The sequence below is a fragment of the Streptomyces sp. NPDC017202 genome (genome assembly GCF_044331705.1).
Classification (GTDB): Bacteria; Actinomycetota; Actinomycetes; order Streptomycetales; family Streptomycetaceae; genus Streptomyces.
Genome location: NZ_JBIRNP010000001.1, coordinates 284,485 through 342,155, shown reverse-complemented (window position 1 = coordinate 342,155; position 57,671 = coordinate 284,485). Strand labels below are relative to the sequence as shown.

Below are 57,671 nucleotides of genomic sequence, written 5' to 3'. Positions count from 1 at the left end.
CGGACGTCGTCCCCGACGCCGACGCCGCATCCGATCGCGAAAGCAGGGCCACGTGCTGACCGTCGACTTCTCCCGGTTCCCGCTCGCCCCGGGCGACCGTGTCCTGGACCTCGGCTGCGGGGCGGGACGCCACGCCTTCGAGTGCTACCGGCGCGGTGCCCAGGTCGTCGCGCTGGACCAGAACGGCGAGGAGATCCGCGAGGTCGCCAAGTGGTTCGCGGCGATGAAGGAGGCGGGCGAGGCCCCCGAGGGCGCCACCGCCACCGCGATGGAGGGCGACGCCCTCGCGCTGCCCTTCCCCGACGAGTCCTTCGACGTCGTCATCATCTCCGAGGTGATGGAGCACATCCCCGACGACAAGGGCGTCCTCGCCGAGATGGTGCGGGTCCTGCGGCCCGGCGGCCGCATCGCGATCACCGTTCCGCGCTACGGCCCCGAGAAGGTCTGCTGGACCCTGTCCGACGCCTACCACGAGGTCGAGGGCGGCCACATCCGCATCTACAAGGCGGACGAACTGCTCGCCAAGATCCGTGAGGCCGGCCTGCGGCCCTACGGCAGCCACCACGCCCACGCGCTGCACTCGCCGTACTGGTGGCTGAAGTGCGCGTTCGGCGTCGACAACGACAAGGCGCTGCCGGTGCGGGCGTACCACAAGCTGCTGGTCTGGGACATCATGAAGAAGCCGCTGGCCACCCGGGTCGCCGAACAGGCGCTGAACCCGCTGATCGGCAAGAGCTTCGTGGCGTACGCGACCAAGCCGCACCTGCCCCGGGTGGACGCCAAGTGACGACTCCCCGGACGGAACACCTCGTCCTGCCCGGCGTCCTCACCGCCGAGCAGGCCGTCGAGACCGTCCGCGGCATCCTGGCCGAACAGCGGGAGGACGGCGCGATCCCGTGGTTCCGCGGGCACCACCTCGACCCGTGGGACCACACCGAGGCCGCGATGGCGCTGGACGCGGCGGGCGAGCACGAGGCCGCCGAGCGGGCGTACGAGTGGCTCGCCCGGCACCAGAACGAGGACGGCTCCTGGTACGCGGCCTACGCCGACGGCGACTTCGCCGACGTCACCGACCGCGGCCGGGAGACGAACTTCGTCGCCTACGTCGCCGTCGGCGTCTGGCACCACTACCTGTCCACCGGCGACGACACCTTCCTGGACCGCATGTGGCCGGTCGTCCACGCGGCGGTCGAGTACGTGCTGCGGCTCCAGCAGAGCGGCGGGCAGATCGGCTGGCGCCGCGACGACGACGGCACGCCCACCGCGGACGCGCTGCTGACCGGCTCCTCCTCCGTCCACCACGCGCTGCGCTGCGCCCTGGCCATCGCCGAGCAGCGCGAAGAACCGCAGCCGGACTGGGAGTTGGCGGCGGGCGCGCTGCGGCACGCCATCCGCCGGCACCCCGAGCGGTTCCTGGACAAGACCCGCTACTCCATGGACTGGTACTACCCGGTCCTCGGCGGCGCGCTCACCGGCACGGAGGCCAAGGTCCGCATCGAGGAGATGTGGGACCGGTTCGTCGTGCCGGGGCTCGGCGTGCGCTGCGTCGTACCCAACCCGTGGGTGACCGGCGGGGAGTCGGCCGAACTCGCCCTGGCGCTCTGGGCGGTGGGCGAGTCCGACCGCGCGCTGGAGATCCTCCAGTGGATCCAGCGGCTGCGCGACCCGGAGTCCGGGCTGTACTGGACGGGGTACGTCTTCGAGGACGCGGCCCTGTGGCCGCAGGAGTTGACGACGTGGACCGCCGGATCGCTGCTGCTCGCGGTCGCCGCGCTGGGCGGGCACGAGGCCACCTGCGCGGTGTTCGGCGGCGACCGCCTGCCGACGGGACTGGATCCCGACTGCTGCGGCTGAGACGGTCGCCGACGACGTCTGCCGGAGGTCAGTGGCGGACCCGGTTGGCGATCGCGTGCCCGACGAACAGGTACACGACCGCCGCCAGGCCGTAGCCCGCCACGACCCTCGCCCACGCCTCGTCGAACGTGAACAGGTCGTACGACCAGCCCGCCAGCCACCGGGCCACGTCGTGCACGAACTGCACCAGTTCGTTGCCGCGGTTGGCGTCCAGCAGATACATGACGATCCAGAGGCCCAGGATGAAGGCCATCACGTCGGCGACGACGGCGATGACCGTGCCTGCCGAATGCGCACCGTTACGGTATCGAGGGGACATGCAGTCCGGCTTGCCGCTCGTGACGGGATGAAACACCGCCTGTTCGCGGCTTCCCCGTTCTCCGTTCCGCGCGGGCAGGCATCTTGACGGAGTGTCAGGTGGGCGCAGGGGCGGCCGCACGGCAACGGCCCCCCGCCCGCGAGGGCGAGGGGCCGCAGGACACGGAGTGCGGACGCGGGGTGCGGACCCGGTCAGCCGCGCTGGATGCCGGAGGTGTCCCGCAGCACGCCGCGACGGCCGTCCTGGGTCTGCGCCACCAGCCCCTGGGCGCCCTGCTCGACGGCCAGGTACCAGGTGCCGGGAGCCAGTTCGGCGATCGGCATGGGCGCGCCGTCCTCCGCGTACAGCGGACGCGGCACCGGCACCGCGAACCAGAACGGCGAGAAGTCGGCGGCCGGCGGCTGCGCCGGAGCCGGCTGACCGCCCGCGAACGGCGGCTGGCCCGGCTGCTGACCCTGCTGCGGCTGCCCGCCGAACGGCGACGGCTGCTGCTGCGCACCCGGGTAGCCGTAGCCGCCGGGCGGCTGCGCGCCGTAGGGCAGCGGCGCCGGCGGCTTCGGGGCCGGGACCAGCGCACCCTGGAGGGCCGGGACGAGGGGGGTGGCGACGGCGGCGCCGGCCAGCACGAGCGCCGCGATGAAGCCGAGGATGAGACCGGCCCCCCGCTCCACGTCCGCGCTGCCGAAGGTGTCGCTGAACGCGCCCAGCGGGTCGATGATCGACCAGAACGCCGTCCACGCGGCGAACACCGTCAGCGCGACCCCGAGCTGCCCGAGGTCCAGGCCGACGATCTTGCGCGGCTGGGGCAGCGCGCGGGCGAGGACGATCAGGGCCGCACCGATGATGCCGCCGACGTACATGCTCATCAGCAGACCGAGGTTGTCCCAGGCGGTGGGAATGTCGCCGCCGGAGCCGTCGAACGTGTCCAGGAACGACGCGATGAACAGCAATACCGCTGCTCCGATCACCACGCCGTCGCCTCGAGTGAGGGAGCGGATATTCACTTCAGGTCCTTCGTCAGTCGTCTCGTCGTCGGTACACGCATCGGTAGAGGCGTCGCTGTCACCATGTCGCCGTCAGGCCCGGGTGGGAAGCACGGGGGCGGCCCCTCGTCGTGTGGACGACACTATCGTCCACACGATCGGACTGTCCCCGGGGATCAGCGGGTCGGTCACCGCCCGCGCAGGAAACTCACGATTCCCTCAGAGATCCCCTGCGCCGCCTTCTGCCGCCAGGCACCGCTGGTGAGCAGTGCCGCATCCTTGCTATCGCGCATGTTCCCGCACTCGATGAACACCTTGGGAACCGTTGACAGATTGAGACCGCCCAGGTCCTCACGCGTGACGAGACCGGTGCCGTCGCCGACGTAGTTGGAGGGCGAGGTGTCCGTGGCGTCCGCGAAGTCGCCGGCGATCAGCTCCCCGAGTTCCCGCGAAGGGGCCACGACGGCACGGGTGTCGGCGGCGCCCTCGTGCACCGCGCCCGGCAGGATCACGTGGAAGCCGCGCTGCCCGGCGCCCGCTCCGTCGGCGTGCACCGACACGACGGCGTCCGCGCGGGCCGAGTTGCCGATCCGGGCCCGCTCGTCGACACAGGGCCCGTAGGGCCGGTCGGCGTCCTGCGTCAACTTCACCGTGGCGCCCTGTCGTTCCAGCAGGGCGCGCAGCCGGTGCGCCACGTCGAGAGTGAACGCGGCCTCGCTGTAACCGGAGTCGGTGGCGGTGCCGGTGGTGTCGCACTCCTTCTTGTTGGTGCCGATGTCCACCTGGCGGCTGATCTCGGCCGTGTGCGTGGAGTTGGCGGGGTTGTGTCCCGGGTCGATGACGACGACCTTGCCCGCGAGGCTCCCGGCGCCGCCGGGGGCGGACGCCGTCGGGGACCGCGAGGCCGAGGCGCCCGGCTCGCCGTCCGGGTCACCGCCGGCCGAGGCCGTCCCCCCGGCGCCGGAGGCCGCGACCCGGCCGGGCCCGCCCTCCTGGGACCCGCCCAGCGCCTCCCACGCCAGCCAGCCGAGCAGCGCGCCCGGCACGAGCACGGCGAACAGCACGGTGAGCGTGCGCCGCAGCGGGGAGCGGCGGGGACGCGGGGGATCGAAGTCAGGGCCTACGTAGGACACGCCTGCCACCCTAGGGCCTGCCGTCACCTTCCCGCCCGCCCGCGCGCCCCGGTCCGGGGGTGCCGCCCGCGCCGCCCTTCCCCAAGAGAAGGTCAAGATTTCGTTAGTGTGCCGAAGCATCGGAATAGTTGCTCGTGCATACGAGGTTCAAGCTGCACGTACCCGCACGGCTCAGCCGTCCACCCGTCCACTCCCAGGCCTGGAGGCCTCGCTTCATGACGCACACGTCGACCGACCGGCCCGGACGCAGGGCGGGCGGTGCCGTCGTCCCGGTGCTCGCCTTCGCGGGCATCGTCGTCGCGGTGATGCAGACCCTGCTGGTACCGGTCATCAAGGACCTGCCGCAGCTGCTGGACACCGCCCCCAGCAACGCCACCTGGGTCCTCACCTCGACCCTGCTGTCCGGCGCCGTCGCCACCCCGATCATGGGCCGCCTCGGCGACCTGTACGGCAAGCGGCGCACGCTGATCCTCAGCCTCGCCGTGATGGTCGTCGGCGCCCTGGTCAGCGCCGTCACCAGCGACCTGCTCACCATGATCGTCGGCCGTACCCTCCAGGGCTTCGCGATGGGCGCCATACCGCTCGGCATCGGCCTGATGCGCGACATGCTGCCCCGCGAGAAGCTCGGCTCGGCGATGGCGCTGATGAGCTCCTCCATCGGCGTCGGCGGTGGCCTCGCCCTGCCCGCCGCGGCCCTCGTCGCCCAGCACGCCGACTGGCACACCCTCTTCTACGGCGCCGCCGGTCTCGGCGTCCTCGCCATCGTCCTCACCCTGCTCGTCGTCCCCGAGTCCCCGGCCCGCGCCGAGGGCTCCTTCGACCTGCCGGGCGCGCTCGGCCTCTCCGCCGGCCTCGTCCTGTTCCTGCTGCCGATCACCAAGGGCAGCGACTGGGGCTGGTCCTCGGGCCTCACGCTCGGCCTGTTCGCCGCCTCCGTCGTCGTGCTCCTGCTGTGGGGCCTGATGGAGCTGCGCGTCAAGGCGCCGCTGGTCGACCTGCGCACCAGCGCCCGCCCGGCGGTCCTGTTCACCAACCTCGCCTCGATCATGGTCGGCGTCTCCTTCTACGTCGTCTCCCTCGTCCTGCCCCAGCTCCTCCAGCTGCCCAGGAGCACCGGCTACGGCCTCGGCCAGTCGATGGTCAGCGCCGGCCTCCTGGTGGCACCGCTCGGACTGACGATGATGGTCACCGCGCCGGTCTACGCCCGCCTCTCCGCGAAGTACGGCCCCAAGGTCACCCTGATCCTCGGCCTGCTGATCATCGCGATCGGCTACGGCGCCGGCCTCGGCCTGATGAGCGCCGCCTGGCAGAGCCTCGTCATCGCGGTCGTCCTGGGCGCGGGCATCGGCCTCGCCTACTCCTCGCTGCCCGCGCTGATCGTCGGCGCGGTCCCGGCCTCGGAGACGGGCGCCGCCAACGGCCTCAACACCCTGATGCGGTCCATCGGCACGTCGGTGTCCAGCGCCGTCATCGGCATGGTGCTCGCCAACACCGCGAACGACGTGGGCGGCGTGGCCGTCCCGACCATGCACGGCTTCCGGGTCTCCTTCCTGATCGCCACCGGAGCCGTCGCCGTCGGCCTGCTCCTCGCCCTGTTCCTGCCCCGCCGCACCCCCGCGGCGACGCCGCAGTTGCGTGCCAGCAGCGAGGAGGACGCCAACCTCGCGCACGCCGAAGCGGTCCTGCGGGGCTTCCGGGGCCGGGTCCTGGACGCCGACGGCGCCCCGGTCGCCCACGCCAAGGTCACCCTCATCGACCACCGCGGCCGTCAGGCCGGCGCCACCCTCTCGCAGGCCGACGGCAGCTACGCCGTCGCCGTCCCGGCCCGGGGCTCCTACGTCCTCGCCGCCAGGGCCGGCGGGCACGGCCCCCTCGCGTCCGCCGCGACCCACACCGGCGACGAACGCCCGGTCGACCTGGACCTGGCGCTGCCGGGCGAGACGGTCACCGCCTGACCCGCACCCCCCCGCACCCCCCGTCGCTCCTCCGACGGGGGGTGCGGCACCATGGGCGGGCCCAGACGCACGCACGACCGGAAGGACCCCCGATGCCCGCGGCACCCGAGCCCGAGATCCTGGCCGCGTTCGAGGCCGCCAAGGGGTTCATGCCCCTCGACGAGGGACTCGCGCTGTACGCCGCCGCCGTGGAGGCGTCCGGTCTGGGGCTGCCGCTGCTGGAGGTCGGCACCTACTGCGGCCGTTCGACGATCCTGCTCGCGGACGCCGCCCGGCGGGCCGGGGTCACCGCGCTCACCCTCGACCACCACCGGGGCAGCGAGGAGCAGCAACCGGGCTGGGAGTACCACGACCCGGAGACCGTCGACCCCGAGATCGGTCTGATGGACACCCTGCCCGCCTTCCGCCGCACCCTGCACCGGGCCGGCCTCGAGGAGCACGTGGTGGCGCTGGTCGGCCGGTCCCCGCAGATCGCCGCCTTCTGGAACTCGCCCCTCGGCCTGGTCTTCGTCGACGGCGGCCACACCGACGAGCACGCCGGCTCCGACTACGAGGGCTGGGCCCCGCACGTCGCCGAGGGCGGCCTGCTCGTCATCCACGACGTCTTCCCGGACCCGGCCGACGAGTTCACCGGCCAGGCCCCCTACCGCGTCTACCTGCGCGCCCTGGAGTCCGGCGCCTTCACGGAGGTCTCGGACACCGGCTCCCTGCGCGTCCTGCGCCGGACAGGTCCCGGCTTCTAGGCCCTGTCGTCAAATTCCCGCCTGCCCCGCGGCGCCATGCACGCACTCTCGCCGCACCGGGCCCTGACCCGAGTACGTCCAGTACGAGGATCAGGGCCCGGCACGCCGAGAGCACGCACCTGACGCCGCAGAGCCCGCCCTCCAGGCGGACGGCAGGAATTTGACGACAGGACCTAGGGCCGGCACCCGGCCGGCTCCGTGACCGTGCCCGGCGACTGCGGGGCACGGGCCTCCCGCCGTGTTCGTCCCAGCAGGCGGGCACGGCGCCCGTCGTGTGCGCACCGCTCAGAGCCAGCCCTGGTGGCGCGCCACGCGCATCGCCTCCGCACGGTTGCGGGTGCCCGTCTTGCCGATGGCCGCGGAGAGGTGGTTTCGGACCGTCGACTCCGACAGATGCAGCGTCGCGGCGACATCGGCGACCGTCGCGCCGTCGGCGGACGCCCTGAGGACCTCGCACTCACGGGCCGTCAGCGGGCTGGGCCCCACGCTGAGCGCGGCGGCCGCCAGGGCCGGATCGACCACCGTCTCTCCGGTCAGCACCCGGCGGATCGTGACCGCCAGTTCCTCCACCGGTCCGTCCTTCACGAGGAACCCGGCGGCCCCGGCTTCCATGGCGCGCCGCAGATAGCCCGGCCGGCCGAAGGTGGTGAGGATCAGCACCCGGCAGTCGGGCGCCTGCTCGCGCAGCTCGGCGGCGGCGTCCAGGCCGCTCATGCCGGGCAGTTCGATGTCGAGGAGGGCGACGTCCGGACGGTGCAGGAGGACGGCGTCCACGATCGCGTCCCCGGTGCCCACCTGCGCCACCACCTCCATGTCCGGCTCCAGCCCCAGCAGCAGGGCCAGCGCCCCGCGCATCATGCCCTGGTCCTCCGCGAGCAGGACCCTGATGGACTTGGCCGGGCGATGGTCACGGGGCATCTCGTTCACGGCTTCAGCGTAGGTCCGGCGGGCCCGGACGGCACCGCCCCCGCCACCGGCTCCACCGGGGAAGAGGCCGCGCCCGCCCCGCTCCGGTACGGCCGCGGCCCACCGGCAGCCCCTCCCGCCCCGCCGGGCTGCCGAGCGCCCCCTCGGTCCGGCGCCCCACAGGGCTGCCCGGCACCGGCGTGCCCCGCCGCCCCGTGTGCCCGCCGGGCGTCCCCGGGTTCCGCCGCCCCGTGGGCCGGCGGCGCGTCCGACGGGAGTTCCGCCGTGACCGTGAAGCCGCCGTCCGGGCCCGGGCCCGCCGTCAGGGAGCCGCCCGCCGCCGCGAGGCGCTCGCGCAGGCCGGTCAGACCGGTGCCGCAGCCCACCGCGCACGAGTGGGCGCCCGTGCCGGGACCGTCCGGACCGGGACCGCCGGTACCGGAGCCGCCCGCACCCCTGCCGCCCGCGCCCGTGCCGTCGTCGGTGACCGTCAGCCGCGCTCGCTCCGCCGTGCCCGACACGGTGATCTCGCAGCGCCCGGCCCCGCTGTGGCGGACCACGTTGGTGACCGCCTCGCGCACCACCCAGCCCAGCAGGGCGGCCGTCCGCGGGGACGGTGGGGGGCCCGACCGGTCGACCACCGGCTCGACGCCCGCCGCCGTCAGGACCGAACGGGCCCGGTCCAGTTCGGTGGCGAGACTGCCCTCGCGGTACCCGGTGACCGCCTCGCGGATCTCCGTCAGCGCCTGGCGGCCCACCGCCTCTATGTCCATGACCTGGGCGAGGGCCGCGTCGAGATCGCGCTCCGCGAGCCGCCGGACCGCCTCCGACTTCACCACGATCACCGACAGGGTGTGCCCGAGCAGGTCGTGCAGATCGCGGGAGAACCGCAGCCGCTCCTCCTCGACCGCCCGCCGGGCCAGTTCCTCGCGGGCGGCCCGCAACTGCCGTACCGCCTCGGCCAGGGACAGGATCGCCGCCGTCACCATCGTCGACAGGAGGGTGCCGTAGGCGACGTTCACCGCGTCGCTCCAGCCGTTGCGGTACACGGCGGCGGCGCCGGCGGCCAGCGCCAGTCCGACGCCGACCGGCCCCAGCCAGGGCCCTCGCGTGCTCGCGCCGACGGCCAGCCCCAGCAAGGGGAAGAAGCTCAGCCAGCTGCCGCCGTAGCCGAGCGCCAGAGCGCAGGTGACGAGCGCCATGAGCACCAGGGCCAGCCGTGTCGAGAGCGCCTTCCGCTTCTCCCGGACGAAACTGCGGAACACGACATAGATGTAGAGGGAGTTGAAGGTCAGCACTCCGAGGCCGCCGATCCACGGGTTGGCCTCGCCCTGAAGGAGGTTCGAGAAGGCGCCCATGCCGAGCAGCAGCCACGGCAGCAGGGAGTAGCCGGACGGCGGCGGGCCCGGATGATCCGGCACCTCGCCCGTCCTGCGCCACTCCCGCATCGCCTCCCGGTCACGGGCGCGCTCGGCCTTGTGCCGCACGTGCTCCTGCCACCGACAGGCCACCCACTGCTTCCCGCGCATCCCGGTCCCCCTTCTCGTCCCTCTTCGTCGTCCCTCCGCGGGTCCTCGCCCACCGCTTTGACGCTACGCACCCACCCCGGCCCGCGGACAGATGCGGTTGTACCGACCTGGGCAGGACAAATGTCCCGGTGCGCCGAACCGGCACGTCGAACCGGCACGCCGAACCGACGTGCCGTCAGCATCCTTCACGCCTGCCGGGATCCTTCACGCCTGCCGGGCGCCGGGCTATACAGAGGGCGCCGGACCGGAACGCCTTCCGGACCCGCCCGTGACGACCCCCGGTGCGGCCGACGGCGCGGACGGTCGCGCCGAGGTCCCGAGACCCGCCAGGAGCCCCGTGCCCATCGACGCAGCCAAGGCGCTCGCCGCCGCACCCCGGACCGGCGAGATCGCCTGGGACCGCAAGGACGTCCTGCTCTACCACCTCGGCATCGGCGCCGGCGTCCCCGCCACCGACCCCGGCGAACTGCGCTACACGCTGGAGTCCCGGCTGCACGTCCTGCCGAGCTTCGCCACCGTCGCGGGCGGCGGCCCACCCGGCGTGACCGGCGGACTGTCCCTGCCCGGCGTCGACGTCGACCTCGCCCGCGTCCTGCACGGCGGCCAGTCGCTCACCCTGCACCGCCCGCTGCCCGCCGAGGGCACCGCCACCGCCGCCGACCGCATCACCGCCGTCCACGACAAGGGCGAGGCCGCCGTGCTCGTCATGCGCACCGAGGTCACCGACGCGAACGGGCCGCTGTGGACGAACGAGGCCCGGATCTTCGTCCGGGGCGAGGGCGGCTGGGGCGGCGACCGGGGCCCCTCGGCCCGGCCCGACCCGCCGGCCGGCGACCCCGACCGCACCGTCGAACGGCACCTCCGCGAGGACCAGGCCCTCCTCTACCGCCTCTCCGGCGACTGGAACCCGCTGCACGCCGACCCCGCCTTCGCGAAGGCGTCCGGCTTCGACCGGCCCGTCCTGCACGGCCTGTGCACCTACGGGGTGACCCTCAAGGCGGTCGTCGACACCCTGCTCGACGGGGACGTGACGCGGGTGCGCGCCTACACCACCCGGTTCGCCGGGGTGGTCTTCCCGGGGGAGACCCTCCGCATCCGCATGTGGCGCGGTGAGGGGACGGTCCGGGTCACCGCGAGCGCCGTGGAGCGGGGCGACGCGCCCGTGCTCACCGACACGGTCGTCGAACACCGCTGAACCGGCCGACGTCCGGGAGGGAGGACCCGGAAGGACTCGGAGGTACCCGGAGGTACCCGGAGGGACCCGGGAGGACCCGGGAGGACCCGGAGGGACCCGGGAGGGCCCGGGAGGACCCGGGAGGACCCGGGAGGCCCCGGGAGGCCCGAGGGGGGAACACGCCCGCGTGACGCAGGTGCGGGCGCCGCGGCGGAAGGGGTGACGAGAACAGCTGTGGGCCCGGCCCGCCGAACGGCGGACCGGGCCCACAGGCGTGACCGTCAGACAGCGGCGTCGGCCTTCTCCTCGGCCGGCTTGCGGTGCCGGCCGAGGGGAGCGGACTCGCCGTCGTGGGACGAGACCGGACCCCGGTGCCTGCCGTGACCGGTCCCCTCCTGCGTGTCGGTGGACCACGGCTGCATCGTGCTTGTGTCGCTCATCGGAAGTGTTCACCCCGTCAACATGATCTTTTTCAGCCGGGAGAGCTTATCCGGCGGCCCTCGGGGTGGATCCAGGCGGCCACGCCGACCGCCGCTACTTCGTTACAAGCCCGGCCAGGGGCGCCTGTTGGAGCGGTACGGGCCGGGGCGCGACAGGTTCCGGAGGTTCCGGTTCCAGGGTCTCGGCGACGGCGTCCGGGACACCCTCGGCGGTACCGCCCGGGCGCTGCTCCGCACGCCCGGCCGACGCCCCCGCCGGCTCCTCCGTGCGCGCGGCCGGCACCGCCACCCGCGCGACCCCACAGGGCTCCCCCTCCGCCGCGTACGGCAGCCGCAGCACTCCGTCCTCCGTCCACAGGCCGCTGCCGGTCAGCCAGCCCCGCGGCGCCGCGAACTCGCGCAACCGCCGGTCCGCCGGACGCCACACCCCGACCCAGCTCCCGAAGGGGCCGTCGACGCGCAGCGCCACCGCACAGTTCTCCGGCACGAGCACCTGCCCCGGCTGGACCGCGAACGGCGTCAGCGCGCGGCCGGCGAGCCGCAGCGACCGGGGGAAACGCACCGGCAGGGTGCTGCCCAGCACCCCCCAGCCGAGCTGGGGCTCACCGGGCGACGGCGCGTCCGAGCTGATCAGGAGCAGTCCGCTGTCCGGGGCGGCGAGCAGCAGCCGGTCGTCGCTGCCGGCGGTGATCTGGAGCAGCGGGGACACCTCGCCGCCCCGCTCCAGGTCCACCACGACCGTCTTGGTGCGGCCCTCGGCCTCGCGGTCCAGGGCCAGCATGCGGCCGGTCCGGTCCAGCCACACCCCGCCCGAGCAGCGGCCCGGGATCTCGGCGAGCCGCTCGGGGCCGGAGGCGCCGCCCGCCACCAGCCACAGCGCCGTCGAACGCCGGCCCACGGCGACGGCGTACGCCCGCCGCCCGTCCGGCGCCGGGGGCAGCAGCCGCAAGGCGGTGTCCCCGTCCGGGCACGCGACCGCGCCCAGCGGGAGCTCACCCGTGCCGGGGCCGGTCGGGTACAGCAGGGAGAAGGTGTGCCGCCCCTGCGACAGCCGGCGGATCAGGACCCGCCCGTCGGCCATCGGCTGCACCTCCGTGCCGGGCTCCTCCGGCTGGTGGGCGGGCAGCGGTACGGCGTACGGCTCGGGGCCGTCCAGTGTCCAGCGCTCCGGGAACCAGGAATCGCCGTCGCGGGCTAGACGTGCGGCGTAGGTGCCGTCCGCCGTGATCGCGCAGGGCGCGTGCGGCGTCGGGTCGTCGTCCCCGGTCTCCGCGGTGGCTTCGATCGCACAGACCGTCATCGTTCGGTCACCTCCGGCGACGAAGCTAGTTTTCGTACGCGCGGGCGGGGCGTCGGCGGGCGGGGACTTCGCTCGTACGAGTGGCGCAGAAGCGATTCTGCTCCGGGTGTCGTGGGGGATGTGCAGGGGCTTGGGGCGATGTGTCCCCACCGGGCGCCCGCCGGCCGCCCGCCGACCGGCGGCGGTACGGGGGCGCGGGGCGGCCAGGTAGCCTTTCCCCGTGCCCCGTCTGTCTGAAGTCATCGCCGCGCTGGAGAACCTGTGGCCCGCCGAGCGGGCCGAGTCCTGGGACGCGGTCGGCACCGTCGTGGGCGAACCCGGTCAGGACGTCGGGCGGGTCCTCTTCGCCGTCGACCCCGTCCAGGAGATCGTCGACGAGGCGGTGGAGCTGGGCGCCGACCTGATCGTCACCCATCACCCGCTCTACCTCCGCGGGACGACGACCGTCGCGGCCTCCACCTTCAAGGGCCGTGTCGTGCACACCCTCATCAAGCACGACATCGCCCTGCACGTCGCCCACACCAACGCCGACACCGCCGACCCCGGTGTCAGCGACGCCCTCGCCGGCGCCCTCGACCTGCGCGTCGTAGGACCCCTCGTGCCCGACCCCGGCGACCCCGAGGGGCGCCGCGGCCTCGGCCGGATCTGCGAACTCGACCACCCGCTCACCGTCCGCGAGTTCGCCGCCCGCGCCGCCGAGCGGCTGCCCGCCACCGTGCAGGGCGTCCGGGTGGCGGGCGACCCGGACGCAGTCGTACGGACCGTCGCGGTCAGCGGCGGGTCCGGCGACAGCCTCTTCGACCACGTCCGCGCCGCGGGCGTCGACGCCTTCCTCACCGCGGACCTGCGCCACCACCCGGTGTCCGAGGCCCGCGAGCACGGCGCCCACGGCGCCCACGCACCTCTCGTGCTGCTCGACGCGGCGCACTGGGCCACCGAGTGGCCCTGGTGCGAGCTGGCCGCAGCCCAGCTCGACGAGATCTCCGACCGCCACGGCTGGGGTCTGCGGGTCCACGTCTCGAAGACGGTCACCGACCCCTGGACCAGCCGATTCCCTTCACCTGGAGCCCCCAACTGAACGCCGCGCCCGCCGACCAGATCCGACTCCTCGACGTCCAGGACCTCGACGTCCGCCTCCAGCAGCTCGCGCACAGGCGCCGCTCGCTGCCCGAGCACGCCGAGATCGAGTCGCTGACCAAGGACCTCACGCAGCTGCGCGACCTCCTGGTGGCCGCGCAGACGGAGGAGAGCGACACCGCCCGCGAGCAGACCAAGGCCGAGCAGGACGTCGACCAGGTCCGCCAGCGCGCCGCCCGCGACCAGCAGCGCCTCGGCTCCGGCGCCGTCACCTCCCCGAAGGACCTGGAGAACCTCCAGCGCGAGATCGTCTCCCTCGCCAAGCGCCAGGGCGACCTCGAGGACGTCGTCCTGGAGGTCATGGAACGCCGCGAGGCCGCCCAGGAGCGGGCCGCCGAGCTGACCGAGCGCGTCGGCTCCGTCCAGGGCCGGATCGACGACGCCACCGCCCGCCGCGACGCCGCGTTCGAGACGATCGACGGCGAGATCGCCTCCGTGACCAAGGAGCGCGAGGTCATCGCCGCCACCGTCCCCGCCGACCTGCTCAAGCTCTACGACAAGCTGCGCGAGCAGCAGGGCGGCGTCGGCGCGGCCAAGCTCTACCAGCGCACCTGCCAGGGCTGCCGCCAGGAGCTGGCGATCACCGACATCAACGACATCCGCAAGGCCGCCCCCGACACCGTCGTACGGTGCGAGAACTGCCGCCGGATCCTGGTGCGGACCTCCGAGTCCGGCCTGTAGGGGCGGGCGGGGTGCGGGAGTTCATCGTCGAGGCCGACGGAGGGTCCCGGGGCAACCCGGGGCCCGCGGGCTACGGCAGCGTGGTCATCGACGCGGCGACGGGGGAGACCCTCGTCGAGCGGGCCGAGTACATCGGCGTCGCCACCAACAACGTCGCCGAGTACCGGGGGCTGCTGGCCGGCCTGCGCGCCGCACGCGAACTGGACCCCGCCGCCCCGGTGCGCGTCCGCATGGACTCCAAGCTCGTCGTCGAGCAGATGTCGGGCCGCTGGAAGATCAAGCACCCCGACATGAAGCCCCTGGCCGCGGAGGCCGCCCGGATCCACCCACCGGGTCAGGTCACCTACGAGTGGATCCCCCGGGAACAGAACAAGCACGCGGACCGTCTGGCCAACGAGGCGATGGACGCCGGCAAGCGGGGCGAGCAGTGGGACGCCGGGGCGTCCAGGGCGGCGCTCGCCACCCCTGCCGGCCGGTCCCGGACCGCCCCGGCCGACCTCCCGCCCCCGGGGCCGCCCGGAGACGCGGCCGTCGGCGCGGCGAGGGCCCGCCAGGCCCTGGCGAGGGGACGTACGGCCGGTGCCGCGACCCCTGCCGAGGGGGCGGACGGGGCAGTGGCCGGCACGGGGGACGCGGCGAGGCCCTCGCCCTCCGCCGGGCAGTCCGGCGACGCGACCGCGGCCGACAACGCCCTCCCCGTCACCACCCCTGCCGGCGCGGACCGCCGCGCCGCCCGCACCCTCGCCTCCGCCTCCACCGCGGCCGCTGCCACTCCGGCTGCCGCTGCCGCTGCCGGGCAGGCGCAGCCCTCCGTCGGCTGGGGTTCCGCCCCCGACCTCGGGGCGCCCGCCACCCTCGTCCTGCTCCGGCACGGCGAGACGCCGCTCACGCCCGAGAAGCGGTTCTCCGGGAGCGGGGGGAGCGATCCCGCGCTCTCGGCCGTCGGGCGGGAGCAGGCCGAGCGGGTCGCGGCGGCGCTGGCCCGGCGGGGCACGGTCCAGCACATCGTCGCCTCGCCGCTCGCGCGGACGCGGGAGACCGCCGCGGCCGTCGCGGCCCGCCTGGGGCTGGAGGTCGTCGTCGACGACGGGCTGCGCGAGACGGACTTCGGCGCCTGGGAGGGGCTCACCTTCGGTGAGGTCCGCGAGCGGCACCCCGACGACCTGAACGCCTGGCTGGCCGACCCGGAGGCCGAACCGACCGGCGGCGGCGAGAGCTTCGCGGCGACGGCGACCCGGATCGCCGCCACCCGCGACCGGCTGGTCGCGGCGTACGCGGGGCGCACGGTCCTGCTGGTCACCCACGTGACCCCGATCAAGACCCTGGTCCGGCTCGCCCTGGGCGCCCCGCCCGAGGCGCTGTTCCGGATGGAGCTGTCGGCGGCCTCCCTGTCGGTCGTCGCGTACTACGCGGACGGCAACGCCAGCGTCCGCCTCCTCAACGACACGTCCCACCTGCGCGGGTGAGCCGCGAGGCGGCCCGCGCCAGGTCCGTCACCCGCGTCCAGTCCCGCGCCGCCACCGCGTCCGCCGGTACCATCCAACTGCCGCCGACACAGACGACGTTGGGCAGGGACAGGTACTCCGCGGCGTTGTCGGGGCCGATGCCGCCGGTCGGGCAGAAGCGGGCCTGCGGCAACGGGCCGGCCAGCGACCGCAGGTAGGGCGTACCGCCCGCCGCCTGCGCGGGGAAGAACTTCATCTCCCGCACCCCGCGTTCCAGCAGCGCCACGACCTCCGAGGTGGTCGACACCCCGGGCAGGAAGGGCAGCCCGGACGCCCGCATCGCCGTCAGGAGCGCGTCCGTCCAGCCGGGGCTCACGAGGAACCGCGCCCCGGCCGCCCGGCAGTCCGTCACCTGTTCCGGCGTGAGCACCGTCCCGGCCCCCACCACCGCGTCCGGCACCGCGCCGGCGATCTCGCGGATCGCGTCGAGGGCGGCCGGGGTGCGCAGGGTCACCTCGATCGCCGGCAGCCCGCCCGCGACCAGCGCACGGGCCAGCGGCACCGCGTCGACGACGTCCGCCACGACCACCACGGGCACGACGGGGGCGAGATCCAGTACCGAGGCAGCCGAAGGGGAGGGCGGGGGTGAGGTCATGTGCCTCATCCTGCCCTCGGCGTGCACTCCACGCAAAGGTCGTTGCACATGGCGCAACGGAACCGTTCGGTGTCAGTGGACCTCGTCCACCAGCACGTCCAGCGTCCAGACCGCCCCCGCCCGCGCGGGCGCCCGCTCCTCCACCGTGTGACCGAGGTCCCGCAGCGCCACCACCAGGGCGGCCGGGTCCTCGGGGGCGATGCCCGCCGTCAGCAGGCTCCGCACGATCCGGCCCTTCGTCGCCTTGTTGAAGTGGCTGACGACCTTCCGGGTCGGCGCGTGCAGCACCCGCACGCTCGCCGTCCGCGCGGCCACCTCCCCCTTCGGCTTCCACGCCGCCGCGTACGCCGCCGACCGCAGGTCCAGCACCAGCCCGTCCCCGGCCGCCTCGGGCAGCACCTGGGCCATCGGCGCCCGCCAGTGCGCGCCCAGCGCCCCCAGCCCCGGCAGCCGCACCCCCATCGAGCAGCGGTACGACGGGATGCGGTCCGTCACCCGCACGGCACCCCACAGCCCCGAGAACACCAGCAGCGAACGAGCCGCCCGCCGCCGGGCGGCCGCGTCGAGCGACGCCAGGCCGAGGGCGTCGTACAGCACGCCCGTGTAGACCTCCCCGGCCGGCCGCGTGCCCGCGGTGCGCAGCCCGGCGTTCTTCGCGATCTCGCCCCGCAGCCCCTCGCTCAGCCCGAGCACCTCGCGCGCCTTCTCCTCGTCCCCGGCGCACAGCTCGACCAGCTCGTCCAGCACCGCCTCCCGCGCGGCGGCGAGCCCCGGCAGCGACAGCGACTCCGGCTTCAGCGGGGCGCCACGGCCGGGGGCGGCCTTTCCTTCGGACGGGGGCAGCAGGACCAGCACGCGCGTTTCTCCTTCGGACAGAACTCCACGCCAGCGTAAGGGGTGCCGGTTCACGTCCCCGCGGGGTCGAGCGAGCGGTGTCCCGGCGGTGGCGGTGCTCCTGTGCCACGATCGGGGGAACGGTTCCCGATCCCACGGACAGGTGATCCACCGATGCCCCAGTCTGGCGAGCGACCGAAGGAGGGGCGTGACGTGACTGCCATGGCCCACGAGCCGCTCACGCAGGAAGAGGTCCTGCTGGAGGGCTTCCTCGCCCTGGACACCCCGGAAGGCTTCCGGGCGGAACTCGTCGAGGGGGAGATCGTTGTGACACCGCCGCCGGACGGGGATCACGAGGACTGCATCGGGTTGATCGTGACCCAGGTGATCAGAAAGTCCCGAACCGACATGCAGTTCTCCGGGAACAAGGGGCTGAAGCTGGGGAAAGCGGAAGGCTGTCCCAAGGACCACGTGATCCCGGACGGGACGTTCGCTCCCGAGGTGCTGAGGCTCTACCGGGGTGCCGATCCCTGGATGCCCTGCCAGGGCGTTGTGATGGTCCTGGAGGTGACCTCCACCAAACCGAAGGCCGACCGCGAGGTCAAACGACGCTGCTACGCCCGTGCCGGCATCCCGCACTACCTTCTCGTCGATCGTGACTCCTCCGAGGTCACGCTCCTCAGCGACCCGGGCCAGGAGGATTACCGCAAACGCTCCACCGTCCCCTTCGGCAAGCCCCTCACCCTCCCCGAGCCCTTCGGCTTCGATCTGGAGACCGCGGACTTCCTCTGAGCCGTGGCCCGGTAGCATGGTCCACACGGCAGACGAGCCGGGCGGACGGCCGCGTGAAGCCCCCAGGGCCTCCCGAGGAACGTCCGGGCTCCACAGGGCAGGGTGATGGCTAACGGCCACCCGGGGTGACCCGCGGGACAGTGCCACAGAAAACAGACCGCCCGGCGCTTCGGCACCGGGTAAGGGTGAAACGGTGGTGTAAGAGACCACCAGTGCCCAGGGCGACCTGGGCAGCTAGGTAAACCCCACCCGGAGCAAGGTCAAAAGGAGCGCCGTGAAACGCGCTCTGCGCGGACGTTGGAGGGCTGCCCGCCCGAGTCCGCGGGTAGACCGCACGAGGCCGGCGGCAACGCCGGTCCTAGATGGATGGCCGTCTCCCCGGCCGCCGCGAGGCGACCGGGCGACAGAACCCGGCGTACAGCCCGACTCGTCTGCCGCTGCCTGCGGCTTTGCCTCGGGAAGGGCCTCCGACCTGCGTCGGAGGCCCTTCCCGGTCTTTCGGGGGCTTGCCGCGTCACGCGGCGGAAAGTCCCTGGGAAGTCCCTGGTGCAGGGGTGCAGGGGTGCAGGGGTGCAGGGGTGCGGGGGACTCCCCTGACCTGGGCCGGATCACCGTTCCGTCGGCCTTGGTGCGGTGCTCTGCGATCGTGGCGTGAGGCAGGAAGCGGGTCCGCTGCGGTGTGGGCCCGAAGGCGGCGGGTCGCACGCTCCCCTGTACGAGCACCCCGCGTGTACGAGCACCCCGCGTGTACGAGCACCCCGCGGTGCTGGAGGCGGCGGTGGTTGCCGGGCCCGGGCGCCGGGGCCGACGCGGTCGTGGTCGTGCGGGACCCGTGGGCTCCGGACGAGCTGCCGGGCTTGCCGGCCGGGCGGTTCAAGCCGCGCGAGCGGCCCGAGCGGTTCCGCGCCCGGCCGGGCCCGTCCCGCGGGGTGACCGGCAAGGTGCCCGAGGCCGTGGTCAGGCGGCAACCCGGACCTGGTCGAGGGGGCGGGTCCGCGGACCCGCCCCCTCAACCAGGTCCTTCCGGCGGCTACTCCAGGTTCTTGGCCTGCGGGGCCGACGGCGAGTCGTCCGCCGAGGGCTCGGGCTCCGCGTCCGGGCCGGCGTCCATACCGGGCATCATCCCCGGCATGGGCGCGTTCGCGGCGGGCCGGACGAGGAGGACCACCAGCGCGAGCGCGACGACCGTGAACCCCACCGCGACCAGGAAGCCGGCCGAGGCGCCCTTGGCCAGGACGTGCGCCGGGTCGCCCGTCGCCCCGTTCGTCGCCGCGCCGTACACGGTGATGATGACCGCCAGGCTCAGCGAGCCGCCCATCTGCTGCGTCGCGTTGAGCAGGCCCGAAGCGGCCCCCGTGTCCTCCATCTCCACGTCGGACACGCCGACCATGGTCATCGGCATGAACACCATGCCCGCCCCGAACCCGTACAGCAGCATGGGACCGAGCAGGTCGCTGAGGTAGGCGCTGTCGGCGGAGATGGCTGACAGCCAGATGAGCGAGCCCGTGATCAAGAGCGTCCCGGCCACCAGCGGCAGGCGTTGTCCGATCTTGGGGATGAGCTGCATCATCACGCCGGAGACGACGATGATCGAGACGCTGAGCGGCAGGAAGGCCAGGCCGGTCTTGAGCGGGCTGTAGCTCAGCACGTTCTGGAAGAAGAGGGTCAGGAAGAAGAACATCCCGATCAGGGAACCCATCATCGCCACCCCGAGGGCGTAGATGCCCGAGCGGTTGCGGCTGGCGAACAGGCGCAGCGGGATGATCGGCTGCGGGGTGCGGCTTTCGATGAAGACGAACGCCACCAGCAGGACCACGGCCCCGATGAACGAGCCGATCGTGGTGGCCTCCCGCCAGCCGCTGTCGGAGGCGTGGATGAAGCCGTACACGAGCAGGGCGACGCCCCCGGTGGAGGTGATCGCGCCGCCGACGTCGAAGCGGCCCTCGCTCCGCGGCGTCCTGCCGATGAACAGGGGCGCGGCCAGGGCCAGGGCGACGCCGATGGGCACGTTGACCAGCAGGACCCAGCGCCAGGAGGCCCACTCGGTGAGCAACCCGCCCGCCACCAGGCCGATCGCGCCGCCCGCGCCCGATACGCCGGCGAACACCGCGAACGCCCGGTTGCGCTCCCGCTCGGTCGGGAAGCCGGTGGCGATCAGGGACAGCACCGTCGGTACGACGATGGCGGCCCCGGCGCCCTGGATGACGCGCATGCCCAGCAGCCATCCGGAGTTCTGGGCGAGGCCGCCGAGCAGGGACCCCAGCGTGAACAGCAGGATCCCGCCGATGAAGGCCGGGCGGCGGCCGAGGAGGTCACCGATCCGGCCGCCGAGCAGCAGCAGCCCGCCGAACGCGAGGGTGTAGGCGTTGACCACCCACGACAGGTTCTGCGTGGAGAACCCCAGGGACGTCTGCACGCTGGGGAGCGCTACGTTCACGATGGTGGCGTCGAGGATTACCATGAGCTGGGCCATGGCGATGACAACCAGCATGAGGCCGGTGCGATGCGCTAGCCGGGGCGGGCTCGCCGGGGCTGCGACTGCGGGGGTGCTAACAGCCATTTGGTAGCCTTATCAGGGAAATGTCGAGGAAGCTTTAAGGAACTGTAGCGTTCACTGTTTGGTACTCTAGCAGTGGCAAGTAGGGAACGCAATCGTTCATACGCGGTCTGCTGGGCGGGCCGTCCGGGAAGTGGGGATGCCGTGTCCGGAGCAGGATTGGCTGCCGACGCCGCGGTCGAAGGCCAGGGCCCGCCCAGGAAGGCGGCGGCCAGCCGCCGACGGGGTGAGGACCTGGAGCGCGCCATCTACTCGGCGGTGATCACCCAGCTCGAGGCCGTCGGCTATGCCAGGCTGACCATGGACCGGGTGGCGGCCGATGCCCGGACGGGCAAGGCGGCGCTCTACCGGCGCTGGCCCAGCAAGGCCGAGCTCGTGGTCGACACGCTCGACTACGCCCTGCCCGCGCCCGAGGACGCGCCCGACGAGGGCAACGTCCGCGACGACCTGGTCGAGCACATGCGGCAGAAGGCGGAGGTCCTCAACTCCCCGGTCGGCCGCGCGATGCAGAGCCTGCTGGCCGAGATCGACCGGGACGGGCCGATGGTCCGCCTGGTGCAGGAGCGCGTCTTCCAGCCCCGGCAGAACGTCTTCCAGCTGATCCTGGAGCGCGGGGTGCGGCGCGGCGAGATCCGTTCCGGCCGGCTCAGCCCGTTGGTCGCCGAACTCGGGCCCGCCATGCTGGTGCAGCGCTTCCTCGGCGACTCGTCCCCGGTTCCCGACGACTACCTGGTGGCCGTGGTGGACGAGCTGATCATGCCCATCGTCCGCCCGTAGCCGCCAGGACCGGCCTCACCGCCCACACCCTCCGGTAATGACCGCTGACGATCACTCAATACCGCGCTGCCGGCCCGGGACCGGGTGCGTACGGTCAGGGCCATCGCCCGCGCGCGGTCACCTCGACCGGAGCGACCGGGTACCGCGTCCTGCTGCCGGCCCGGTCGGGCTTCCCGCCGACACCGTGCCCACCCTCCGCATTCAGCCGCCGGGCGTGGACCGGCTGCGCCGCTGAGGCTTGCCCGACGCGGTCAGGGCGACCGGCTGCCCGCCGCTCCACCGCGTCGTCCACGAGCTCGGCGGCGTGCACATCGAGGGCTGCTGCCGCGCGATCGAGGAAGTCCCGGCGGCCTACGCCCCCGCGACACCTCCTCGACCAGGTCCTGGCCGACGGCGCGGCGGCCGCCGGAGCCGAGTTCCGCGAGCGCTGCCAGGTCACCGGCCCGCGACAGGGAACCCGGGCGCCGACTGAGCCGCCTGGGCGGCAGGATGCCGCCGTGCGGTCACTTGTGGATCTTCTCCTGGTTGGCCAGCATGCCGACGTACTTCTCGATGCGCCGGGCCCTGGTCTCGGGCTTCTTGGCGTCCTGCACCCGGTAGAGGATGGAGTAGCGATTCTGGCTGTCGAGGGTCTTGAAGAACTCCGCGGCGGCCGGGTTGGCCTCCAGCGCCTTCGCCAGGTCGTCCGGGACGGTGGCGGTCTTCGCCCCCGCGTAGGCCGCTTCCCAGCGCCCGTCCTTCTTGGCCCGCTCGACCTCGGCGATCCCCGGCGGTCGCATCCGGCCCTGCTCGACGAGGGCGGCGACCTTCTCCCGGTTGACCTTCGACCACCGGCTGCGGGCCGACCGCGGCGTGAACCGCTGGAGCCAGTGGGCGTCGTCGAGCTTGCCTTTCCGGCCGTCGATCCAGCCGTAGCACAGTGCCACGTCGAGGGCCTGGGCGTACGTCAGGGCGTCTTTGCCCGCTGCGTCATTCTTGAGCTTCAGCCAGAACCCGCCGGAAGCGGCGTAATTGCGGGAGAGCCAATCCTCCAGCTCCGCCGCCGATGCGAATTCGATGATCTCTTCGTCTCGGGCCATGCGTGTCAGTCAAGCACAAGACTGCGGCCCGAGCAGGGGTCCTCCGGTACCGGCGGGGCTGGCCGAGATCTGTTGAAAACGCGCGCGACGGGCTGTGGCCTCATCGGTGCCCGGCCGGTTCGGCCCGGGTCCTTGATCGACGACAGGCGAGAGCGACGGCACTGGGCCTTTTCGGCATGGCCACCTGACGGGTGACGAGGCAGGTTCCCGCAACGCACGAGGTTCCTGGGCTGTCGGGAGAGGTGTTCGACGCCTCAACTCATCAGCACGGGAGCCGCGTCGGTTGCCTGTCCTGCCGCACTCGGCCTGCTCCATGCCCTCGTCGAGCGGGCCGCGATGCTCATCGTCACCCGTGAGGGGACCGCCGCTGCAAGTGGCCGGATTCCGGTGCTGATGCTCAATTCTGAGCGCCGGGCGGCCATCGGCCAGGGCTAGCATCGCAACACACTTGGACGGCCCGCCGGTTGAGGCGAGGCGTTGGGTGAGTACCTCCTGTTCCAGTGAAAAAAGACGACGGGAGCGAGCGTATGTCGGGGGATCAGGTTGTCAGTTCTGTGCCAGTCGCGTCAGGCAGCGTTCTGCTTGCCGGGCACAGACCGGCCGTGGCGGCCCAGAGGCTGGCCTTCTTCGAGCGGGTCCGTTCCGAGGGACCCGTGCTGCGGCTGCGCATGGGCCGTACTCCCACCTTCCTCATCAACGACCACGCCATGGTCCGCGAAATACTCGGCGACGGCGGCGACACCTTCGCCCGGGGGCGGTTCTTCACCAAGGTGCGCCCGCTGGTCGGCAACGGGCTCGGCAGCTCCGACGGCGCCTTCCACCTGCGCCAGCGCCGGATGGTCCAGCCGGCGTTCAGCCACGACCACCCCGGGTACGACGTGGCCGCGCTGCTGGCCGGCATCAAGGCGCAGGTCGACACCTGGAAGCCCGGTACCGTTCTGGACATGGCGCGGGAGATGGACACCCTGGCCAACGATCTGATCAACACCGCGTTGTTCTCCTCGGACAAGGTGGCCGGCGACGCCGCAACCATCCGGGTCACCATCGCCGACTTCATAGCCGGCGTCGGCATCCGCAGCGTGGTCCCCAGCGACCTGGTCGACAAGCTGCCCACCCCGGCCAACCGGCGCTTCATCCGGGCGCGGGACCGGCTCGAGGCGGCGCTGGCCTCGATCATCAACCGGTACCTGACCGACCCCCATGACCACGACGACATCCTGTCCAGCATGGTCGCCGCCCGGGACGCGGACGGCCGGCCCATGAGCCCGGGCGAACTGCGCGACGAGGTGCTGTCCATGCTGATCGCCGGCGGCGACAGCTCCGGACACGCCCTGGGCTGGGCCTTCTACGAAATCGCCCGGCACCCCACGGTCGCCCGGCGACTGCGCGAGGAGTTCGCCCAGGTGCTGGACGGGCGGGACCCCACCATGGGCGACTTGCGCCGACTGGTGTACACCCGCCAGGTCATCAACGAGACCCTGCGGCTGCGCACCCCCGGCTGGATGGACATGCGGCGCACCACCCGACCCGTACAGGTCGGCGGCTTCGCGTTCCCCGCCGAGGCCGAACTGCTGGTCAGCCTCACCGCCCTGCACCGCGACCCGGCCGTCTACTCCGATCCGACGACCTTCAACCCCGACCGGTGGTCACCAGGGCACCCCCAGCAGCCCCGCCGCGAGATGTTCATGCCCTTCGGCGCGGGTACCCGTCTGTGCGCCGGGGAATCGATGGCCAACTTGACGATGGCCTTCGCGCTGGCCACCGTGCTGCCCCGCTTCGAACTCCGGCCGGTGCCCGGCCGCCCGGTCCGGGAGGTGTGCAAGGGCATCATGGGGGCCAGCGCAGTCCCGATGACCGTGCACCCGGTACCGGAGGCCAAGGCATAACCCGTACCCCGGCGAGGAACGCCCCTGCCCGATCCGTGCTCCGGACACCGAGGTCCCCGCCGGCGCGGCGCAGGCGGCAGCACCCAGGTCCAGCCCACCGTGCTCATCGGGATGACCTGGGACCTCGCTTGCCTTGCCCGGGCTGGAGTCGATGACGCGTGACGAGCGGGTCGTGCTCGCCCGTGGTCGAGCCGTCCGGCTCGGCGAGCCGGGGGGGATCGCCCTTCGGGCTGCGCAGATCGTGGCCATGGCCACGCAACTCGCCGACCGGACGGACCGGTTCGAGCGGCAGGCCCGGGAGCCGGTGAAGCTTCGGCATCTGCACGCGCGCAACAGCTCCCCCTCCTCGAAGGGCGATGCCCCCGGGAGGTGCCGCCGGGCAAGGAGCGCCGGGCCGAGCCGGGCGGCCGCGGTAGGGGCAGGCAGAAGGGTGCGCCCGGGCCGGCGGGGCGTCAGGCCCATGTCGCGCAGCAGCGATCCCCGGGGCGTCGACCCCGCGCGGTCGTCCTCCCCGGTCGGAAGGCCGCCCGGGCCGAGATCGACGGCGTGCCGGGCGGAAGTGGCTGTCGGCTGCTCCTCTTTCGGCCGGTGATCGGGCCGGATCGGGCGGGTGATCGGGCCGGGTCGGGCGGGTGGTTGGAGGCCTGTGGCAAGGGTTTTGGCCAGGGCGCAGAGGGCAACTATAGGACGGGTTTTCGACTGCATTGTTGACCGAAACCCGGCTTGATTAATGTGCGAGGCAACAGTACGCAAGGGGGAAGTAATGTTCGTCTCCACGTCCATGTCGTTATGGGAGACCCTGCGGGACAGAATGGTGGGGAGTGGGAGGTCGGCCCCGGCGGTGCGGCTGGTGCGCGGCGAGAACGTGTATTCCAGCGGGCAGTCGGACAACAGTCTGTACCTGGTCGAAGAGGGTCAGGTCAAGATCGTTTCGGGTTCCCTGGACGGTAAGCGGTGTCTGCTCTCCGTATGCGTGGAGGGGGAGTTCTTCGGTGAGCTGGGAATTCTCCAGGGAATGCGCGCGGAGACCGCGACGGCGATGAAGCGGAGTGTCCTGCGGAAGTTGTCGGCGGCGCATGTGGCGGCGGTTCTGCAGGATCTGGAGAACGCCGAGGAGTTCGCCCTGCACCTGATGGAACAGCTGTCCTGTCAGCAGCGGCTGATCGCCAACATGGTGACCATGAACTGCGAGCAGCGGCTCGCGGTGACACTTCTCGATCTCGCTCGAAAGGTCGGCCGGCGGCAGGGGGCCGAGCTGAGAATGGAACGGCGGATCACGCACGAGGAACTCTCGGAGATGGTCGGGACCACGCGTTCCCGGGTGGGGTTCTTCCTGAAGCGGTTCTCCGACGACGGGCTGCTGGTGCACAGCGGCTCGGCCCAGCTGACCGTGCACGAGACCCGGCTGGCGCGCTACGTGGCGAAGGTCTGAGCGGATCCGGCAGGGGCGTCGCCGTGGTGGACCACCACCAGCCCGGCGGCGCCCGCGCCGCGTCGCAGGGCGAGCGCGGCGATGTGGCCGGCTCCTGGCCGCCACTGGTGGAACTGCCACTGGCCCGCCGCGTCGGCGGCCAGCGCGATCGTCCCGGTGTCGGGCAGCGCGCCGAAGTCGCAGCGGCTGAACGGGTGGGCGAGGCCGAGGCCGAGGGCCTTGGTGTAGGCCTCCTTCAGCGTCCAGTACCGGAGCAGGGCGTCGGCCTGCCGGTCGGCGGGCAGCCGGGTGAGCGCGGCGGCCTCGGCGGGGGCGAGCACTCCGGGCAGTCGGCGGGTGCGGTGCGGACCGGTCTCCTCGACGTCGATGCCGCAGTCGGTCCCGCGGACCACCACGCAGACGGCCGCGCCGGGGGTGTGGGAGAGGTTGAACCTCAGCCCGGTCTCCGCGGCGCGGCCGGCGAGTTCCGGACGGCCGTGCCAGGTGGTGCGGAACTCCCACTGCTGCGGCAGGAGTTCGGGGTGGCACCAGGTCAGCGCGGTGCGCAGCAGGGAGTGCCCCACCGCGTACTGGGCGCGGTCCCGGGCGAAGCGGAAGCGGGCCAGCCGGTCGTGCTCGGCGGCCGTGAGCAGTGCCAGCCCCGCCCGGACCGCGGGGTCGCGGTCCGAGTCCGGCACGCGCGCGGTCCACACGTGGGCCTCGCGCCTGCCGGGCCGCAGCCCTCCCTCTGCCATCCGGTGCGGGTCAGGCCCGCGGGCCGAGCTCGACCGGCAGCTCGACCAGGCCGCGCATGATCCGGGTGGGGCGCCAGCGCAGGTCGTCCCGGGTGCCGGAGAGCGAGATGTGCGGGTAGCGGCCGACCAGCGCCGCGATCGCCTCCTGCCCCTCGATCCGGGCGAGCGGGGCGCCGAGGCAGTGGTGCAGGCCGTAGCCGAAGGCCAGGTGCGGGTTGTCGGTGCGGGTGATGTCCAGCTGGTCGGGGTTCTCGAACTGCCGCTCGTCGCGGCTGGTCGAGGCGATGGAGACGGTGACCACACTGCCGGCCGGGATCATGGTGCCGGCCACCTCGACGTCCTCGGTGGAGACCCGCATGGTGGACAGCTCCACCGGCGGGTCGTAACGGAGGAACTCCTCCACGGCCGAGGCGACCAGGTCGGGCTTGGCCCGCAGCAGGGCGAACTGCTCCGGGTTGTCGAACAGCGTCAGGGTGCCGTTGGCGATCAGGTTGACGGTGGGCTCCTGGCCGGCGCTGAGCAGCAGCATCGCGGTGGAGACCATCTCGATCTCGGTGAGCCGGTTGCCCTCGTCGCGGGCGACGATCAAGCCGGTGATCACATCGGGCTGCTGGTCGCTGGTGTCCTCGTCGGTCTCCGCGAGGTCCTTGAGTTCCTCACGGCGGCGGGCCAGCAGCTCGGTGAAGAAGGACTGCATCGCCGCGTAGCCCTCCTGCGGGGTGAGCGCGCCGTCGACCACCGCGTCCGGGGCGGTGAGCATGGCGGTGGCCCAGATCCGGAAGTTCTCCCGGTCGGCGTTCGGCACGCCGAGGATCTCGCAGATGACGGTGGTGGCCAGCGGGTGCGCGTAGCTCTCGATCAGGTCGACGGTCCGCTGCCCGGCGAGGCCGTCGAGAAGCTGCTCGGCGATCTCCCGCACGCGCGGGCGCATCGCCTCCATCCGGCGGTTGGTGAACGCCTTGCTGATCAGCTTGCGCAGCCGGGTGTGGTCCGGCGGGTCGGTGTTGACCAGGTGGTAGAGATAGTCGGCGCGGTTGTCGCGCTCGCCCTTGACGTAGCCGGCGTCGCGCAGCTGGTCCCAGGCCAGGCCCGGGTCCTTGGCGAAGCGGGCGTCGTTCATGACGTCGCGGGCCTCGGCGTAGCGCAGCACGAGCCGGCGGTGGAGACCGTTGGGTTCGCGGATGGTGTGGACGACGCCCTCGGCACGCATGTCGGAGTACAGCGTGTAGGGGTCGACCCGCGGTCCGGTCGGCAGGACCTTCGGGTCCTCGGGACCGGACGGCGCGCCGGGTTGTGATGACCGGTCATTCACGGGGCAGACTCCGTTCCTCGGCAGGTCGGCTCGTTCCGGCGGGTACGCCCGAGCGCCCCGAACCTAGACCGGCTGAACCGGGCATTTCTGCGCTGGATTGAGCATCGTGCGAAGTCGGCGGGGTGCCGCCGCGGCCGGTTCGGCGTGCCTGCGTCCAATGGCGGCGAGGGCATTGGTGTCGGCCGAATCTTTTCCTATGCTTGCCCCCCGCACCTCGCTTATCCGCACATCCTGGCGATCTCAGACACCGTTCCGACGTGTCCACCGGGCCGGGCTGCCCGGCCCGGGACGACGCGTCTGTGCCGTTCTCTAGGCGATTCGAGGTTGAAGATGAGGGCAACACTGGAGTACCACCGGACCCGTCCGACCGCCACCGCGGTCCCCGTGCGGCGTGCCGCGGAGCCGGCCGACACCGACTCGGCCCGCTTCCGCGCCAAGCTGCGCGCGCTGTGCGCCACCCGGCTGCACGACACCCCGACCCTGACGGTGCCCCGGCGCGGACACGTGTACGTGGACGGCGGCCAGGACCGGCACATATACGTGATCGAGACCGGTCAGGTCAAAACGCTGATGACCACCGGGAGCGGCAAGCGATGTCTGCTCTCCATCTCCGGAGCGGGCGACGCCCTGGGCGAGCTGGGGCTGCTGGCCAGCGAGCGCTCGGACACCGCCGTCGCGCTGGAGCCGACGACGCTGCGTCGGATACCGGGTGACCGATTCCTGTCGGTGCTCGCCGAGGAGGGGCTGCTGCCCGAGTACGTGCGGCACCTCGGCGAGCGGGTGATCGAACAGCAGAAGATCATCGTCGACATGGTGACGATGGAGTGCGAGCGCCGTCTGGCGGCCCGGCTGCTCCTGCTCTCCCAGCAGATAGGCACGCGCCGCGGCCGGCTGGTGCTGATCCGGGCGCGGATCACCCAGGAGGAACTCGCCGAGATGGTCGGCACCACCCGCTCCCGGGTCGGGCTGTTCCTCAAGCGCTTCCGGGAGGCCGGACTGGTCGACATGACGCAGGGCTCGCTGGTCGTCGACGACCGGCGGCTCGGCGACTACATCGAGGGCCGACTGCCGGCCGATGCTCAATTCTGAGTAGCTGGGCACTCGTCGCGACGCCAACCCTTGGGGCTCAGGAAGACCGGCCCCGAAGGAGAAGGTCGACATGAGCGAGCATCAGACCCTGCTGTTCCTGGTGCAGTTGGCGGCCCTGCTGCTCGTCGGATCCGGCATGGGCCAGCTGGCCCGCCGGGTGGGTCTGCCGGGTGTGGTGGGCGAACTGCTCAGCGGAGTGGTGCTCGGCCCGACGGTGCTCGGACACCTCTCGCCCGCGGCGTTCGCCTGGATGTGGCCGGCGGACCGCTCACAGACCCAACTGCTGGACGCGGTCAGCACATTCGGCGTACTGCTGTTCATCGGGCTGTCCAGCGCGCACCTGGACCTGCGGATGCTGCGCCGCCGCCCTCGCACCGTGCTCTCGGTCAGCACCGCGGCGCTGGTGCTGCCGCTCGGCCTGGGCGTCGCCACCGGCCTGCTGCTGCCCGGCCGGCTGCTCGGCCCGCACGCCGACCGCTCCTCGTTCGCGCTGCTGATCGGCGTGGTGATGGGCGTCAGCGCGATCCCGGTGATCGCCAAGACGCTGACCGACCTCGGCATGCTGCACCGCGACATCGGCCAGCTGACGCTGGCCGCGGCGGCCGGCGAGGACGTGGTCGCCTGGATCCTCCTGTCGCTGGTCTCCGCGATGACGGTGGGTGCCCTGACGGCCGGTCACGTCGTCTCCAGCGTGGGGCACCTGCTGCTGTTCCTGGCCGTGGTGATCGCCGCCCGGCCGCTGCTGCGCCGGGCCCTGGGGCGGGCCGAGAAGGCCGAGGGCTCCGGGCCGGTGATCGCGATCACCGTGGTGGCGATCCTGGCCGCCTCGGCCGGCAGCCAGTCGCTGGGCCTGGAGTCGGCGCTCGGCGCGTTCGCGGTCGGCTGCCTGCTCAGCTCGCCCTCCCGGGAGACCGCGGTGCGGCTCGCCTCGCTGCGGACCGTCACGCTCTCCGTGTTCGCCCCGATCTTCCTGGCCGGGGCGGGCCTGAAGGTGGACCTGGCGGTGCTGGGCGACCCGGGGACGCTGGCCGCCGCCGCGGTGGTGCTGCTGCTCGCCGTCGGCGGCAAGTTCGCCGGCGCCTACCTGGGCGCCCGGCTCGGCCGCCTGACGCACTGGGAGGGCCTGGCGCTGGGCGCCGGGCTGAACGCCCGCGGCGCGGTCGAGGTGGTGGTGGCGACCATCGGCCTGCGGCTCGGCGTGCTCAGCCCCGCGATGTACTCGATCGTCGTGCTGGTCGCCGTGCTCACCTCGGTGATGGCCGCGCCCACCCTGCGCTGGACCATGGCGAAGGTCGAGCACCGCTCCGAGGAGCGCCTGCGGGCCGTCGAACTCGCCGCCTGGTCGGACCGCGCCTCGGTGCCGGCCGACCCTGCGCAGAATTGAGCAGCAGGAATCCGCCGCGCGCTCTTAACGTCATCCGGTAGGGATTGTCGGGGACGACCGGCTAATTTCCATGGAAAAGGAGGCGGGCGTGACGGCCGCAGAGAATTCCAGCACGCAACCCAGGATCAGGCCGGCGTTCCATCAGACCTCGGTGCCGTTGGACAAACTGCTGAATTCCGCCGACGCGGGATTCCTGATCCACCGGGTCGGGCAGCTGAAGAACGAGTTCCGCGAGGAGGGCATGTCCTTCTCCGCCGACCTGGTCGATCTGATCAACAACGCCCAGGTCGGCTATGTCTCGATCTTCGCCTTCGAGGAGCTGTTCGGGACGCAGAGCCGGCTGCACTGGCTGCTGCACCTGAAGGAGCCCAGCGACTACCGCCGGATGCTCGACATGGTCGACCACTCGCAGAAGTGGGCCGAGGTGTCCGCCGGCGACCGGCTGCCCGCCAAGGGCGGCGGCAACTGGGAGCGGATGTTCGTCGAGGGGTCGATGACCGAGACGATCATCTGCCCGCAGCACGGCCTGAGCCACCACGACGAGGACGACGACCACCCGCTGGACACCTTCCAGCCGCCGGCCCGCTACCAGTCCCGGCTCGCCCCCGAGCAGCTGCTGCACTCCGTGAACACCCCGCTCACCGTGCACCGCCGCCTCCAGGTCCGCTACGCCCTGCGCGAGGAGGCCCGGAAGTTCTGGTTCGAGTGGGCCGGACACGTCTCCGAGGCGATGGTCGGCCGCGCCACCGCCTTCCTCTACGAGGAGATGTGGGGCCAGCAGGACCGCCTGCACCTGCTGATCCACCTCGCCTCCGCGGAGGCCTACCACGAGCTGATGGCCCTTCAGGAGACCGACCCGGAGCTGCGCCGCCTGATGACCTCCCAGGTCGTCCCCGACGGCAAGGGCGGCGGCGGCTGGCACCGCACGGTGCTCGACGGCACGATGACCGACACCCTCTGGGCGCCGCTGCATGGCCGTCGGAGTTGAGGCGGCCAACGCCTATGTCGGGCGGGCCGCCCTGGACGTCAGGGAGCTGTTCCACGCGCGCGGACTGGACCTGGACCGCTTCGACAACCTGATGATGGTGCAGAAGTCGGTCAACCTGCCGTGCGAGGACCCGGTCACCAACGCCGTGAACGCGGCCAGGCCGATCCTCGACCGGCTCACCGGGGAGCAGCGCGACAGCATCGAGGCGGTGATCGTCGGCACCGAGTCCGGCCTGGACTTCGGCAAGCCGATCAGCACCTACGTGCACCACTACCTCGGCCTCGGCCGGCGCTGCCGCTCCTTCGAGGTCAAGCACGCCTGCTACGGCGGCACCGCGGCGCTGCGCACCGCGCTCGGCCTGCTGGCGGGCAGCCCCCGCCCGCGGGCCCGGGCGCTGGTGATCGCCGCCGACGCGGGCGGCTCGGTGGTCGGCATGCCGTACTGGGAGCCGTCCCACGGCGCCGGCGCGGCCGCCCTGCTGCTCGGCCCCGAACCCGAGGTGCTCGACCTCGACCCCGGCGCGGCCGGCCTCTACAGCTACGAGGTGATGGACACCTGCCGGCCGCGCCCCGACCTGGCGGCCGGCGACTCCGACCTCTCGCTGCTGGCCTACCTGGAGTGCCTGGAGCGCTCCTTCGCCGACTACCGGGACACGGTCGCCGGGGCCGACATCGTCGCGACCTTCGACCACCTGGCCTTCCACACCCCGTTCGGCGGGATGGTCAAGGGCGCCCACCGGCACCTGATGCGCCGGGCCAAACGGATGTCCCCGGACGCCATCGAGGCCGACTTCCAGAACCGGATGGCCGCCTCGCTGGTCAACCCGGCCCGGATCGGCAACACCTACGCGGCAGGTCTGTTCGTCGCCCTGCTCTCGCTGATCGAGCACGGCGACTTCAGCGAGCCGCGCCGGGTCGGCCTGTTCTCCTACGGGTCGGGCTGCGCCTCGGAGTTCTACAGCGGAGTGGTCGGCGCCGGGGCGCCCGCCCTGCTCGCCCGGTACCGGACCGCCGAGCACCTGGACGCCCGGCACCGGCTCGCCGTCGCCGACTACGACCGGCTGGCGAAGCACACCGCCGAGGGCGCCCCCGGCGTGCAGGACGCGGTCCTCGACGTGTCGCGGTACGCGGACGTCTACGACCCGGCGCTGCACGGCAGGGACCAGCTGGTGCTGGACCGGATCGAGAACTTCCACCGGCGCTATCGATGGAGCTGAGCAGATGGACCTGGGCACGGATCACCGCACGATCCGACTCTCCGGCGTGCCGGGCGTCCTCACCGTCGCCCTCGACCGCCCGGACGCGCAGAACAGCATCGACACCGCCATGATCCGGGAACTGCACGCGGCGCTCGACACCGCCGAGGCCGACCCGGACTGCCGGGTGGTGGTGCTGACCGGAGGCGACGGCGTGTTCTGCACCGGCATGGACCTGCTCGGGGCGGCCGCCGAGGGCCGCCCCGACCGGGAGCGGGCGGCGCGGGGCGGCGCCGAGTTCCTCGGCCTGCTCAAACGCCTCACCCTCACCCCCCGGGTGGTGGTCGCCACCGTCGACGGCCGGGTGGCGGGCGGCGGCGTCGGCCTGGTCGCCGCCAGCGACTTCGTGCTCGCCACGCCCCGTTCCACGTTCAGCCTGCCCGAGGCGCTGTGGGGCCTGCTGCCGTGCAGCGTCGCCCCCTTCCTGATCCGCCGCACCGGCTTCCAGAAGGCCTACGCGATGAGCCTGAGCACCCTGCCGGTGACCGCCGATCAGGCACTGCTGTCCGGCCTGGTCGACCAGCTGGCCGACCAGCTCCAGCCGGCGCTGCGCCGGCTCGCCTTCCGGGTCACCAAGGTGGAGGGCGCCACGGTCGGCGACCTGAAGCGGTACTTCGCCAAGATGTGGATCATCACCCCGGAGGTCGAGCGCACCGCGATCGACGAGTTCGCCCGGCTGATGTCCTCCGACGGTGTCGGCCGCCGGATCGCCGACTTCGCCGAACGGCAGCGCTTCCCGTGGGAGGGAGGCTCGTGACGCGGCGCACCGCATGGCTCTTCCCCGGCCAGGGCGCGCAGCGCCGCGGCATGGGCCGCGACCTGTTCGACCGCTACCCGGAGGCGATGGCCGCCGCCGACCGGATCCTCGGCTTCTCGGTGCGCGAACTCTGCCTCGGCGACGCCGGCGAACGGCTCACCGACACCCGTTACCTGCAGCCCGCGCTGTTCGTCGTCAACGAGCTGACCCGGCGCGCGTACGCGGCCCGCGAACCCGCCCCCGACTTCCTGGCCGGGCACAGCCTCGGCGAGTACAACGCGCTGCTGGCCGCCGACGCCTTCGACTTCGAGACCGGCCTCGCCCTGGTCGCCCGCCGCGGCGAACTGATGGGCCGGGCCACCGGCGGCGCGATGACCGCCGTGGTCGGCCCCGGCGCCACGCGGATCGCCGATCTGCTCGCCGAGGCCGGCCTCGACGACGTCGACCTCGCCAACCTCAACTCCGCCGAGCAGGTGGTCCTCTCCGGCCCCGCCGAGTCACTGCGCCGCGCCGCCGGGGCCGTCACCGCGGCGGGCGCGGGCCGCTGCGTCCCGCTGCGGGTCAGCGCGGCCTTCCACTCCCGCTACATGGCCGACGCCGCCCGCGAGTTCGCGGCCTTCCTGGACGGGTTCGAGCTGCGCGATCCCCGCCTGCCGGTGATCGCCAACGTCACCGCCCGGCCCTACCGCCCCGGCGAGGTCCGCCGGCTGCTGGCCGCCCAGGTGCACAGCACGGTCCGCTGGTCCGAGAGCATGCGCCACCTGCTGGCGCGGGACGTCGGCCGGATCGCCGAACAGGGGCCGGGCCGGGTGCTGACGGGACTGTGGGACGCGGCGGTGAAGGACGCGGCGAACGGGCCGGCGCCGGCACCGCGGCACGCCGCCGGCGGCGACTCGGCACCTGTGGCGGTCGGAGCGGCCGCCGACGCGGCGCCCGGCGCCGGGCCGGCGCGTGCCCCGTCCCCGGCCGCGGCAGCCGCGGGCTCGGCACCTCCCCTCCCCGGCGGCCCCGCTGACGGAGTCCCGGGGCCGACCGCGGAGCGGCTGGGCTCGGCGGCGTTCCGGGCCGACTACGGGGTGCGCTACGCGTACCTGGCCGGGTCGATGTACAAGGGCATCGCCTCCACCGAGCTGGTGGCCCGGATGGGGCGGGCCGGGCTGCTCGGGTACTTCGGGACCGGCGGGCTGCGGACCGAGCGGATCGAGGCGGCGATCGCCGCGCTCCGCGCCGAACTGGGCCCGGGCGGCGGCTTCGGGATGAACCTGCTGCACGCACTGCACGACCCGGCGCTGGAGGAGGCCACCGCGCGGCTGTTCCTGCGGCACGGGGTGCGGTTCGTCGAGGCGTCGGGCTTCACCCAGCCGACCCGGGCGCTGGTGCTGTACCGGCTGAGCGGGGCGCACCGGGACGGCGCGGGCCGGGCGGTGGCGCCGAACCGGCTGCTGGCCAAGGTGTCCCGGCCGGAGGTGGCGACGGCGTTCATGGAGCCCGCGCCGGAGGCGCTGGTACGGGGGCTGCTCGCCGACGGGCTGCTGACCGCCGCGGAGGCCGAGGCGGGCCGCGCGCTGCCGCTGGCGGGGGAGGTGTGCGCGGAGGCCGACTCGGGCGGGCACACCGACGCGGCGGTGGCGTACACCCTGATGCCCGCGATGACGGGCCTGCGGGACCGGATCGTGGCCGAGCGCGGCTACCCGGACGGCATCCGGGTCGGCGCGGCGGGCGGCCTGGGCGCGCCGGAGAGCCTGGCGGCGGCGTTCGTGCTGGGCGCGGACTTCGTGGTCACCGGCTCGGTCAACCAGTGCACCCCGCAGGCCGGGACGTCCGACGCGGTGAAGGACCTGCTGGCACAGGCCGACGTCCAGGACACCGGGTACGCGCCGGCCGGTGACATGTTCGAGATCGGGGCGCGGGTGCAGGTGCTGCGGCGCGGCACGCTGTTCGCGGCGCGCGCCAACAAGCTGTACCAGGCGTACCGCCGGTACGACGGCCTGGAGGCGATCGACGCCAAGCTGCGGCGGACGATCGAGGACGGCTGGTTCCGCCGCGACCTCGAGCAGGTCTGGAAGGAGACCCGCGAGCACTACCTGCGGACCGGCCGCCCGCAGGAGGTCGAGCGGGCCGAGCGGGACCCCAAGCACCGGATGGCGCTGGTGTTCCGCTGGTACTTCGTGCACAGCACCCGGACGGCGATGCGCGGCGACCCGGCCGAGCGCGTCAACTACCAGATCCACACCGGCCCGGCGATCGGCGCGTTCAACCGCTTCGCCGCCGGGACCGCGCTCGCCGACTGGCGCAACCGCCATGTCGACGCCGTCGCCGAGGCATTGATGGCCGGCGCGGCCGAGGTCCTCCGGGACCGTTTTTCCTCGCTGGGCCGGTAATTCGGCGGCCTGCTCAATAGTGAGCTGCGCCGATCTCCGAAGAAATGGCCTAATTGTGCCGCGCAGAGCGGCAATTCGAACCATTCACCAAGGAGCCCGTTCATGACCGAGAAGGCCGATTCCGAATTCTCCACCCCGGTCGCCCAGCAGCAGACGTCCCTTCCGGTCGCGGATGTCCTGCACTCGGCGAACGCCGGTGTCGTGGTCGAGCGCGTCGGGCAGTTGCGGGCCGAATTCCGCTCGGAAGGGCGGCAGTTCGCCCGCGAGCTCTCCGAGTACCTGAACACCCGGTACGTCGGTGTGGCGACCACCTTCGTCTACGAGGAGACCTTCGGGACCAAGGACACCCTGCACTGGCTGCTGCACATGCGCTCCCTGGAGGCGTACGAGACCCTTGTCCGCATGGGCTCCCAGGACGAGGGCTGGCGCGAGGTGATGTTCCGCAACCGCATCCCGGAGGAGCGCGGCGGCGGCTCCTGGGACCGGATGTTCCTCGACGGCGGCCTGAAGGAGACGGTGCTGATCCCGCAGAGCTTCGGGATGTACGGCACCGCCGACACCGAGCTGTCCTCGGTGGTCGAGGACAGCGGCGTGGACCGCTTCGTGGTGCCGACCGCCGAGCACCAGACCTCGCAGAAGCCCGACGAGCTGCTGCACTCCGCCAACTCCGGCATCATCATGCACCGCACCGGTGAGCTGAAGTACGAGTTCCGCGCCGAGGGCCGGGAGTTCGCCCGCGCGCTGACCGAGAGCTGGAACGCCTCACTGGGCGGCGAGGCGACCATCTTCCTCTACGAGGAGGCGTTCGGCCTGTCCGACCGGATCCACTGGTTCATCCACCTGCGCAAACTCAGCTCCTACTACAACCTGATGGGCCTTCGGGCGCGTACCAGCCCGGCCGCGCGCGAGGTGTTCACCAAGCAGTGGATCCCGGAGGAGAAGGGCGGCGGCGGCTGGGAGCGGATGTTCGTCCAGGGCAGCCTGCAGGATCTGGCCCTGACCCCGCAGCACTGGGGCATGTACGCCACCAAGACCGCCGCCGCCCAGGGCTGACCGCTCCGGCGCGCTCCCGGCGCGCCCGCCCCGCGAACCCGTACCGGATGGGAGATTCGCCATGGTTTCCGGCAAGACGCTGCACCAACTCTTCGAAGTCCAGGCCGCGAGGACGCCGGACCGCGTGGCGGTGAGCGGGGCGGACCGCGCCCTCACCTACCGCGAGCTGAACGCCGAGGCCGACGCGGTGGCCGCCCGGCTGCGGCAGGCCGGCGCCGGCCCCGACCGGCTGATCGGCCTGTGCGTCGACCGCAGCGCCGACCTGGTGGTCGGCCTGCTCGGCATCCTCAAGGCGGGCGCCGCGTACGTGCCCGTCGACCCGGCCTACCCGGCCGAGCGGGTCGCCTTCCTGCTCGACGACAGCCAGGTCTCCGCGGTGGTCTCGGTGTCCCGGGTCGCCGAGCGCCTCGCGGACTGCGCGGCGCCGGTGGTCTGGCTCGACCGCGACACCGAGCCGCCGGCCGCGCCCGCCGCGGTCGAGGAGTCCCGGGAGAGCGACCTCGCGTACGTCATCTACACCTCCGGCTCGACCGGCGTCCCGAAGGGCGTCCTGGTCGAACACCGCAACGCGGTACGCCTGTTCGAGCAGACCGCCGAGCTGGTCGGCTACCGCGCGGACGACGTGTGGACGCTGTTCCACTCGATCAGCTTCGACTTCTCGGTCTGGGAGCTGTGGGGCGCGCTGCTGCACGGCGGCCGCCTGGTGGTGGCCGGCACCGAGACCGTCCGCTCCCCGGAGCTGCTGCACAAGCTGCTCGCCGACGAGGGCGTCACGGTACTCAACCAGACGCCGTCCGCGTTCCGCCGCCTGGTGGGCGCCTCCACCGAGAAGCTGCCCGCGCTGCGCCTGGTGGTGTTCGGCGGCGAACGCCTCGACGTCAAGCTGTTGGAGCCCTGGTTCGCCCGTTACGGCGACGAGCGGCCCGCGCTGGTCAACATGTACGGCATCACCGAGACCACGGTCCATGTGACGGCCCGTCCGATCACCCGCGCCGACCTCGACGAGCCCGGCGTCAGCCCGATCGGCCGCCCGCTGCCCGGCGTCACCCTGCACCTGCTCGCCGAGGACGGCAGCCCGGTCGCCGCCGGCACCCCCGGTGAGCTGTACGTCGGCGGCACCGGCGTGGCCCGCGGCTACCACCGCCGGCCCGAGCTGACCGCCGAGCGCTTCCGCACGGTCGGCACGGGTGCGGACGCGGTGCGCCTGTACCGCTCCGGCGACCGCGCGGTGCGCACCGCCGACGGCGAGTACCTGTACGTCGGCCGGGCCGACGACCAGATCAAGATCCGCGGTTTCCGGATCGAACCCGGCGAGATCGAGGCGCTGCTCGCCGACGACCCGCGGCTGGCCTCGGCGATCGTCGTCCCGCAGGACCACGGCGAGGGCGACGTCCGTCTGACGGCCTATCTGGTGCCGCAGCCCGGCGCCGAGATCGACGACGAGGCGCTCGGCCGGCTGGTCGCCGAGGTGTCCGCCCGGGCCGCGGGCACGCTGCCCGAGCACATGCGGCCCTCCGCGTACCGGCTGATCACCGAGGTGCCGACCACCGCGCAGGGCAAGGTCGACCGCTCGGCGCTGCCCGCCCTGTCGCACCGGCAGGCCCCGGCCGGCCCGGCGGGCGGCGGCGTGGAGCTGTCGCCCACGCAGCGGCAGGTCGACGCGATCGTCACCGAGGTGCTGGCCCGGCCGGGCATCGGCCTCGACGACGACCTGTTCGAGCACGGCGCCACATCACTGGCGTTCATGCGGGTGATCGCCTCCGTCAACCGGCGCTGGAAGCTGTCGCTGACCGGCGCGGAACTCGACGCGGCGACCGTCCGCCAGCTGTCCGCCTGCGTGGATGCGCAGGACCCGAAGTGAGTGGAGAGAGGAGCACCACCGTGCCCGACGTGACCGGCGGCTTCACGCTGACGCCCGAGGAACGCGCGAGCTTCCAGGAGCGCGGCTACTTCGGCCCGTTCAAGGTGTACGAGATCGAGGAGATGCAGCGCCGCTGGCGGATCGAGCGGCTGCGGCTGATGGACCGCAGCAACGCCGTCTACCAGGACGAGGCGGCGCAGTCCGGCAACACCAACATCTCCAACTACGACCGGCACCTGGACTCGGAGTTCCTCGCGGACCACATCTGCCGGCCGGAGATCGTCGACCGGGTGGCCAGCGTGCTCGGGCCCGACGTGCTGTGCTGGCGCAGCGAGTTCTTCCCGAAGTACCCGGGCGACGAGGGCACCGACTGGCACCAGGCCGACACCTTCGCCAACGCCTCCGGCGTGCCGCAGATCCTGTGGCCCGACGAGCACAAGGACTTCGGCGGCACCATCACGGTGTGGACGGCGTTCACCGAGGCCAACGAGGACAACGGCTGCCTGCAGTTCATCCCCGGCTCCCACACCCGGATGAACTACGACGAGACCAAGAAGATGCACTACACCCCGGACTCCATCAACCAGGTGGACAAGGGCGGCGTCCGCCGCGGCTTCTTCGGCTACGACTACCGGGAGCTGCAGGTCGACGCCGACTTCAAGCCCGACGAGTCGCAGGCGGTGTCGATGGTCATGCGCCCGGGCGAGGCGATCATGTTCTGGTCGACCCTGATGCACGCCTCCTGGCCGCACAGCGGCAAGACCGACGAGATGCGCCTGGGCTTCGCCGGCCGGTACGTGCCGACCTCGGTGCGGGTCTACCCCGACACCGAGCAGATCGAGGAGTACGGCGGCACCGTCTCGCTGGAGCGCTACGGCGCCGTCCTGGTCGGCGGCGAGAACCGGTACGACCACAACCGGATGGTCACCCGGACCACCCTCGGTCACCCGTTCACCACCCGCTGACACCGACCGACACCGACCGACACCGACCGACACCGACCGGAAGGCGTACGAGCCGATGACCGAGCACGAGGCCCGGGCCGCCGCGACCGCACTCGCCGAGACGGTGCGCGGCCTGCGGGCGCTGGCCGTGCGCCTCGACCCGCCCGCCCGGGTGGCCGCGCCCGCCGGTCCGCGCGCCGAACTGCTGGCCGCGCTGGCCGAGCGGCTCGGCGTCCCGCTGGCCGTCGGGCCGGCCGCCCCGGACGGGGAGAGCGGCGTCTTCGAACGGATCATCGGCGAACGGCTCGGCCCGGCCCTCGGCCGGCCCGAGCTGGACGGCTTCCCGGCCGGCCCCGCCGAGATCACCGGGATCGCCGACCGGGTGGCCGCCGCCTCCTTCGACAGGTTCCGCACCGCCCTCGACGCCGTCGCCCCCGACGGCGCCCGGCTGCCCGTCTACACGGTCGGCGACCCGGCCGCGCCCGCGGTCCTGATCGCCTCCGCCTGCGGGATGCCCGCCGAACTGTGTTCCCGCTGGCTGGAGTTGCTCGGCGGCGAGTACCGGATCGTCACCTGGGAGACCCGCGGCCTGTTCACCGACGAACCCGACTTCGACAAACTCGGGTGGGACACCGAGGCGCAGGCCGGGGACGTTTTCACGGTCATGGACCACCTCGGCATCCGCACCGCCCACCTGCTGGGCTTCTGCGGCGGCAGCGTGGTCGCGCTCGCCGCGGCCCGCCGCAGCCCGGAGCGGATCGACTCGCTCAGCCTCTGGCACGGCGCGTACGAACTCGGACCGGAATCGCCCAAGCTGGACCACCACCGGAACATCCAGGCGCTGATGGCGATGGCCGCCGAGGACCGCGACACCGCCGCCGCCGTGCACGCGGTGTTCCTCGGCACCATGCTCGGCGGCACCCCGCCCGACCTCGCGCACCTGGTGCTCTACCCGTTCGCCACCTCCGAACTGTTCTACCGCTACTGCCGGTTGAACGGCGCGATCACCGACATCGACGTCAACCCGCTGCTGGTCGGCGTCGACCACCCCACGCTGGTGGTCACCAGCGAGGACGACACCACGGCCAATCCGCTCGGATCGGCCGAGGTGGCCCGGCGGCTGCCCAACGCGACGCTCAGCGTCGAGCCGACCGGCGATCACATCTCACTCTTCAAGTTGGGCGGCCGACTGGGCGAACTCGCGCGGGGCTTCCTGCGCGAGCACCCCGGCGGCCAGGCCGCCCCGCGCTGAGACGGGACTCACGTGGAAACGAGCAACGAGACCGGGCTGACGGCTGTCCGGATCCTGCACCGGCTGCTGGCCGAGGTGCGCCCGGACGGAGCGGAACCGCTGCCGCCGGGCGGACTGACCGACTGGGGCCTCACCTCGCTGGCGCTGACCCGGCTGTGGGCCGGCGTGCGGCGCGAGTTCGGCATCGACCTGCCGCCGGCCCGGCTCGCCGCCGCCACCCTCGACGAGCTGACCGCGATGGTGGCGACCGGGACCGCCGGGACCGCCGGGACCGCCGGGACCGCCCCGCGGCCGGCCGGCCCGGCCGGCGCCGACGAGCGGGAGCCGTTCCCGGTCACCGACCTCCAGCAGGCCTACCTGGTCGCCAAGGGCAGCGACCTGGGCGGTGAGGCGGTCGGCTGCCACCTGTACCGCGAGTTCGCCGTCCCCGACCTCGACCCCGGCCGGCTGCGCCGGGCCTGGCAGGACCTGATCGACCAGCACGGCATGCTGCGTGCCGTCGTCGACGACGACGGCACGCAGCACATCCGCCCGCGGGCCGACGACTGGCAGCTGCCCGTGCACGGACCCGGCGGCGCCGAGGACCGCGACACCGTCCGCGCCCGCCTCTCGCACCGCTGCTACCGGCCCGGCGCGTGGCCGCTGTTCGCCATCGAGGTCACCCGCACCGGAACCGGCCCCGACATCGTGCATCTCAGCCTGGACACCCTGATCACCGACGGCCACGGCTACGCGGTGCTGCTCCAGCAGTGGCACCAGCGCTACCACCACCCCGAGCAGCCGCTGCCCCCCGCCGGACCGTCCGTCGCCGAACTGGTGCCCGCCCTGCTCGCCGAACGCGGCTCGGACGCCCACCGCGCCGATCTCGCCTACTGGAAAGACGAGTTGGCCGAGCTGCCGGCCGGGCCCGGGCTGGTCGCCCCGGCCCCCGCGGCCGCCCCCGCCGACGGCTGCCGCGAACGCCGCCCGCTGGACGCCGAACTGCCCGCCGACCAGTGGCGGGCGCTGACCGCGCGGGCCGCCCGGCTCGGCGTCTCACCGACCGCCCTGGTGCTCGCCCTGTTCGCCGAGGCACTGGACCGCCGGGCTCCGCAGCGGCGGACCGCCCTGGTGGTCACCACCAGCAGCCGCCCCTACCTGGCCGCCCAAACCCCCTACCTGGTCGGCCCGTTCACCTCGACCGCCGTCCTGGTCCTGGAACGCGAGGCCGACGAGAGCCTCGACGAGCAGGCGGCCGCGGTCCACGCCCGCCTCGGCGAACACCTGCGGCACGGCCTGGTCTCCGGCATCGAGGCGCTGCGCGAACAGCGCACCGGCCGGCCCGCGCCCGCCGTCGTCTTCACCGGTCTGCTCGACGTCGGCCCGCCGCCCGGCGTCGCCGGCGGCTTCGGCGCGGCCGTCGAGTACGGGGTCAGCCAGACCACCGATGTCGCCCTCGACCACCAGATGTGGGAGCAGGACGGCGCCCTGCGCTACCGCTGGGACATCGACCCCACCCGGTTCGCCCCCGGCGCCGCCGAGACCGCCTTCGCCGCCTTCGGCAACGCCCTCGCCGGCGCCTGCACCGAACCCGCCGGGGACCCGCGGCCGCCCCGCGCCCTCCAGGAGGCGTACATGGTCGCCCGCACGGCCGCCGGCGACGGGCCCGCCGAGGGCTGCCAGTGCTACCAGAGCTTCGAGGTCGACGCACTCGACCTGGAGGCGCTCGCCGACGCGCTGCGCCGCCTGGTCGACGGCCACGCGGTGCTGCGCGCCACCTTCGCCGCCGACGGGATGACGGTCCGTCAGCAGGGCCCCGGGCAATGGCGGATCCCGGTGATCGAGGCCGGTGACCCGGCCGCGCACCCGGCGCTGCGCGCCCTGATCCGCGACGAGATGACCAACCGACCCTTCCCCCTCGGCGGTTGGCCCCTGTTCGACCTGCGGGTGACCCGTGACGACAGCGGGTCCTCCGTCGTGCACTGCGCCTTCGACCTGCTGGTCGCCGACGGCCTGAGCATCCACCGCCTGTACCGCGACCTGTGGCGGCTGTACGCCGACCCGGCCGCCCGGCCGGTACCGGCCGGCCCCGATCCGGCCCCCGCGAGCCCCGTCGCCGAGCAGGCCCGCCACTGGCGCGAGCGGCTCGCCGGCCTCCCCGCCGGACCGGAACTCGGCCCGCCCGGCGGCCCCGCCCGGGCCGGCCGCGGCCGCACCCGCCTGGCCGGCCGGATCGACGGCTACCGCCGGCTGGCCCGCCGCGCCGCCGAGTACGGCCTGCACCCCGACGACCTGCTGCTCGCCGCCCTCACCCGGGCCGTCTCCAGCCACACCGGACAACCCTGGGCGCTGCCCGTGGTGCTCTGGCCGAAGACCGCCGAGGCCGCCCGCCCGGGCGAGCACTCCTTCATGACCTGGGTCACCGCCGCGCCCGCCGAAGCGCCCCTCACCGCAGCCGCCCGCGAGTACCGCCGCGTCCTCGACGCCGACCTCGCCGAGGGCGGCACCGGCGGCCTCGGCGAGATGCGCCGCCAGGTGCTCCGCGGCAGCGACGCCGCCCACCCCGTGGTCTACACCGCCCTCGTCGACCTCACCGACCGGCCGCTGCCGGCCGGCGTCCGCCAGGGCGAATGGCTGACCAGCACCCCCGGCTGCGCCCTGGACAGCGTCGCCGTCGCCGAGGGCGACGAACTGCGCTACTGCTGGGACATCGTCCAGGCCGACTTCCCGGCCGGCCTCGCCGAGCGGATGTTCGCCGTCTTCGAGAACGGCCTGCGACTGCTCGCCGACGACGCCACCTGGGCCGGCACCCCCGCCGGCGGGCTCACGGCGGAGGAACGGCACACCGTGCTGTACGCCTGGAACGAGACCACCGTCCCGGTGCCCGACGACGGCCCCGTGCACCTGCTGTTCCAGCGTCGGGCCGCGAGCGCCCCCGAGGCCGTGGCCCTGCGCTGGCGCGGCGGCACCATGACCTACGGCGAACTCAACCGCCGCGCCAACCGGATCGCCCACCGTCTGACGGCCGCCGGCATCGGCCCCCGGCACCTGGTCGGCGTGCGGATCCGGCGCGGCCCCGAGATGGTCGCCGCCCTCCACGGCATCCTCAAGGCCGGCGCCGGCTACCTGCCGATCGACCCCGCGCTGCCCGGCGCCCGGGTCGCCGCGATGCTCGAACTCGCCCGCGCCACCACCGTGCTGACCACCTCCGACACCCCCGCCGCGGCGCTGCCCGCCGGGGTCACCGGCGTCGAGACCGACACCGACCCGGCGATCAACGACCCCGCCGCCCGCGAGGACGACCCGGAGACCCGCAGCACCCGCGACGACACCGCGTACGTCATCTTCACCTCCGGCTCCACCGGCACCCCCAAGGGCGTCGAGGTCGCCCACCGCTCGGTGCGCAACCTGCTGAACTTCTGCCACCGCACCTTCGAGCTGCGCCCGTCCGACCTCGGACTCGCCGTCACCTCGCTCAGCTTCGACCTCTCCGTCTTCGACATGCTCGGCCTGCTCGGCGCCGGCGCGGGCGTCTACCTCGCCGACGAGACCCAGCAGCGCGACCCGGAACTGCTGCTCGACATCCTGCTCACCGAGCCGATCACGTTCTGGAACTCGGCGCCCACCACCCTGCACCAGCTCACCCCGCTGCTCACCCCCGGCACCGGCGACGCGGCCGCCGCGCACCTGCGGATCGTCGCGCTGGCCGGCGACTTCATCCCGCTGTCACTGCCCGGGGCGATCCGCGAGGCGTTCCCGAACGCCGAGACCATCGCCCTGGGCGGGCCCACCGAGACCACCGTCTGGTCGAACGTCTACCGGGTCACCACCGTCGACCCCGGCTGGCGCAGCATCCCCTACGGCAAGCCGATCGACAACACCCGGCACTACGTGCTCGACGAACACCTCGAACCCTGCCCGATCGGCGTCGAGGGCGACCTGTACACCGGCGGCGAGTGCCTGGCCGTCGGCTTCTGCAACCAGCCCGAACTGACGGCCCGGCTGTTCCTGCCCGACCCGTTCGTCGACACCCCCGGCGAACGGATGTACCGCACCGGCGACCGGGCGCTCTGGCTCCCCGACGGCAACCTGCGGATCGCCGGCCGCGGCGACCGCCAGGTGAAGATCCGCGGCCACCGGGTCGAACTCGGCGAGGTCGAGCACCGCCTGCGCGCGCACCCCGCCGTGCAGGAGGCCGTCGCCGTGCTGCGCGACGACGAACCGCCGAGCGGCGACGCCAGACTCGTCGCCTACGTCGTCACCGACCCGGCCGCCCCCGCCGTCACCGTCGCCGAGCTGCGCGCGCACACCGCCGAGGCCCTGCCCGGGTACATGGTGCCGAACTTCGTGGCGCTGCTGCCGTCCTTCCCGGCCACCGCCAACGGCAAGCTGGACCGCGAGGCGCTGCCCTGGCCGCTGGACGCCGCGCCGGCCGCTCGGCCCGTGGCCCCGACGGCCCCGGTCACCGAAGCGGGCACCGAGGCTCCGTCCGCGCCCGCACTCTCGCCCGCGCCCGCGCCCGCGCCTTCACCCGCACCCGCGCCCTCACCCGGTCCTGCGCCCTCACCTGGCTCCTCGGCCTCACCCGGTCCTGCGCCCTCACCCGGTCCCGCGCCCTCACCCGGTCCGTCGGCCGCGAGCCCGGCCGGGCTGGCCGAGGAGGTCGCGGCGATGTTCGCCCGGCACCTCGGCGTCGACACCGTCGACCCATCGCTGGACCTCTGGGACCAGGGCGCCACCTCCTTCACCATGGTCCAGATCTCGGCCGGGCTGCGGAAGCGGTACCGGCAGCGGGTGCCGGTCTCGGCGCTGATCTCCGAGCCGACCGCCGCCGGCATCGCCCGGATCCTCGCCGACCGCCTCGGCCTCCGGGCCCAGCCCGATCCGGCCGCCGCGCCCGCCGCGCCGACGCTCACCGCCGCGCCCGCCGTGGCCGCCGCGCCGGGACCGGAGGCGGGACCGGAGGCGGGACCCGGCACCGTGGACATGTTCTCGCCGCAGGAGCGGGACGCGTTCAAGGCCGCCGCCTGGAACCTGCGCCGCCCCGCGCCCGGCGCCCGGCGCATCGCGCTGCCGGAGACGACGGTCCACCCCGCCCACTACGACTGGCGCGGCAGCCGCCGCGACTACCGCGACACCCCGTTGCCCGCCGAGGCGCTCACCCGGCTGCTCGGCCTGCTGCGCGAGGCCCCCGTGGAGGGCGGCACCCGCCGCCTGTACCCGTCGGCCGGGGACACCTACGCGGTGCAGGCGTACGTGCACGTCAAGCCGGACGCCGTCGACGGGCTGGCCGGCGGCATCTACTACTACGACCCGCGCGGGCACACGCTGGAACTGGTCAACGCCGAGCCGCGGATCGACCGCACCGTGCACTTCTACTACAACCGGCCGGTGTTCGACGGGTCCGCGTTCGGGATCTTCCTGATCGGCCAGACCCGCGGCATCGCCCCGCTCTACCAGGAGGTCGCCGAGCGCTTCCTGGTGCTGGAGGCCGGGTACATCGGCCAGCTGCTGATGACCGGCCAGGCGGCCTGCGGCATCGGACTCTGCCCGGTCGGCACACTGACCTTCGACGACGTCCGCGACCAGTTCGCCCTCGACGACGGCCACGTCTTCCTGCACTCCTTCATGGGCGGCGGCGTCGACCGGACCGGCACCGCCGACCCGCGGCCGCCGTTCGCCGAGCAGCCCGCGCGGGCCGCGGCCGCCGGGGAACCGAAGGCCGCCGAGGGACCGAAGGCCGCCGAGGTCGCGGTGGTCGGCATGGCCGGACGCTTCCCCGGCGCCGAGGACCTGGGGGAGTACTGGCGGCAGCTCAGCACCGGCCGGTGCGCCGTCGGCCCGCTGCCCGCAGGGCGGGGCCTCGCCGAGGACGGCCGGCTGCCCACCGGACTGCACGGCGGCTTCCTCACCGGCATCGACACCTTCGACAGCCTGCACTTCCGGATCGCCCCCGTCGAGGCCGCCGCGCTCGACCCGCAGCTACGGCTGCTGCTGCAGACCGTCTGGACCTGCCTCGAGGACGCCGGCCACACCGCCGAATCGCTGCGCGCCGTCGCGCCCCGGGTCGGCGTGTTCACGGCCGCCATGTGGCACGACCACCAGCACACCGGCAAGGAGACCTGGGACGCGGACGCCGCCGCCCGGGTCGCCGCCCTGGCCGGCGACATGCCCGGCCGGATCTCGCACTGCTTCGGCTTCGACGGCCCGAGCGTCGCCGTCGACACCGCCTGCTCCTCCTCCCTGACGGCCCTCCACCTCGCCGCCGAAGCCCTGCGGCGCGGCGAGTGCGACGCCGCCGTGGTCGGCGCGGTCAACCTGGTCGCCCACCCCTACCACCTCGCCCTGCTCGCCGAGGCGGGACTGCTCGCCGAGCACGGACCGGTCCGGGCCTTCGCCGCCGACAGCTCCGGCTGGTGCCCCGGCGAGGGCGTGGCCGCCGTCCTGCTGCGCCCGGCAGCGGCCGCCGACCGGGACGGCGACACCGTCCGCGGCGTGCTGGAGGCCACCTGGATCGGCCACGCCGGCCGTGGTGGACGCTTCGGCGTCCCCGACCCGCGGGCGCTGGCCGGCTCGGTCGGCGCGGCCCTCGACCGGGCCGGGATCACGCCCGCCCAGGTCGACTACGTGGAACTCGCCGTGTCCGGCGCGGGAGTCGCCGACGCCGCCGAACTCGAGGCGTTCGCCGAGGTGTTCGCCGGGAACCCGGTGCTGGCCGGGACGGTGAAGCCGAACATCGGCCACCTGGAGTCCGCCTCGGGCCTCTCCCAACTGCTGAAGGTGCTGCTCCAGTTCGAGCACGGCCGGATCGCACCGACGCTCACCGCCGGGCAGCGCAGCGACCTCGTCGACTGGGACGACCTGCCGCTGCGGGTCCCCGAGCACCTCGTCGACTGGCCGTCGGCCGCGACCGCCCGCCGCGCCGTGGTCAACGCGGTCGGCGCTTCCGGTGCCTACGCCCACGCGGTGCTGCGGGCCGCGACGTCCGCCGCCGACGAGGGGCCCGCCTCCGGCGCCACCGCCGACGGGCGCGCGCCCGGTCGGCAGGCGGTGGTGCTGTCCGCCGGCTCCGCCGACGGCCTGCGGCTCGCCGCCGGCCGGCTCGCCGCGCATCTGGCGAACGGCGCGTCGCCGGCTCTCGCCGACCTGGCGTTCACCCTGCAGGACGGCCGCGTCCCGATGCCGCACCGCCTCGCCGTGGTGACCTCCGATCTCGCCGAAGTACGCACCGCGCTCGCGGAGTTCGCCGCAGGACGGACCGCCCCGGCGCTGGCGGACGCGGTGGTGGCGCCCGGCCGTCCGGTCGCCGAACTCGTCCCGGCGGACGCCGACGCCGCGGCCGCCGGGTGGCTGCGCGGAGCCCCCGTCGCCTGGCACGCCCTGCGGTCGCCCGGCCGCCGTCGGGTGCCGCTGCCGGGCACGGTGTTCGCGGGGGAGGAGCACCGCCTGACCGTGCCCCCGCGCACCGCGCCCGCGCCCGCACCCGCGCGTCCCGTGGCCGCGCCCGCGCCCGTCGCCGAGGTGCCCGACGCCGTCCGGCAGTACGTGCTCGCCGTCTACGCCGAGGCGTCCGGCATCCCCGTCGAGCGGCTCGACCCGCGGGTGCCGCTGGAGCACTACGGCCTCACCTCGTACGTCGTCGGGCAGCTGAACGCCCGCCTCGCCGAGGACTTCACCGAGCCCGTCTCCCGCACCCTGTTCTTCGAGCACCAGGACCTGGCCGGCGTCGCCGCCGAACTCGCCGCCCGCGCCGACGGACCCTGGCAGCCCGTCAGGACGGAGGCCCCCGGCGGCCGGCCCGCACCTGCCGGGAACCGGCCCGAGGACACGGCGATCGCCGTCGTGGGCCTGGCCGGCCGCTACCCGCGGGCGGCGGACCTGGACCGGTTCTGGCAGCTGCTGGAGCAGGGCTACGACGCGATCGGGCCGCTGCCCGCCGAACGGCACCGGCCGGGCTGGCCGGTGGACCTGATGTGGGGCGCGTTCCTGGACGGCATCGACAGGTTCGACCCGCTGTTCTTCGCCATCTCGCCGCGCGACGCGGTCCTGATGGACCCGCAGGAACGCCTCTTCCTCGAAGTCGCCTGGGAGACGCTGGAGGACGCCGGCTACACCCGGGCCCGGCTGCGCGAGCAGCACGGCGGACGGGTCGGCGTGTTCGCGGGCGCGATGTACAACGAGTACCCGTTCCTCGGCGTCGAGCAGTCGCTCCTCGGCCCCGCCGCCGACACCGGCTCCGCGCTCGCGGGCATCGCCAACCGGGTCTCGTACTTCCTGGACCTGAACGGCCCCAGCATGACCGTCGACACCATGTGCTCGGCCTCCCTGACGGCCGTCCACCTGGCCGTCCGCGCGCTGCGGCAGGGCGAGTGCGAGGCCGCGCTGGTCGGCGGCGTCAACCTGTCCGCACACCCGCACAAGTTCCGCCAGCAGCACCGGCTGCGGATGGCGTCCACCGACCACCGCTGCCGCAGCTTCGGCGCCGGCGGCGACGGGTTCACGCCCGGCGAGGGCGTCGGCGTGGTGCTGCTGAAGCCGCTGGCCCGGGCGATCGCCGACGGTGACCGGATCCACGGCGTGATCCGCGGCACCGCCGTCAACCACGGCGGCCGCACCAGCGGCTACATGGTGCCGAACCCGGTCGCCCAGGGCGAGCTGGTGGCGGCGGCGCTGCGCGACGCGGGCGTCGAGCCGGGCAGCATCGGCTACCTGGAGGCGCACGGCACCGGCACCGCGCTCGGCGATCCCGTGGAGATCAACGGCCTGGCCCGGGCGTTCGCCGGCGTCGAGGCCGGGACGTGCGCGATCGGTTCGGTGAAGTCCAACATCGGCCACCTGGAGGCCGCCGCCGGACTGGCCGGACTCACCAAGGTGCTGCTGCAACTGCGGCACCGCAGGCTCGTGCCCTCGCTCCACGCCGAGCAGCTCAACCCCGACATCGACTGGGCGCGCAGCCCGTTCGCCGTCCAGCGCGAGGCCGCGCCGTGGCCCGTCCGCCGGGCCGCCGACGGCACCCCGGCGCCGCGCCGGGCCGGAATCAGCGCGTTCGGCGCGGGCGGGGCCAACGCCCACCTGGTGATCGAGGAGTACCTGCCGCAGCCGGCCGCCGAACCGGTCCGCCCGGCCGGTCCGCAGCTGTTCGTGCTGTCCGCCCGTGACGAGCAGCGGCTCACCGAACTCGCGCACCGCTGGGCCGAGTTCCTGGCCCGTCCGGAACTGCCGCCGTTCGCCGACCTCGCGCACACCGCGCAGTCCGGCCGCGAACCGCTGCGCGAACGCCTCGCCGTCGTCGCCGCCGGCCCGGCCGAGCTGCGCGCGGAACTGCTGCGCTTCCTCGGCGGCGGCGACGGCGGCGACGGCGGCGGCGTGGTCCGCGGCCGTACGCCGGGGGCCGACGCCCCCGCCGGACCGCTCCCCGCCGACGGCTCGTACGGCGACCTGCTCCTGCTCGCCCGGCACTGGACGGCCGGGGGCCGCGTCGACTGGTCCCGGCTGCACACCGGCGACCGGCCCCGCCGGGCCGCCGCCCCCAGCTACCCGTTCGCCCGCGGCCGCTACTGGCCCGAGCCCGCGAGGACCGTGGAGGCCGCACCCGTGCAGGAGCCCGACGGGCGGCAGCCGCTGCTCTTCACCAAGAGGTGGCGGAGCGCCGGGCGGCCCCGGCCCGAGCCGGTGACCGGACGGATCGTCTGCCTGTACACCGACCGCTCCCGGGAGGCGGCCCGGCAGGTCGCCGAGGCCTTCGGGCGCGACCGGGTGATCCTGGTCCGCGAGGGCGGACCCGCCGGCGGCGACGCCGGGTTCACCGGCGAGCAGGACGCGATCGCACTGCTGGACGGTCTCGCCGACCGGCACCCCGACCTCACCGGCTGGCTCGACCTGAGCGAGCTCGACCGTCCCGCCGCCGACCCCGGCCCGTGGACGGCCCGGCTCGCCGCCCTGCAGCGGCTGCTGGCCCGCCGTCCCGGCACCGCGCTGCGGATCGTGCACGCGGTGCGCGACCGCGGCGGTGCGGACGGCCGCCGCCTGGCGGGCGTGGTGCGGCTGCTGGGCGCGGAGTACCGCACCGTCCGCGCCACCGTCGTCGAGAGCGACGCCGGGCCCGCCGAACTGGCCCGGCAGCTGCTCGCCGAATGGGCGGGCGGCGAGGCCACCGCCGAGGTCAGGCACCGCGGCGGCGAGCGGCTCGCGCCCGTGCTGGAACCGGTGCCGGTGCCGGCCCCGGCCGAGTTCCCGGCCGACCCGGCCAAGGTCTACCTGATCACCGGCGGCACCCGGGGCATCGGCGCGGAGGTCGCCCGCCGCCTCGTCGAACGCGGCGCCCGCCGCCTCGCCCTGACCTGCGCCCACCCGCTGCCACCGCGCCACCGCTGGTCGGCGCCCGAGCTGTCGGCCCGTGAGGCGGTCGCGGTGCGCAACGTGCAGGCGCTGGAACGGGCCGGCGCGCAGGTGATGCTGCACGGCGAGGCCCCCGCCACCGAGACCGGACTCGGCGCGTTCCTCACCGGGGTCCGCCGCTCGCTCGGCCCGATCGGCGGCGTGGTGCACTGCGCCGGACTGCCCAGCCGGGGGCGGCCCTCCTTCGTCCACAAGACGGCCGCGGACATCGCCGAGGTGTTCGAGCCGAAGACGGCGGGTGCCGATCGGCTGGAACGGCTGTGCGCCGCCGACCAGCCCGATTTCTTCGTCCTGATGTCCTCCGCGAGCACCCTGCTGCCCCGCCTCGGCGCGGGCGTCACCGACTACGCCGCCGCCAACGCCCACCTGGAGTATCTCGCCGACCGGACCCGCACCGGCCGCACCCGCTTCCACGCCGTGCACTGGCCGACCTGGCTCGGCACCGGCATGGGCGCCGACCAGCCGGACGGCTGCGCGCCCGCCGGGCTGGACGCGATCACCGTCGAGGAGGGGCTGCGGGTCCTCGAAGCCGTCCTCACCGGCACGCTGCCCGCCCAGCTGCTGCCCGCCGTCCCGCTGCCCGGGCGCTTCGACCCGGAGACCCTGCTGCACGCGAACCGCGCACCGGCGGCACCCGTCGGCGCACCGACGGCACCCGCCTACGCGCCGGCACCACTCGCCGACGCGCCGACAGCACCCGCCGACGCACCAGCAGCACCCGTCGGCGTACCGACGGCCGCGGCGGCTGCGACGTTCTCCGGGGCAGCGGCGGCCACGGCCGCTCCGGCACGTTCCGACGCGCCGCCGGACTGGCTGCTCGCCCTGTTCTCCGAGGCGCTGGGGATCCCGCTGCCCGACCTGGACGCCACCGCCCCGTTCGCCGACCTGGGCGTGGAGTCGGTGATGCTCGGCGAGCTCGTCGAACTGATCGAGCAGCGGATCGGCAGCAGCCTGGAACCGGCCGTGCTGCTGGAGCACCAGACCCTCGAACGGCTCACCGGGTACCTGCGGAAGGCCGGACTGGACCGGGCGGCCGTCGCCACCCCGTCAGCCCCCGGACCCGGGCCCGCCGCAGCACCGATGACGACCGCGCGGCCGGTCCCGGCCCCCGGCCCGCCCCCGGCCGCGTCGCGGGAGCCCGTCGACCGCCGGATCGCGATCATCGGCCTGGACTGCCGGTTCCCCGGCGCCCCCGACCCGGACGCCTTCTGGGCCGCCCTGGCGGCGGGCCGGGACTGCGTCACCGAGGTCCCGCCGAGCCGCTGGGACCACCGGGCGCTGTACCGGCCGGAGCACCGGATCGGCAGCAGCATCAGCCGGTGGGGCGGGTTCGTCGACGGCATCGAGGACTTCGACCCGGAGTGGTTCGGGATGACGGAGGAGGAGGGCCGCTGCCTCGACCCGGCGGTCCGGCTGGTCCTCGAAGGCGCCGTCAACTGCTTCGCCGACGCCGGGTACCGGACGGAGGAGCTGCAGGGCCGCGAGGTCGGGGTGTTCGTCGGCGCCCGGCTCGGCGACTACGGCCGGCGGATCGGCCTGCGCTCCGGCCCGGCCGCGCTCGGCGGCGACCAGAACTTCGTCGCCGCCCGGGTCGCCCACCACTTCGACCTGCACGGCCCGAACCTGACCGTCGACAGCGCCTGCTCCTCCGCCCTCGCCGCCGTCCAGCTCGCCTGCCGCAGCCTGCTGGAGGGCGAGTCCGAACTGGCGATCGCCGGAGGCGTGGACATCCTGCTGGACGAGCGCCCCTACCTGGAGTTCAGCGCCGTCCGGGCGCTCTCGCCGACCGGCCGGTGCGCCACCTTCGACCGGGACGCCGACGGCTTCGTGCCCGGCGAGGGCTGCGGCCTGGTGCTGCTCAAGCCGCTCGCCCGGGCGGTCGAGGACGGTGACCGGGTGCTCGCGGTGGTCGACGCGGTGGCCGTCAACAACGACGGCCGCACCATGGGCCTCACCACCCCGAACCCGGTCGCCCAGGCCAAGGCGATCCGCCGGGCACTGGCCACCGCCGGGATGTCCGCGGAACGGGTCGGCATGGTCGAGGCGCACGGCACCGGCACGATGATCGGCGACCCGATCGAGCTGCGGGCGCTCACCGACGTCTACCGGGAGACCACCGACGCGCGCGGCTTCTGCGCGATCGGCAGCGTCAAGTCCAACATCGGCCACCTGCTCAGCGCGGCCGGCGCGGCCGGCCTGGTCAAGGCGGTGCTGGCGCTGCGGAACCGTCGACTCCCGCCGACCCTGCACTGCGAGCACCCCAACCCGCGCTTCGACTTCGCCGACTCCCCGTTCTACCCGAACACCGCCCTGCGGGACTGGCCCGACCCCGGCCGTCCCAGGGTCGCCGCCGTCAGTGCCTTCGGGCTCGGCGGCACCAACGCCCACCTGATCGTCAGCGAGCCCGACGAGAACGCGGTCGCCGCACACCCGCCGACCCGCCGCCCCCTGCCCCGGCCGCTCTTCGACCGCCGCCGGCTCTGGCTGGAGGCCCCGGCCGCGCACCGCCCGGCGCACCCGTCGCCCGCACCCGCCGCACCTCCCGTGCCCGCCGCACCTCCCGCACCCGCCGGGCCGGTCCGCGCCGCCTCGATCCTCGACCTGCACTTCGAACCGCAACCCGCCGCAGGGGCCGTCCTCGGCATCCCGGAGAGGACCCACCGATGAGCGAGGCCACCATCGACTGTCGACTCGTCCTGCGGCACGACGACTTCATCATGCAGAACCACCGGGTCCACGGGGTGTCGGTGATGCCGGGAGTCACCTTCCTCGACATCGTGCTGCGGGTCCTCGCGGCCCGGGGTCTGGACCCGACCACCCTCGAACTGCGCGGCATCGTCTTCGCCGAGGCGATCGCCACCGCCGAGGGCGACGACCGCGAGATCCGGGTGGTGATCGGCGAGCCGGTGGACGGCGTCCGCCCGGTCACCGGCACCAGCCGCTGGCTGCGCGGTGACGAACCGTACGGCGAGTGGCGGGAGAACATCCGCGCCGAACTGCACCCGGCCGGCCCGACCGCCGTCCCGGACCTGGACGCCGCCGCACTGGTGGCGGGCGCGGTCCGCACCCGGTCGATGGCGGACATGTACGCGCACACCCGGTCCCGCGAGATCGTGCACGGCGCGGCCATGCAGTGCGCCGGCCCGATGCACCTCGGCGCCGGCCACCTGCTGGCCGAACTCTCGCTGGTCCTGCCGGAGACCGCAGAGGACCGCGCGTTCCTGCTGCACCCGGCGAAGATGGACGCCGCGACCATCGTCGCGTACGGGCAGCGCGAGATCACCGCCGCCGAGCCGTTCATCCCGATGTTCATCGACCGGTTCCGCGCGCACGGCCCGCTGCACGGCGCGTTCCTGGTGCACGTGCCGCAGCCCGAGGAGCTCACCCCGTCCGGCGAGCTGTTCCGCAGCACCTTCTCGCTGCACGACCGGCAGGGCCGCACCGTCGCCGAGTTCGACCGCCTCACCTGCAAGCGGATCCGCCGCCCCGAGTCGATCCGCGACCTGCTGGCGGAGACCACCGGCGCGCGGCAGCCCGTCACCGTCGCCGGCCCCCAGGCCCCCACCGCCCCCACCGCGCCCGCCGCCGACTACCGGCACTGGCTGCGCGGGCGGATCGCCCGGATGCTCGACCGGAGCGCCGACACCGTCGACGACGGGCTCGGCTTCTACGACATGGGCCTCACCTCCGTCGACATGCTGCGGATCAGCAACGAACTCGAGGAGGTCGTCGGCTCGGCGCTCTACCCGACGCTGTTGTTCGAACACACCACGGTGGACGGGTTGGCCCGCCACCTGGAGGAGACCTACGGCGCGCCCGCCGCACCGGCCCCGCAGCCGTCCGCGTCCGCCGCACCGGCCCCGCAGCCGTCCGCGTCCGCAGAGCCCGCGGAGCCCGCGGAGCCCGCGGAGTCCGCCCGCCCGCACCGGGCGCGACTGCTGCGCCCGGTCTGGCAGCGGGTCGCGCACTCCGCGCCGACCGTGCCCACCGACCTCGCCGTGCTCGGCGCCGACCCGGCCCTGCTCGCCGTGCTGACCGAACGGGCCGCCGCGACGGGCGCGCTGGTGGCCGCGGTCGACCCCGGCGACCGGGCGCTGCTCGGCGCGCGGCTCAGCGCGCTGCCGGAGCGTCGCGGCCGGTCCTGGACGCTGCTGGACGCCACCGGACTCGGCGGGTCGTCCGCCGATCCGGCCGAGGTCGCGGTCGCCGCGTGGGCGGCCTGCGCGGCGGCGAGCGAACGGCGGCCCGCCCGGGTGCGCGCGGTGCTGTTCGCGCACCGGCGGCAGCCGGAGTACGCGGCGCTCGCCGCGCTCGGCCGCACCGTGACGGCCGAGCTGCCCGCGCTGGCCGTCCGCGCCGTCGAGGTGGCCGCCGCCGGTCCCGCCGAACTCGCCGGGCTGCTGCTCGCCGAGGCCGCCGACCCGGCCGCGGAGAGCGAGGTCCGGCACGCGGGCGGGGAGCGCTGGGCCCGGCGCTTCCAGGTGGTGGAGAGCCCCGCGCCGGCCGGGGGAGCGGGCCTGCGCGAGCGTGGCGTCTACCTGATCACCGGCGGGGGCGGCGGCCTCGGTCCGATGCTGGCCGAGCACCTCGCCCGCACCCGCCGCGCCCGCATCCTGCTGTCCGGCCGCTCCGCGCCCGGTGAGGCGCTGCTCGGGCGGATGCGGGAGTGGCAGCGGTACGGCGCGGACGCGCAGTACCGGACCGCCGATGTCACCGATCCCGCCCAGGTACGCGAACTGGTCGCCGCCGCACGTGCGTCGTACGGCCGGATCGACGGCGTCGTGCACTGCGCGGGGGTGGTCCGGGACAGTGTCTTCCTGGCGAAGCGGCCCGAGCAGATCCGCGAGGTGCTGGCCCCGAAGATCTCCGGCATCCGCCACCTCGACGAGGCGACCCGCGCCGACGGACTGGACTTCCTGGCCGCCTACTCCTCGCTGTCCGCCGTCATCGGCAACCCGGGCCAGAGCGACTACGCCTACGCCAACGCCTACGTCGACCACTACCTGGCCGCCCGGCCCGGCCGGAGCCTCTCCGTCGACTGGCCGCTGTGGGCCGAGGGCGGCATGCGGGTCGACGCCGAGGTCACCGAGCGGGCCGCCCGCACCCACGGCGCCAGCCCGCTGCCGACCGGCACCGGCCTCGAGCTGTTCGAGCGGGCGCTGGCCGCCGACGACAGCCGGCTGGTCGTCACCCACGCCGACCCCGCCCGGTCCGACGACCGCCTCCCGCTCGCCGACGGCGACCTCGCCGCGCCGGACGTCACCGCGCCGGACGTCACCGCGCCGGACGGGCCCGGCCCGGACGCCGTCACGCCGGGCGGGTACGGCCCGGACGCCATCGCGGTGATCGGTCTGGCCGGACAGTACCCGCAGGCCGCCGACGTCGACGCGTTCTGGCGGCTGCTCGCCGAAGGCCGCGACTGCATCACCGAGGTGCCGCGGGAGCGCTGGGACCATGCGGCGATCCACGACCCGGAGCACGGCCGGCCCGGCCGCACCTACGGCCGCTGGGGCGGGTTCCTGGACGGCATGGACCGCTTCGACCCGGCGTTCTTCGGCATCTCCCGCCGCGACGCCGAGCGGATGGACCCGCAGGAACGCCTGTTCCTCACCACCTGCTGGCAGACCCTCCAGGAGGCCGGTCACCCGGCGTCGCGGACCACCGCCGCCCCCGTCGGCGTGTTCGCCGGCGTGATGTGGAACCACTACCAGCTGGTGCAGGGCGCCGAGGACGGCGTCCAGCCGACCGCGATGCACGCCGCCGTGGCCAACCGGGTCTCGTACACGCTGAACCTGGCCGGCCCCAGCATGGCCGTCGACACCGCCTGCTCCTCGTCGCTGACGGCCATTCACCTCGCCGTGGAGAGCCTGCGCCGCGGCGAGTGCGAGATGGCGCTGGCCGGCGGCGTGAACGTCGCGGCCCACCCGCAGAAGTACCTGCAGCTCGCCCAGGGCCGCTTCCTCTCCGACGACGGCCGCTGCCGCAGCTTCGGCGCGGGCGGCACCGGCTACGTGCCCGGTGAGGGCGTCGGCGCGGTCCTGCTCAAGCCCCTCGCGAAGGCCGAGGCCGACGGCGACCACATCCACGGGGTGATCCGGGCCACCCGGCTCAACCACACCGGACGGACCAGCGGCTTCACCGTCCCCAGCCCCACCTCGCAGGCCGCGCTGATCCGCGCCGCCCTGGACGCCGCCGGCCTGCCGCCGTCCGGGATCGGCTACCTGGAGGCGCACGGCACCGGCACCGCGCTCGGCGACCCGATCGAGATCGACGGCCTGCGCAAGGCCTTCGCCGCGGCCGGCACCGGGTCGGGCGGCTGCGCGATCGGGTCGGTGAAGTCCAACATCGGCCACCTGGAGAGCGCCGCCGGCATCGCCGGCGTCACCAAGACCCTGCTCCAGCTGAAGCACCGGCAACTCGCCCCCTCGCTGCACGCGGAGGTGGTCAACCCGGCCATCGACCTGGCCGCCACCCCCTTCCGCCTGCAGCGCGAACTCACCGACTGGCCCGCCCCCGCCGACGGCTCGCCGCGCCGGGCCGGCGTCAGCGCCTTCGGCGCGGGCGGCTCCAACGCACACCTGGTGCTGGAGGAGTACCGCGCCCCCGCCGATCGGCCCGCACCCGGCGGACGGGAGCTGATCGTGCTGTCGGCGCGCGACGCGGACGCCCTGCG

The 57,671-nt window shown here is 73.9% G+C and carries 38 protein-coding genes and 1 other RNA gene (2 of these 39 only partly in view); 26 read left to right on the top strand and 13 right to left on the bottom strand.

What is annotated here, in order from left to right; all coding sequences use genetic code 11:
* The 3 genes in view from ACH4N1_RS01395 to ACH4N1_RS01385 are tightly spaced (each overlapping or abutting the next) and all read left to right on the top strand, a layout consistent with a single transcriptional unit that may run on beyond the window.
* Positions 1-59 carry the 3' portion of a glycosyltransferase family 4 protein gene (locus ACH4N1_RS01395; protein ID WP_398093662.1) on the top strand. 1,399 nt of this gene lie to the left of the window's left edge, so only the last 59 of its 1,458 coding nucleotides appear in the window; the start codon falls outside the window, past its left edge; the stop codon is at positions 57-59.
* The gene (locus tag ACH4N1_RS01390) at positions 53-787 is read left to right on the top strand and encodes a class I SAM-dependent methyltransferase (RefSeq protein WP_398093661.1); all 735 of its coding nucleotides are present in this window, start codon (positions 53-55) and stop codon (positions 785-787) included. The genes ACH4N1_RS01395 and ACH4N1_RS01390 overlap by 7 nt, the downstream gene beginning before the upstream one ends.
* Complete coding sequence (locus ACH4N1_RS01385; RefSeq protein ID WP_398093660.1) at positions 784-1,854, top strand: prenyltransferase/squalene oxidase repeat-containing protein; 1,071 nt, start codon at positions 784-786, stop codon at positions 1,852-1,854. Before ACH4N1_RS01390 ends, ACH4N1_RS01385 begins: the two co-directional genes overlap by 4 nt.
* Positions 1,855-1,882: 28 nt before the next feature.
* Here the strand turns inward: ACH4N1_RS01385 and ACH4N1_RS01380 are convergent, their stop codons facing one another.
* The 3 genes from ACH4N1_RS01380 to ACH4N1_RS01370 form a co-directional block, all read right to left on the bottom strand.
* Positions 1,883-2,173: a hypothetical protein gene (locus ACH4N1_RS01380; RefSeq protein WP_366060135.1), complete on the bottom strand. Its 291-nt coding sequence runs from the start codon at positions 2,171-2,173 to the stop codon at positions 1,883-1,885.
* A 191-nt stretch (positions 2,174-2,364) separates the two neighbouring features.
* On the bottom strand, positions 2,365-3,177 hold the full coding sequence (locus ACH4N1_RS01375) for a hypothetical protein (RefSeq protein WP_398093659.1): 813 nt from the start codon (positions 3,175-3,177) through the stop codon (positions 2,365-2,367).
* Between the two features lie 167 nt (positions 3,178-3,344).
* Positions 3,345-4,289 (bottom strand): N-acetylmuramoyl-L-alanine amidase, encoded by a 945-nt coding sequence (locus ACH4N1_RS01370; protein WP_398093658.1) that lies wholly within the window; start codon positions 4,287-4,289, stop codon positions 3,345-3,347.
* A gap of 215 nt (positions 4,290-4,504) precedes the next feature.
* Between ACH4N1_RS01370 and ACH4N1_RS01365 the strand changes: the two genes are divergently transcribed.
* Both ACH4N1_RS01365 and ACH4N1_RS01360 read left to right on the top strand, forming a co-directional pair.
* Entirely contained in the window at positions 4,505-6,244 is a 1,740-nt protein-coding gene (locus ACH4N1_RS01365) for an MFS transporter (RefSeq protein ID WP_398093656.1), read from the top strand.
* 92 nt (positions 6,245-6,336) lie between these two features.
* Positions 6,337-6,987, top strand: a complete 651-nt coding sequence (locus ACH4N1_RS01360; RefSeq protein ID WP_398093654.1) for a class I SAM-dependent methyltransferase — start codon at positions 6,337-6,339, stop codon at positions 6,985-6,987.
* Positions 6,988-7,272: 285 nt separating this feature from the next.
* On the opposite strand, the gene ACH4N1_RS01355 is transcribed toward ACH4N1_RS01360, so the two are convergent.
* Positions 7,273-7,905: a response regulator gene (locus ACH4N1_RS01355; RefSeq protein ID WP_398094382.1), complete on the bottom strand. Its 633-nt coding sequence runs from the start codon at positions 7,903-7,905 to the stop codon at positions 7,273-7,275.
* 5 nt (positions 7,906-7,910) lie between these two features.
* Positions 7,911-9,422 carry a sensor histidine kinase gene (locus tag ACH4N1_RS01350; RefSeq protein WP_398093652.1) on the bottom strand — a complete coding sequence of 504 codons (1,512 nt, stop codon included), beginning with the start codon at positions 9,420-9,422 and terminating at the stop codon, positions 7,911-7,913.
* A gap of 337 nt (positions 9,423-9,759) precedes the next feature.
* Here ACH4N1_RS01350 and ACH4N1_RS01345 point away from each other — a divergent pair, with 337 nt between their 5' ends.
* The gene (locus ACH4N1_RS01345) at positions 9,760-10,617 is read left to right on the top strand and encodes a MaoC/PaaZ C-terminal domain-containing protein (protein ID WP_398093651.1); all 858 of its coding nucleotides are present in this window, start codon (positions 9,760-9,762) and stop codon (positions 10,615-10,617) included.
* Positions 10,618-10,877: 260 nt separating this feature from the next.
* Here ACH4N1_RS01345 and ACH4N1_RS01340 read toward each other — a convergent pair whose 3' ends face one another.
* Together ACH4N1_RS01340 and ACH4N1_RS01335 are read right to left on the bottom strand one after the other, a co-directional pair.
* Positions 10,878-11,036 carry a hypothetical protein gene (locus tag ACH4N1_RS01340; protein ID WP_398093650.1) on the bottom strand — a complete coding sequence of 53 codons (159 nt, stop codon included), beginning with the start codon at positions 11,034-11,036 and terminating at the stop codon, positions 10,878-10,880.
* A 94-nt stretch (positions 11,037-11,130) separates the two neighbouring features.
* Complete coding sequence (locus ACH4N1_RS01335; RefSeq protein WP_398093649.1) at positions 11,131-12,336, bottom strand: hypothetical protein; 1,206 nt, start codon at positions 12,334-12,336, stop codon at positions 11,131-11,133.
* 220 nt (positions 12,337-12,556) lie between these two features.
* Between ACH4N1_RS01335 and ACH4N1_RS01330 the strand changes: the two genes are divergently transcribed.
* The 3 genes from ACH4N1_RS01330 to ACH4N1_RS01320 are packed head-to-tail and all read left to right on the top strand — an operon-like array spanning position 12,557 to position 15,620.
* Complete coding sequence (locus ACH4N1_RS01330) at positions 12,557-13,414, top strand: Nif3-like dinuclear metal center hexameric protein (protein WP_398093647.1); 858 nt, start codon at positions 12,557-12,559, stop codon at positions 13,412-13,414.
* Positions 13,411-14,154 carry a zinc ribbon domain-containing protein gene (locus ACH4N1_RS01325; protein WP_398094380.1) on the top strand — a complete coding sequence of 248 codons (744 nt, stop codon included), beginning with the start codon at positions 13,411-13,413 and terminating at the stop codon, positions 14,152-14,154. The genes ACH4N1_RS01330 and ACH4N1_RS01325 overlap by 4 nt, the downstream gene beginning before the upstream one ends.
* Positions 14,155-14,165: 11 nt before the next feature.
* On the top strand, positions 14,166-15,620 hold the full coding sequence (locus ACH4N1_RS01320; protein ID WP_398093645.1) for a bifunctional RNase H/acid phosphatase: 1,455 nt from the start codon (positions 14,166-14,168) through the stop codon (positions 15,618-15,620).
* On the opposite strand, the gene eda is transcribed toward ACH4N1_RS01320, so the two are convergent.
* Together eda and yaaA are read right to left on the bottom strand one after the other, a co-directional pair.
* Positions 15,592-16,254, bottom strand: coding sequence for a bifunctional 4-hydroxy-2-oxoglutarate aldolase/2-dehydro-3-deoxy-phosphogluconate aldolase (eda, locus tag ACH4N1_RS01315; protein WP_398093643.1), 663 nt, complete (start codon positions 16,252-16,254; stop codon positions 15,592-15,594). The two genes, ACH4N1_RS01320 and eda, sit on opposite strands and share 29 nt — an antisense overlap.
* A 72-nt stretch (positions 16,255-16,326) precedes the next feature.
* Positions 16,327-17,109: a peroxide stress protein YaaA gene (yaaA, locus tag ACH4N1_RS01310; RefSeq protein ID WP_398093642.1), complete on the bottom strand. Its 783-nt coding sequence runs from the start codon at positions 17,107-17,109 to the stop codon at positions 16,327-16,329.
* Positions 17,110-17,310: 201 nt separating this feature from the next.
* Here yaaA and ACH4N1_RS01305 point away from each other — a divergent pair, with 201 nt between their 5' ends.
* Together ACH4N1_RS01305 and rnpB are read left to right on the top strand one after the other, a co-directional pair.
* Positions 17,311-17,880: a Uma2 family endonuclease gene (locus ACH4N1_RS01305; protein WP_398094379.1), complete on the top strand. Its 570-nt coding sequence runs from the start codon at positions 17,311-17,313 to the stop codon at positions 17,878-17,880.
* Between the two features lie 33 nt (positions 17,881-17,913).
* Positions 17,914-18,314, top strand: an RNA gene (gene rnpB, locus ACH4N1_RS01300) — RNase P RNA component class A.
* A gap of 596 nt (positions 18,315-18,910) precedes the next feature.
* On the opposite strand, the gene ACH4N1_RS01295 is transcribed toward rnpB, so the two are convergent.
* Complete coding sequence (locus tag ACH4N1_RS01295) at positions 18,911-20,440, bottom strand: MFS transporter (RefSeq protein ID WP_398093641.1); 1,530 nt, start codon at positions 20,438-20,440, stop codon at positions 18,911-18,913.
* 156 nt (positions 20,441-20,596) lie between these two features.
* Between ACH4N1_RS01295 and ACH4N1_RS01290 the strand changes: the two genes are divergently transcribed.
* On the top strand, positions 20,597-21,214 hold the full coding sequence (locus tag ACH4N1_RS01290; RefSeq protein WP_398093640.1) for a TetR/AcrR family transcriptional regulator: 618 nt from the start codon (positions 20,597-20,599) through the stop codon (positions 21,212-21,214).
* A 503-nt stretch (positions 21,215-21,717) separates the two neighbouring features.
* Here the strand turns inward: ACH4N1_RS01290 and ACH4N1_RS01285 are convergent.
* Positions 21,718-22,293 (bottom strand): YdeI family protein, encoded by a 576-nt coding sequence (locus tag ACH4N1_RS01285; protein WP_398093639.1) that lies wholly within the window; start codon positions 22,291-22,293, stop codon positions 21,718-21,720.
* A gap of 602 nt (positions 22,294-22,895) precedes the next feature.
* Between ACH4N1_RS01285 and ACH4N1_RS01280 the strand changes: the two genes are divergently transcribed.
* Together ACH4N1_RS01280 and ACH4N1_RS01275 are read left to right on the top strand one after the other, a co-directional pair.
* Positions 22,896-24,179 (top strand): cytochrome P450, encoded by a 1,284-nt coding sequence (locus ACH4N1_RS01280; RefSeq protein ID WP_398093638.1) that lies wholly within the window; start codon positions 22,896-22,898, stop codon positions 24,177-24,179.
* Positions 24,180-24,942: 763 nt separating this feature from the next.
* On the top strand, positions 24,943-25,611 hold the full coding sequence (locus tag ACH4N1_RS01275; RefSeq protein ID WP_398093636.1) for a Crp/Fnr family transcriptional regulator: 669 nt from the start codon (positions 24,943-24,945) through the stop codon (positions 25,609-25,611).
* Here the strand turns inward: ACH4N1_RS01275 and ACH4N1_RS01270 are convergent.
* Positions 25,593-26,345, bottom strand: coding sequence for a 4'-phosphopantetheinyl transferase family protein (locus ACH4N1_RS01270; protein WP_398093634.1), 753 nt, complete (start codon positions 26,343-26,345; stop codon positions 25,593-25,595). The two genes, ACH4N1_RS01275 and ACH4N1_RS01270, sit on opposite strands and share 19 nt — an antisense overlap.
* Positions 26,346-26,355: 10 nt before the next feature.
* Positions 26,356-27,657 carry a cytochrome P450 gene (locus tag ACH4N1_RS01265; protein ID WP_398093633.1) on the bottom strand — a complete coding sequence of 434 codons (1,302 nt, stop codon included), beginning with the start codon at positions 27,655-27,657 and terminating at the stop codon, positions 26,356-26,358.
* 330 nt (positions 27,658-27,987) lie between these two features.
* Here ACH4N1_RS01265 and ACH4N1_RS01260 point away from each other — a divergent pair, with 330 nt between their 5' ends.
* The 12 genes from ACH4N1_RS01260 to ACH4N1_RS01205 all read left to right on the top strand — a co-directional run.
* Positions 27,988-28,746, top strand: coding sequence for a Crp/Fnr family transcriptional regulator (locus ACH4N1_RS01260; protein ID WP_398093632.1), 759 nt, complete (start codon positions 27,988-27,990; stop codon positions 28,744-28,746).
* 70 nt (positions 28,747-28,816) lie between these two features.
* A complete protein-coding gene (locus ACH4N1_RS01255) occupies positions 28,817-30,130 on the top strand; it encodes a cation:proton antiporter (RefSeq protein WP_398093631.1) in 1,314 nt (437 codons plus the stop codon).
* A gap of 88 nt (positions 30,131-30,218) precedes the next feature.
* Complete coding sequence (locus ACH4N1_RS01250; RefSeq protein WP_398093629.1) at positions 30,219-31,118, top strand: DUF6039 family protein; 900 nt, start codon at positions 30,219-30,221, stop codon at positions 31,116-31,118.
* On the top strand, positions 31,102-32,334 hold the full coding sequence (locus ACH4N1_RS01245; RefSeq protein WP_398093628.1) for a hydroxymethylglutaryl-CoA synthase family protein: 1,233 nt from the start codon (positions 31,102-31,104) through the stop codon (positions 32,332-32,334). The genes ACH4N1_RS01250 and ACH4N1_RS01245 overlap by 17 nt, the downstream gene beginning before the upstream one ends.
* Positions 32,335-32,338: 4 nt before the next feature.
* Entirely contained in the window at positions 32,339-33,130 is a 792-nt protein-coding gene (locus ACH4N1_RS01240; protein ID WP_398093626.1) for an enoyl-CoA hydratase-related protein, read from the top strand.
* The gene (gene fabD, locus ACH4N1_RS01235; protein ID WP_398093625.1) at positions 33,127-35,511 is read left to right on the top strand and encodes an ACP S-malonyltransferase; all 2,385 of its coding nucleotides are present in this window, start codon (positions 33,127-33,129) and stop codon (positions 35,509-35,511) included. The genes ACH4N1_RS01240 and fabD overlap by 4 nt, the downstream gene beginning before the upstream one ends.
* A 102-nt stretch (positions 35,512-35,613) precedes the next feature.
* Positions 35,614-36,564, top strand: coding sequence for a DUF6039 family protein (locus ACH4N1_RS01230; RefSeq protein WP_398093624.1), 951 nt, complete (start codon positions 35,614-35,616; stop codon positions 36,562-36,564).
* A 61-nt stretch (positions 36,565-36,625) separates the two neighbouring features.
* Entirely contained in the window at positions 36,626-38,425 is a 1,800-nt protein-coding gene (locus tag ACH4N1_RS01225; RefSeq protein WP_398093623.1) for an amino acid adenylation domain-containing protein, read from the top strand.
* 20 nt (positions 38,426-38,445) lie between these two features.
* Complete coding sequence (locus ACH4N1_RS01220) at positions 38,446-39,390, top strand: chlorinating enzyme (RefSeq protein WP_382789396.1); 945 nt, start codon at positions 38,446-38,448, stop codon at positions 39,388-39,390.
* A 55-nt stretch (positions 39,391-39,445) separates the two neighbouring features.
* On the top strand, positions 39,446-40,621 hold the full coding sequence (locus ACH4N1_RS01215) for an alpha/beta fold hydrolase (protein WP_398093621.1): 1,176 nt from the start codon (positions 39,446-39,448) through the stop codon (positions 40,619-40,621).
* 12 nt (positions 40,622-40,633) lie between these two features.
* Positions 40,634-53,665, top strand: a complete 13,032-nt coding sequence (locus tag ACH4N1_RS01210) for an amino acid adenylation domain-containing protein (RefSeq protein WP_398093620.1) — start codon at positions 40,634-40,636, stop codon at positions 53,663-53,665.
* Positions 53,662-57,671, top strand: the 5' end (the start) of a protein-coding gene (locus ACH4N1_RS01205; RefSeq protein ID WP_398093619.1) for an SDR family NAD(P)-dependent oxidoreductase. It continues 18,121 nt past the right edge of the window; only the first 4,010 of its 22,131 coding nucleotides appear in the window; it begins with the start codon at positions 53,662-53,664; its stop codon lies beyond the right edge, outside the window. Before ACH4N1_RS01210 ends, ACH4N1_RS01205 begins: the two co-directional genes overlap by 4 nt.

What these genes read in the sequence shown, in the direction of transcription:
- ACH4N1_RS01380 (WP_366060135.1), bottom strand. Translation starts at nt 2,173, where the DNA reads ATGTCCCCTCGATACCGTAACGGTGCGCATTCGGCAGGCACGGTCATC.
- ACH4N1_RS01365 (WP_398093656.1), top strand. Translation starts at nt 4,505, where the DNA reads ATGACGCACACGTCGACCGACCGGCCCGGACGCAGGGCGGGCGGTGCC.
- ACH4N1_RS01360 (WP_398093654.1), top strand. Translation starts at nt 6,337, where the DNA reads ATGCCCGCGGCACCCGAGCCCGAGATCCTGGCCGCGTTCGAGGCCGCC.
- ACH4N1_RS01355 (WP_398094382.1), bottom strand. Translation starts at nt 7,905, where the DNA reads ATGCCCCGTGACCATCGCCCGGCCAAGTCCATCAGGGTCCTGCTCGCG.
- ACH4N1_RS01350 (WP_398093652.1), bottom strand. Translation starts at nt 9,422, where the DNA reads ATGCGCGGGAAGCAGTGGGTGGCCTGTCGGTGGCAGGAGCACGTGCGG.
- ACH4N1_RS01340 (WP_398093650.1), bottom strand. Translation starts at nt 11,036, where the DNA reads ATGAGCGACACAAGCACGATGCAGCCGTGGTCCACCGACACGCAGGAG.
- ACH4N1_RS01335 (WP_398093649.1), bottom strand. Translation starts at nt 12,336, where the DNA reads ATGACGGTCTGTGCGATCGAAGCCACCGCGGAGACCGGGGACGACGAC.
- eda (WP_398093643.1), bottom strand. Translation starts at nt 16,254, where the DNA reads ATGACCTCACCCCCGCCCTCCCCTTCGGCTGCCTCGGTACTGGATCTC.
- ACH4N1_RS01305 (WP_398094379.1), top strand. Translation starts at nt 17,311, where the DNA reads ATGGCCCACGAGCCGCTCACGCAGGAAGAGGTCCTGCTGGAGGGCTTC.
- ACH4N1_RS01295 (WP_398093641.1), bottom strand. Translation starts at nt 20,440, where the DNA reads ATGGCTGTTAGCACCCCCGCAGTCGCAGCCCCGGCGAGCCCGCCCCGG.
- ACH4N1_RS01285 (WP_398093639.1), bottom strand. Translation starts at nt 22,293, where the DNA reads ATGGCCCGAGACGAAGAGATCATCGAATTCGCATCGGCGGCGGAGCTG.
- ACH4N1_RS01275 (WP_398093636.1), top strand. Translation starts at nt 24,943, where the DNA reads ATGTTCGTCTCCACGTCCATGTCGTTATGGGAGACCCTGCGGGACAGA.
- ACH4N1_RS01270 (WP_398093634.1), bottom strand. Translation starts at nt 26,345, where the DNA reads ATGGCAGAGGGAGGGCTGCGGCCCGGCAGGCGCGAGGCCCACGTGTGG.
- ACH4N1_RS01260 (WP_398093632.1), top strand. Translation starts at nt 27,988, where the DNA reads ATGAGGGCAACACTGGAGTACCACCGGACCCGTCCGACCGCCACCGCG.
- ACH4N1_RS01255 (WP_398093631.1), top strand. Translation starts at nt 28,817, where the DNA reads ATGAGCGAGCATCAGACCCTGCTGTTCCTGGTGCAGTTGGCGGCCCTG.
- ACH4N1_RS01245 (WP_398093628.1), top strand. Translation starts at nt 31,102, where the DNA reads ATGGCCGTCGGAGTTGAGGCGGCCAACGCCTATGTCGGGCGGGCCGCC.
- ACH4N1_RS01240 (WP_398093626.1), top strand. Translation starts at nt 32,339, where the DNA reads ATGGACCTGGGCACGGATCACCGCACGATCCGACTCTCCGGCGTGCCG.
- ACH4N1_RS01230 (WP_398093624.1), top strand. Translation starts at nt 35,614, where the DNA reads ATGACCGAGAAGGCCGATTCCGAATTCTCCACCCCGGTCGCCCAGCAG.
- ACH4N1_RS01225 (WP_398093623.1), top strand. Translation starts at nt 36,626, where the DNA reads ATGGTTTCCGGCAAGACGCTGCACCAACTCTTCGAAGTCCAGGCCGCG.
- ACH4N1_RS01215 (WP_398093621.1), top strand. Translation starts at nt 39,446, where the DNA reads ATGACCGAGCACGAGGCCCGGGCCGCCGCGACCGCACTCGCCGAGACG.